We start from the raw sequence: 57,671 nt of genomic DNA, 5'->3' as shown, positions 1-57,671 counted from the left end.
TTCTGGCGTTGGGTGATTCATAGAACGTACCGCAGCTTCTACACTATCAGCAATACCAACAATTGCCGATTCTTTCGAAGTTGCTTTTGAACCTGGATAACGGAACATCTCTTCTGTATATTTTTCTTTATCTTCTTTAATAGCTTTATAATAAAAATATTTCAGTAACGTTGTACCGTGATGTTGCCCAGCGATATCAATAATTTCTTGTGGAATATGATATTCTTCGAGCATTCTTACTCCATCCGTTACGTGAGCAATTATAATATCTTTACTCGTTACAGGATCTAATTTATCATGCGGGTTTTCAATTCCCATTTGGTTTTCAATAAAAAATTGCGGTTGTACTGTTTTTCCTACATCATGATAATATGCCCCTACACGCGCTAATACACCATTTGCCCCGACTGCTTCACAAGCAGCCTCAGAAAGATTCGCTACCATTACACTATGATGATATGTCCCTGGCGCTTCTAACAAAATTCTGCGTAAAAGCGGATGATTTGGACTTGATAGTTCCATAAGCTTCATGCTTGATACGATTCCAAGTCCACTTTCTAAATATGGTAAAATCCCCATAGCCAAAACGGATGATATAATCCCTGAAAGTGAAGCCATTAATAATTGCGTACCAATTTCAAGAGGCGAAAAATTCCCATTACGTAATAATAAGAGCGCCGCCAATACGACTACATTTAATACAGAAACGAGTATACCAGCTTGTAAAATCATTGTACGACGATTTTTTTCTCGCAAGAAAATACTAACCGATAATGAACTTAACAATACGTAAATCCCTACACTATAATTTAATGTACTCGTTACTCCTTCATTAAACATAATACTTCCGCATACAGAAAAAATCATACTCGTTAAAAAGACAAATCGATCACCAATCATTAGTTTTACAAGTATTGTTCCCATCGCAACTGGGACAACATATGCAATCCCCGCGTATTCAAGTTTTTGAAACAAACTAATGATTTTCATTAAGACGATTGTGATAGACAAAATTGTAATATACGCTAAAACATACGGTCTATCTTCTCTTTTTCTCTTTAAAAATAATTCAAATTGTTTATGCATAAAGTATAGTAACACACCAATGAGTACCGCTAATCCAACATAAGGTTGAAAGCCGTTCCCTTTTTCTAACAAACCAACTAATTTCAACTGATTATACACATCACTTGAAATTGTTTCACCTTCTCTAACAAGAACTTGTCCTTGAAGAATATAAACAGGTGGAACTAAATCTTCCTCTGCTTTTCTCTTCTCTTTCGTTAAGATCGGGTCATAAAAATAGTTTGCTGAAATTGCATATCTTCCTAGCGCCTTAATTGACTCTTTTAAACCATTATCAACATTAACACTATTCATCTCACTTACATATCGTTCTTTCGCATCTTTCAATTCGTCCATTTTAATATGCTCAGTCATGATACTATTAATCGCTGTGACCGCAGCATCTTTCGCTAATACTAATTGGCTCGAATCTGCATTAATCAAACTTAGTAAGTTTGAATCAGATAATTCTTTCGTTAAGTCAGCGGGTAGTTTCTTTTTTAACTTCTCCACTTTCTCAGCATCAGTCATCTTTTTTTGATCATCCGGTCCAACAGCTTTAATCTCTTGCACCACTTCATCCACTTTAGCAAAGACGTCATTCACAATATCAACTTTGTTTTGTTTATACTCACTTTTATATGTATATTGATCTTCAACTTTTGTAGCGGCTTCTTTTTTCTTTTTATCCGTTGTAACTTTATCTTCAATTTTTATAGGAGAATGGATTGTCTTTTTCGCAATAGAATACATATTAACATCTAATTGCTCTGGTTTTACATTATTCATAAGCGCAAAAAACAGCACTGCTCCTAATACAACGTAAGAAATCCAACTTAGTTTTTTCGAATGTTGTAAATTACGAAACCACTTAGAAATTTCTTGAGATCTTGACATGATTTCAATACCTTCTCCTCTCCAGAAATAAAGTGAAACTATTTATAGCTTTCATTTCTTCTACCAAACGATACTTTGAGGCAACATTTTATACACTAGTACCTATAGTTTATTTTCCTTATCTTTCATGATAGTAAAAAATATGACGTTCGCCAACCTTATCATACAAAAAGAAATGATCCTGACAAATAGGATCATTCCATTTTATCATATGCCTCAATAATACGTTGCACCAATGGATGTCTCACAACGTCCGTTTGTTCTAATGTAATAAATGACAGACCTGATACACCAGATAAAATATTAGCAGCTATAGATAGTCCTGATTTTACCCCTTTTGGCAAGTCTACTTGTGAAGGATCCCCTGTAATAACCATTTTAGAACTAAAACCTAATCTTGTTAAAAACATTTTTATTTGAGCACCCGTTGTATTTTGAGCCTCATCTAAAATAACAAATGAATCATCAAGCGTACGCCCCCTCATATAAGCAAGCGGCGCGATTTCAATTACTCCTCGCTCCATCATACGCTGCGTATATTCTTGTCCAAGAATATCATGTAAGGCATCATATAATGGGCGTAAGTATGGATCTACCTTCTCTTTCAAATCCCCTGGTAAAAAACCTAAATTTTCTCCAGCTTCTACAGCAGGTCTTGTTAAAATAATTTTCTTTACATACCCTTGTTTTAAAGCCCTCACAGCCATTACTACAGCTAAGTATGTTTTTCCAGTTCCTGCAGGCCCTATCCCAAAGACAATATCATTCTTCTTCATCGCATGAATATATCGTCTTTGCCCCATTGTTTTTACACGAATGGATTTACCTTTTGCAGTCTTGAAAATTTCTTCTTCATATAACTCTTCAAATTGAGCAATTTTCCCTTGTTGTGCAAGCTGAATTGCATACGCAACATCTCTCTCTGAAATTGATATACTTTTACGAATTACAACAAGTAATTGCTGTAAGATTTTTTCTACGAGTGTCACCGTTTCAACTGCCCCAGATACATGAACAGTTTCTCCTCTAGTTACGATCGATACATTCAGTTCTCGTTCAATTACTTTTAAATGTGCATCATTGACTCCAAAAAGAGCGATTGCTTCGTTAGTATTTTCCAATTGTTGGTTCATTTCTACTAATTGTTCTGCCATTACTCAGTCTCCTTGAATATCGGATTCGGATATTGGTTGTGGCTCTGCAATATTTTCAACCACAGTATAATGCAATGTGACCTTTAGTTGACCCGCCTCAACCTCTTTACTCAAAATCTTATCACTTACAATCATAGCATGTTCATCCAATTTTTTCTTTAGTTCTTTTTCGGCCATCTCTTTCGCTACTTTCAGCGCTTGCTTTTCTGTATATTCTCGATTCGCTTCTTCCTCTTCTCTCACAACATCTTTTTCATATGCAATCGGCAGTGTAAAACCAAATAATTTCACATCATGCTTTACACTTTCAGTACGAGAGCGTTTATACTTATCATGCTGAAATCCCCATATTTTTATTTTCGTATCCCCAAATTTAAGAAAATGTTCATTGTATACATTACCAGTATACACTTGGAATTGCGTCTTTAACGGGACATCCACCTTAGATGTATACCACGTTTCTCCATACACAATACCTTTCGCTGAAACAATCGTCGGACTTTCCTCATTACCATATATTCCTGATACGAGAATCTGCCCTTTTTCTACATGATCATTTTTCAGTACAACCGGCTTTCCAACTTCTACGAACGTCTTTGTAATAATCGCTTCTTTTTTTGCTACTAAATTTTGCGGCCTTTGTTCCTTTTCTTTCTTCGGTTCGTTTTTTTCAACAATTTTAAAATGATACGTCGTTCCTCTTACTTCTAGTCCCGCCCAAGTAATGGCATTAATATTATCTGTCAAATGGCGTTGTACATCTTCTACATTCGGCATTTGAAATTGTAGTTTCCCTTTTTTAATACCCATTTTATCCAATTCTTTCATCAATATATATTCCGTTTCAGGTTTTGCTCCTGTAATTTCAATTTTCCAAACCATATTTGACATTGCAATCACACCAAAAAAGAAAATTAAAAAACCAATTAAAAATCCACTATTTTTAATTAAACGCTTATTCCAAAAAGGAAAACCATAACGTCCAATAAAATATAATTTACATTCATTTTTTCTATAAATTGGTTTTATTTTTTTCACATCGCGTAACAACATACAAAAAACTAACGTTTCATCAGCTATCTTTTTAACATCCCAAACTAATAAATTCCTCCGTACACATTCATTAACAAACCGTTCCGCTCCTCTACCTTCAATTCGCACTTTTACATATCCAAGCCACTTTATAAACCATTTATTTTTCATTTACCACCTTCACTACCTTTCTAAAAGTAGATATACTACTTTTTATTTGAAACATTAAAATAGCTCGTACTAAAATGAAACCGAGTAAAACTGTAATCAGTCTCTATCAACGGAACTTTTACAGGATAAAGAAGAAAAACTTCACAAATGGAAGTTTTACTTCAATCACCTTTTTTTTCATTTTCTAAAAATGTTACTTGCTCAATTATCCCTTCGAGCAAAAGCTCTTCTGGAAGAATCGTTTTAATAACAAAGGATTGTCCTTTAATTAATAATTGACCGTGTTTTAAAAGTAATCGCACTTCTTTATCTGAAAACACTAATAACCCCCGATGATTTTCTATATAAATATGTATTTGCCCAACAAGAGTAATCCGAGGTAGATCCATTAATACATCCACTGGTAGGTCTACTTGTTTTGTCAACCAATTTTTCATTTGTTCTAATTTCTTCATCTCGAAAGACCCCCTCTCATCCCATATATATGTATTTCTTCACAAGTGCCTATCGTGTTATAACGACTTCACTAACATAACTATATTCTGTAAGAGTTCATATCATGTTAATTAAAACAGTCGCTATATGAAATCATATTTGTCAGGACAATGATGGATCAGAGGATGTTACCTTTAATAATAGAAGTATTAATACAAGAATATGCGCCCCTACAGGATATCAGTACAAGTTACATTAAGAAATTGAGCCTAGCGAGAAGTTAGAAACTTGAAAAAAACTGTTACAATTCGTTCTGGATGTGACATACTGACCATAGAATAAGTAGTTGTCATTTATTGGACAAATGAGATAAAGTGAAACTTTAATCCCCCCTCACCAATCGGGCTGCCCGTTAATGAGGGATAAAATCAAAAAAAAAGAAAATTTCTCCACTCTGAATGTTACGTTGTAAGTAAGAATATTTTATAGATGGTTGTTATATGAATTTCAAAAAATATTAGGGTTCATTAAAAAATGAATTAATAAATGAGGAAATACGAAAGTAAATTGGCTTTAGTCAAGAAATTTCGAATGTTATAAAACAAATTATCGACAGTAATATCCGGCCATTTTATGCAACTGATGCAAAATCTAAAATAGTTAGAATCTCTTTCGTTACCTTTGAGGATTATGCTGAAGAGCAAGCTATAAAACTTCAATCTGATTTTCAGAAGGTTCGGTACTTAGCTTTTATTTGCGAAAGAAGTTTTAGTCAAGGAAGTAAGAATAGGTGTAGAATCGGAATTATACAAGGAAATAATAAATTGAAACTTTAACTAGAGGGGTTTCTATCACTTATAGAAACCCTTTTTAAGCAATATAGCGTTTCTCCTTAATAAGAACAATAAAAAAACGTCTCATACGAAATGAGACGTTTTTTTACGCTAATAGCTGGATAACCAGCTTATTCACAAGTGATCCGTCTGTTTTACCTTTTACTTTCGGCATAACAGCAGTCATCACCTTACCCATATCTGCTTTAGAAGTCGCACCAACTTCAGAAATAACTTGCTTGATTACATCAACTAGTTCTTCTTCAGTTAATTGCTCTGGCAAATATGCGCTTAAAATCTGAATTTCACTTTGCAGTTTATTAACAAGGTCTTCACGACCAGCTTTTTTAAATTCAAGGAGGGAGTCCTTATACTGTTTTACTTCACGAGCTAAAACTGTTATTTCCTCTTCTTCAGTAAGAGTATGTTGCAGTTTAATACCTTCATTTTGTAAAGCAGCCTTAACCATACGAATAACGGTTAATTTTTCTTTTTGTTTATTCTTCATCGCTTGTTTCATATCATCGTTTAAACGACCGAGAAGACTCATAACTTACACCCTCTCTTAGAATTTACGCTTTCTTGCCGCTTCAGATTTCTTCTTACGTTTTACACTTGGTTTTTCATAAAACTCGCGCTTTCTTGCTTCAGCAAGTGTACCAGTTTTAGAAACCGATCTTTTAAAACGGCGAAGTGCATCCTCCAAAGACTCGTTTTTACGAACGACTGTTTTTGACATTCTCTTTCCCTCCCTCCGAAACATCACACTTACATACTAACTTCAGCATGCAAAAAGAAACACTTCTTCAGCATGTCTTTTACGATTATAATACATTTTATCACTTCAGGTCAACTATTTGGCAGAATAAAAGAAGAATAGAAGCATTTCCTTTTCAAAAGTTATGCAAATAGCTAGTATCCTTTACTGATGAAGACAACTATATTTTTATCATTTCATCTTTTTTCATACAGGGATGCATGAAACGCCTCCCCACCTTATAGTACTTAACCGCTTCAAATAAAGAAAGCATGCAAACCGTTTCCGGTTGCACGCTCTTTTTATGCGCTAGCTGATTCTTTTTTTACATCATCTTCAAGAACACGAACAAATTGCGCTTCGTTATATGGATAACCAGCTTTCGTAATTTTCACTTTCACTAGCTTACCAATTAATTCTTCTGATCCTTCAAATACAATTTTCAAGTAGTTATCTGTATACCCTACATATAACCCTTCACGGTCGCCGTCTTTAAATTGCTCTTCTGGAATGATTTCAAGCACTTCACCTTCAAACGCTGATGCATATTCTTTCGCTAATTGATTAGATAGCTCAATTAAACGATGAACACGATCATTCTTCACATCTTCAGGAACTTGATCTTCCATGCGTGCTGCAGGTGTTCCTGTACGTTTTGAGTAAGGGAACACATGTAACTCAGAGAAGCGGTTCTCTTTAATGAAATTGTATGTTTCCATGAATTCTTCTTCTGTTTCACCTGGGAAACCAACGATTACGTCAGATGTAATCGCAAGGCCTGGTAACGCTTCTTTCAAACGATCTAAACGCTCTTGGAAGAACTCCATCGTATATTTACGACGCATACGTTTTAATACAGTATTAGAACCAGATTGCAACGGAATATGCAAGTGGCGTACAACTACTTCAGATTTATCTAACACTTCAATTACTTCATCTGAAATTTGACTCGCTTCAATAGAAGAAATACGAAGACGTTTTAATCCGCCTACTTCCGCTTCCATATCACGAAGTAATCCAGCTAAGTTATAATCTTTTATGTCTTCGCCGTATCCACCTGTATGAATACCCGTTAATACGATTTCTTTATAGCCTGCATCCACTAATTGTTGTGCTTGTTTAATAACTTCTTTTCCATCACGAGAACGCATTAAACCACGCGCCCAAGGAATGATACAGAATGTACAGAAGTTATTGCAACCCTCTTGTATTTTTAAAGACGCACGTGTACGATCCGTGAAATAAGGTACATCAAGTTCTTCATACACACGTGTTTTCATAATATTACGGACAGCATTAATTGGTTGACGCTCTTTACGGAATTCTTCGATGTAACCTAACATCTTTTCACGATCCTGTGTACCAACTACAATATCTACACCCGGAATCGCCATAATTTCAGCTGGAGATGTTTGTGCATAACATCCCGTTACGCAAATAACTGCATCTGGATTTTGACGCACAGCACGTCTGATTACTTGACGGCTTTTTTTGTCCCCAGTATTCGTTACTGTACATGTGTTAATAACATATACATCAGCTTTCTTTTCATATTCTGTTCTTTCATAACCACCTTGTTTAAACAATTGCCAAATGGCTTCTGTTTCATAGTGGTTTACTTTACAACCTAACGTATGGAACGCAACAGTTGACATTGATCATCACCCCATCAATTCAAAATGATACGAAGCAGCACTTAACGCGTATAACGGCGCCGTTTCTGTTCTTAAAATTCTTGGTCCTAAACTACATGGTACAAATTTATGTTCACGAAGCGCTGTAATCTCTTCCTCAGCTAAACCGCCTTCTGGGCCAAATACAATCAATAGCTTTTGACCTGGTTTCATTGTCGTTAAAGCTTTCGCAAAATTAGATTTCTCACCTTGTTTTGCTTCCTCTTCGTAAGCAACAAGACAAACATCATACTCACCACTCATTGAAAGCAATTGCTTAAATGATGCCGGAGCATGTACTTCTGGAATTTCACTTCTATGTGATTGTTCCGCAGCTTCTTTCACAATTTTTCTTAAACGCTCAACTTTTTTATCAGCTTTTTTCGCATCCCATTTTACGATAGAGCGAGATGCTTGAAATGGTAAGAATGCAGCTGCCCCAAGCTCAGTTCCTTTTTGAAAAATTAACTCTAGCTTGTCTCCTTTTGGCAGTCCACTTGCAATCGTCACGAAAACAGGAAGTTCACTTGACGCCTCTACCCATTCTACAATAGCCGTATTAATAAATTCACTGGTAATTTCATCAATTGAACATACTGCTGTTTTTCCGTTTACACAGCAATAAATATGATCACCAGCTGACATACGCATCACTCTTGCGATATGATGTACGTCATCACCTACAATGCGAATACTTGTCTCATTTACATATTTCTCTTCTACAAAATAACGTTGCATATAATCACCTTAGTAGAGTTTCGTTCCTTTCGTAAGTCAACACTTACGAAAAGAACGAAACGTTATCATTTTTCATATAACAAACGGCAAGTCTCTCACCTTATAGTGAGAGACTCCCCTTTTCATTATAGACTAAAATCTATATTACGCATTTCGTGCAATAATTGCTACCCAATCTTCCATTCGTAACACTTCTTCAATTGTAAATCCAGCTTGTTCTAACGCCTCAGAAATTACTTTTTCCTTCGCAGCAATAATGCCCGATGTAATAAATAATCCACCTGACTTCACAACTCTTGCTGCATCTTCAGGGAATAATAGAATAATTTCTGCTAATAAGTTAGCTACGATTAAATCAACAGGACCTTCAATGCCTTCTAAAAGACTATTTTGTCCAACAGACACGATATCATCTGTTTTATTTAAACGTACATTCATTTCTGCACTTTCAACCGCAACCGGATCTAAATCATATGCTTGAACAGAAGACGCACCTAATTTTGCAGCCGCAATACTAAGTACACCAGAACCTGTTCCTACATCAATAATAGTGTCACCTGGCTGTACTGTTTTTTCTAAAGCACGGATACACATCGTTGTTGTTGGATGAGTTCCTGTACCAAACGCCATACCCGGGTCTAATTCAATGATTTTTTCATCAGGAGAAGATGGTGTATATTCTTCCCAAGTCGGTACGATTGTGAATGTATCAGAAATTTGTACTGGATGGTAATATTTTTTCCAAGCAGTAGCCCAATCTTCTTCATTGACTTCGTTAACGGTAATATTTCCAGTACCAATTTCGATGTCGTAAGATGGAAGCACATCAATAGATGATTTTACACCTGCAATCGTTTCATGTAAAGAATCCGTTTGCGGGAAATACGCTTTTATTAATACACCTTCCGCCGGATATTCATCTGGGTTCAATGCATAAATTTCACCATATTGTTGCTCGCGCTCTTTCGTTAACTCCGCTGGATCCTCAATCGCAACTCCACTAGCACCAGCTTCATGTAAAATATGAGAGACAGCTTCTACTGCTTCTTCTGTTGTATGAATACTAATTTCTGACCATTTCACAATTTACCAACTCCATTTTTTATTTCCATTATTCCCCTTTGAAAGCACGTTTAAGCTTTCCGAATAAACTATCATCCTGCTCTTCTTGTCCTGCAAATTCACGTAATAAATCTTTTTGCTGCGAAGTCAATTTCGTCGGTACAACAACACGAACGACTACATATTGATCTCCTTGGCCGTATCCACGTACGTTCGGAGCACCTTTTCCTTTTAAGCGGAATTCTGTTCCAGTTTGTGTTCCTGCTGGAATTTTCAGCTTCACTTTACCATGAACAGTAGGAACTTCCACTTCATCACCAAGCGCCATTTGCGCAAATGTTAATGGCATTTCGCAAATAATGTGATCTCCTTCACGCTCGAAGAATTCATGATTTCTTACATGAACGACAACATATAAGTCTCCTGCTGGTCCGCCATTTACGCCGGCTTCACCTTTTCCAGACACACGAATTTGTTGACCATTATCGATACCCGCTGGAATTTTAACATTGATTTTTTTACGTTTACGAACTTTACCTGAACCGTGACATGTCGTACATTTTTCTTTAATAATTTGTCCAGTTCCTGAACAATGACCACAAGCTTGACGATTTACGATACGACCAAACGGTGTGTTTTGTTCTACACTCACTTGACCAGAGCCTGAACAATGTTTACATGTTTCTTTTGAAGTTCCTGGTTTTGCTCCACTACCTTTACAAGTATCACATGGATCTTCTACTGGAATTTCCACATTTAATTCCTTACCAAAAATAGCTTCTTCAAAATCTAAAGTGACTTGATATTGTAAGTCAGCACCTTGGCGCGGAGCATTTGGATCACGACGTCTGCCGCCGCCACCGCCAAAGAAAGAACTAAATATATCTTCAAAACCGAAGCCACCGCCGAAGTCTCCTCCGCCGCCAAATCCACCGAATCCTTGATTTGCACCAGCATGACCAAATTGATCGTACTGTGCACGCTTTTGATCATCACTTAACACTTCGTATGCTTCTTGTACTTCTTTAAACTTTTCAATTGCATTTTCTTCTTTGCTTACGTCTGGATGGTATTTTTTAGCCAAACGACGATACGCTTTTTTAATTTCATCTGTTGAAGCGCCCTTGCTAAGCCCAAGGACCTCATAATAGTCTCGTTTACTCATAAATTTACAACCCCCGAATCTTTCACATAAACGTAATTTTAACACCGAAAGAAAGTGCTTTGCAACAAAGTTTCCTCACTTACAGTATGCAAAGCGAAAAACTTAAGATCCTCACACATCACTTCTCATTCGTGAAAAAAGCCAAAGTCAAGGCACGCTTGACTTTGACTTTTTGTCATCTTACTTATTATGTTTACAATTGAATTACTTGTCTTCTTTTACTTCTTCAAACTCAGCGTCAACTACATTGTCTTTCTTTGCGCCAGCATCTTGTGCACCTTGCGCACCTTCTGCTTGACCAGCAGCTGCTTGAGCCTGCTCGTATAATTTAACAGTTAATTGTTGTACGATTTCTTGTAAAGCATCTTTTTTCGCACGAATTTCTTCAAGCTCGTTTTTCTCAATTGCAGCTTGTAATGCTTCTTTCGCTTCTGTTGCTTTTGCAACTTCAGCTGCATCTACTTTACCTTCTAAATCTTTTACAACTTTGTCTGTTTGGAATACAAGTTGGTCAGCTTCGTTACGAAGTTCAACTTCTTCCTTACGTTTTTGGTCAGCGTCAGCATTTGCTTCCGCTTCTTGTACCATACGTTCTACTTCTTCATCAGAAAGACCTGAAGAAGATTGGATTGTAATAGCTTGCTCTTTGCTTGTTCCTAAGTCTTTCGCACGTACGTTAACGATACCGTTCGCATCAATATCGAATGTTACTTCGATTTGTGGAATACCACGTGGTGCTGGTGGAAGGTCAGTTAATTGGAAACGACCTAACGTTTTGTTGTCAGCCGACATTGGACGCTCACCTTGTAATACGTGAATGTCTACTGCTGGTTGATTATCAGCAGCTGTCGAGAATACTTGTGACTTACTTGTTGGAATTGTAGTGTTACGCTCGATTAATTTCGTGAACACGCCACCCATAGTTTCAATACCTAAAGAAAGTGGAGTTACGTCTAATAATAGAACACCTTCTACATCACCAGTAAGTACGCCACCTTGAACTGCAGCACCTAATGCTACAACTTCATCAGGGTTTACACCTTTATATGGCTCTTTACCAGTTTCACGTTTAATAGCTTCTTGTACAGCTGGGATACGAGTAGATCCACCAACAAGAATAACTTTATCTAATTCGCTTGGAGCAAAACCAGCGTCTTTTAATGCACGACGAGTTGGCTCTAATGTTCTTTCAACAAGACCTGCTGAAAGCTCTTCGAATTTCGCTCTTGTTAACGTTAATTCTAAGTGTAATGGACCAGCAGCTCCAGCACTAATGAATGGTAATGAAATTTGAGTTTGTGTTACACCAGAAAGATCTTTTTTCGCTTTTTCAGCTGCATCTTTCAAGCGTTGAAGCGCCATTTTATCTTGGCTTAAATCAATGTTATTTTCTTTTTTGAACTCAGCTACTAAGTGATCGATGATAACTTGGTCAAAGTCATCGCCACCAAGACGGTTGTCACCAGCAGTTGAAATAACTTCGAATGTGCCGTCTGCTAACTCAAGGATAGATACGTCAAATGTACCGCCACCTAAGTCATATACTAAGATTTTTTGTTCTTCGTCTTGTTTTTCTAAACCGTAAGCAAGTGCTGCTGCTGTTGGCTCGTTAATGATACGCTCAACTTCTAAACCAGCAATACGACCAGCATCTTTCGTTGCTTGACGCTCTGCATCGTTGAAGTATGCAGGTACTGTAATAACAGCTTTCGTTACTGTTTCACCTAAGTATGCTTCAGCAGAAGCTTTTAAGTTTTGTAAAATGATTGCAGAAATTTCTTGAGGTGTATAATCTTTACCTTCAACTTCTACTTTGTAGTCTGTACCCATATGACGTTTAACAGACATGATTGTATTTGGGTTTGTAATTGCTTGGCGCTTTGCAACTTCCCCAACTTGACGTTCTTCATTTTTGAAAGCTACAACAGAAGGTGTTGTACGGTTTCCTTCTGGATTTGGGATAACCTTTGGTTCTCCACCTTCCATAACAGCTACACAAGAGTTTGTTGTACCTAAGTCAATACCGATAATTTTACTCATGGCGAATCCTCCTAGTTTTATGTAAATTATTGATTTACTTTTACCATTGATGGGCGAATCACACGGTCTTTTAGTTTATAACCTTTTTGGAATTCTTCCACAACCGCGTTTGATTCAAATTCACTATCTTCCACTTGCATAATAGCTTGGTGTTCATTAGGATCAAACTGTTTACCAACAGCTTCAATCACTTCCACACCTTCTTTAGTCAGCGCTTCTAACAATTGACGATGCACCATTTCCATACCTTGTAACAAGGATTTCGTTTGCTCATCAGTCGCTTCCACTTGCATTGCTCTTTCAAAATTATCAAGAGCTGGCAAGATGTCTGAAACTAGACTTTGTGCTCTATATTTTTCAGCAGCCTGTTTATCCATTTGGACACGGCGCTTATAATTTTCAAAATCAGCTTGTAGACGTAATGTGCGACCTTCCGTTTCCGTTAGTTTCGCTTGTAGCTCATCTACTTTTTCTTGTAAAAGAGCAGCCTCACTTTTTTCTTCTACAGTTTCTTCACTGTTTTCTGGCGTGACAGCTTCTTCAACTTGCGCTTCTTTTACTTCTTCTACCACTTGTTCGTTACGCTCTTCCACAATATTCACCTCCTTAAAAGGTATTAGGTATCATGCATAGCATGATTACCTAAGCATTATATATTACACACAGCAATGAAAATTTCATCACTTGAGCGAATGTATTACTCTCATTTACTTTTTAAGTCCATCAGTAAATTGTCTCGTAAATAACTGTAACAAACTAATTACACGAGAATATTGCATTCTCGTAGGACCTAAAATAGCAATTGTTCCAAGTTGCTCTTCGCCGATTGAATATGTTGCAGAAATTAAACTACAATCCTCCATAGCCGTCGAAGAGTTTTCCCTACCAATTTTCACTTGAATCCCGACTTGTTTATGACGCAAAATGTCATAAAATTCGGCTTCATTATCAATCATGGTAAGTAAAGATCTAACCTTTTGAATGTCATGGAACTCTGGCTGCGAAAGCATATTTGCTTTTCCTCCAAAGTATATCTTTTCCGATAACGGAACTTGAAATGTACCATCCAACATTTTTATTGCACTATCGTAATTATGAACATACCCACGTAAAACTGTAACAATCTCCTTAAAGATTTTATTATGAAGTTCTTCCATCGGTACGCCAGATAGCTTTTCATTTAAAATATTAACCATTTTTTCTAAATCTGATAAATCAACAGATTCCGGAACGGTAATCGTTTTACTTTGTACATGCCCTGTATCGGTTACAATAATAGCGACAGCAGTTTGACGATCAAGCGGCACAATTTGTACATTTTTAAGTTTATTTGTACTTAACTTCGGTCCAAGAACAATGGCCGTATAATTCGTAAGTTCTGATAAAATTTGAGCAGATTGTTGTGCAATTTTTTCCGCTTCAAAAATTCTTTCAGCAAATAAATCTTTAATTTGTACAATTTCAGCGTTCGGTAAGTTTTGCGGTGCTAAAAGATGGTCTACATAAAATCGGTAGCCTTTCTCAGAAGGAACACGTCCAGAAGAACTGTGCGTTTTTTCAATAAAACCTAATTCTTCTAAGTCCGCCATTTCATTTCGAATAGTAGCTGAACTAAATGTAATTTCATCTTTTTTAGCCAACGTTCTAGACCCAACGGGCTGCGCTGATCCAATAAAGTCATCAATAATTGTTTGTAAAATTAAGAGCTGACGTTCCGTAAGCATCTCATCATCACCTCTGTTAGCACTCTTTGTCTTTGAGTGCTAAATCTATTAATAACTTACCAAAATTGACATTCAATTGTCAACGGAAACGTCACGAAATAATGAAACTTTTTCACGCCTATGGAACATTTAATTAGTCAATCAAAAATGATTGGAATACTTCATTCCCTAATAATTTTCCTTTTCGCGTTAAACGCACATGTCCATCTTCCTCTTCAAGCAATCCCTGCTCTTGGTTGCTTTGTAACTGCTTCGCGAAAACTTGATCCATCTCTACATTAAATTTATTGCGGAACGCCGTTTTAGAAACACCTTTTGTTTTTCGAAGCCCTAAGAACAGCTCTTCTTCCATTCTTTCTTTCTCCGTCACTTTGTGAACATCTAAATACGGAAATCCTGTTTCATCAATTTTATTAAAATATTGCTTCAGCGGACCTACATTTTGAATACGTTCCCCGTTCACATAACTATGAGCTCCAGCTCCAAATCCATAATACTCTTCATTATTCCAGTATGTGAGATTATGTCTACTTTTATTGTCACCTTTTGAGAAATTACTAATTTCATACTGGTTATAACCGTGTTTCTCCATTTCATCCATTACTATTTCATACATTTTCGCTTCATGGTCTTCACCCGGAAGACGCAATTTCCCTTTGTTCATTAAGTTATAAAACACTGTTTTAGGTTCCACAATTAATGAATATGCAGAGAAATGTTGTACACCAAGCGTAAAAGCAATATCTAATGTTTCTTTTACATCTTCTATCGTCTGTCCTGGCAAAGCATAAATAATATCTACATTAATATTTTTAAATCCTACTTCCTGTGCTTCTCGAATCGCGAGGAATGCATCTTCCCTCGTATGCTTGCGCCCGATTTTCTCAAGCAGTTCATCACGGAACGTTTGCACACCAAAACTAATTCGATTCACTCCACCTTCTAGCAGTACATTCAACTTCTCTTTCGGCAGATCTCCTGGATTCGCTTCAAATGTTAATTCACAATTTGGGGCGAACGGACGCAAATGACGATTAATAATCTCGAGTAATTTTTTTGTCTGTTCCATATTTAACGCTGTCGGAGTTCCCCCGCCCACAAAAATCGTTTTTATACTATCAAACGGAACTTTTTGAACCGTATTTATTATTTCCTTCTCTAAATAATCTAAATATTGATCAACCGGTTGGCGTTCAATAAACACTTTATTAAAATCACAATAGTGACAAATGTGCTGACAAAACGGAATATGAATATATGCAGCTTGTACCAAATATAACTCCTACCTTTCTAAAAAGAAAACCTCCGCACTCCGGAGGGTTCTCTACTTCTCTAACGTATTACGAATTTGTTCCATTCGCATTTTTCCCCAATCATACATCATTTCAACGATCGGTAAAAGTGACATGCCTAGTTCCGTCATATAATACTCAACGCGAGGAGGAATTTCGGGATATACTGTCCGATCAACAATTCCATCTTCCATTAACTCTTTTAATTGGTTCGACAAAACTTTATGAGAAATGCTTGGGAATAACCGTTGTAATTCACTGAAACGATGTGGTCCTTCCACACCAAGATGCCACAGTATCACAACTTTCCACTTTCCACTAATAATAGAAAGCGTCAATTCCTTTTCACAATTAAAATTACCATTTTGTATTTTATCTTGAATATCTTTTCGAATATTTTCGGACATTAACAATCTCCTAACTCTATATGAACTAAAAAGCTCTCTCATTATTGTAAATGAGAGCTGCTCAGATGTCTAAAAAGTAATTATACAGAAAAAAGAAGCCGCACAAACGACTTCTTTTTTATTTCAAATATTAGTTGTCATCCATTTTCAGTACAGCCATAAATGCCTCTTGCGGTACTTCTACAGAACCAACAGACTTCATACGTTTTTTACCTTCTTTTTGCTTATCAAGAAGTTTACGCTTACGAGAAATGTCACCGCCGTAACATTTTGCAAGTACGTTTTTACGCATCGCTTTAATTGTAGAACGTGCTACAACTTTATTTCCGATAGTCGCCTGAATTGGCACTTCAAATTGTTGTCTCGGAATTAATTCTTTTAATTTCTCTACGATTACTTTACCACGGTCATACGCTGAATCACGGTGTACGATAAATGATAAAGCATCCACTTGTTCATTATTTAAAAGAATATCCATTTTCACAAGTTTAGATGGTTTATAGCCAATTAACTCGTAGTCAAATGATGCATACCCTTTCGTATTTGATTTCAATTGATCGAAGAAGTCATATACGATTTCTGATAACGGGATTTCATATGTTAATGTAACACGCGTTTCATCTAAATATTGCATATCAATAAACGTTCCACGTTTACCTTGGCAAATCTCCATTACAGCTCCAACATAGTCATTCGGAACCATAATTGAAGCCTTCACAAACGGCTCTTCTACACGATCGATAGACTGTGGATCTGGCATATTAGATGGGTTATCAACAATAACATCTTCACCGTTAGTTAAATAAACTTTATAAATAACGCTTGGCGCTGTTGTAATTAAGTCAATCTTAAATTCACGTTCAATACGTTCTTGAATGATTTCCATGTGAAGAAGCCCTAAGAAACCACAACGGAAACCAAATCCTAGCGCTTGAGATGTTTCTGGTTCAAACTCAAGAGCAGAATCGTTTAACTCTAATTTTTCTAATGCATCACGTAAATCGTTATAACGAGCAGAGTCAATTGGATACAGACCACAGAATACCATCGGATTTAACTTACGGTAACCTGCTAACGGCTCTGCAGCTGGACGTTTCGCATGTGTAATCGTATCACCAACACGTGTGTCACCAACATTTTTAATCGATGCTGCTAAGAAACCTACATCACCTACTGTTAACTCTTCACGTTGCGTAGTTTTCGGTGTAAATACACCTACTTCTGTTACTTCAAATTCTTTACCCGTTGCCATCATACGTACTTTATCGCCAACTTTTACTGTTCCATTTACAACACGGATATAAGCAATTACACCGCGGTACGGATCATATAAAGAGTCGAAAATCATACATTGTAATGGCTCTTCTGAATCACCCGACGGAGCTGGTACTTTTTCAACAATTTGTTCTAAAATTTCTTCAATACCAATGCCAGCTTTCGCAGAAGCAAGTACCGCTTCTGATGCATCTAAACCAATTACATCTTCTACCTCTTGACGTACACGTTCTGGATCCGCACTTGGTAAGTCGATTTTATTAATAACTGGTAAAATTTCTAAATTGTTATCAAGCGCTAAGTATACGTTTGCTAACGTTTGCGCTTCAATACCTTGCGCTGCATCTACTACAAGAATCGCGCCTTCACAAGCCGCTAAACTACGAGATACTTCGTACGTAAAGTCGACATGTCCTGGTGTATCAATTAAATGAAGAATATACTCTTCACCATCTTTTGCTTTATAGTTTAATTGTACTGCGTTTAATTTGATTGTAATACCACGCTCACGCTCTAAATCCATAGAGTCAAGCAACTGAGCTTTCATTTCGCGTTGTGTTAACGCGTTTGTTTTCTCTAAAATACGGTCTGCTAACGTTGATTTTCCGTGGTCAATATGAGCAATAATAGAGAAATTACGAATTTTGGACTGTCTTTTTGCTCTTTCTTCTTTATTCATCTATGTTCTCAACTCCTAATAGTCTCGCCAATATACACTAGCACTGATTATATCAATAGAGCAACAAAGATTCAATGAAAACTCGTGCTGCTTACGATACAAATCATTCTATCTATATCTTATGCGAATAAACCATAAGAGACAAACCCTTTTCAAATTTTAAAACGGCTGTCCTACAAATCAGTAAAACAACCGCCTCCCATGTTACTCTTAGCTAAAAATTCCTTTTATTTTCCCAACAACTATATCCGTCCCGAACTTCGTCATTTCATAAGCTACACTTGCTACCGCCATCCCAATTCCTTCTACAACATTAAAACTTCTTAAACGTTCTAATTGCTGTTGTTTTTCTGAGGCCGAAAACGCGCTACCCAAAATTTCTGATTCAGCACCTGTACTTTCTGTCCCTGTCATATGAGCTATTTGTTCATATGACAATTGCTGATAGCCTTTCATACTTTTCAAACCATGATTAGCAAGTGCCACTCCTGCTATCATCATAAGTAAACATAAAGCTACACTACATATACACAAAAGCGCAAAGCGACTCAAACCATAATCATCTGTTCCCCTCAATGTGTATATGCTCCCGTATTATCTTGATCAATTTGATGATGTAGCGCTGCATTTAAACCACTCGCTATTACATTCGCCATATCCTCAATAAAAGTATCTACTTCTTTTGGGGTTACCATTAAATTATGACCAAGAGGAGATAGCACTTCATAAATCAGCCTTCTTTTTTCTTCTTCTTCCAACGTACCAACAGCACCTAAAAACATATTTCTGCTCTTTTCATCCGGCATATCTTCTTCTGTTAATTTTTTCTTTTCTCCAAATGAAAATCCCGCTGGTAACAAAGATCGTGAAGGTTTATTTCCTTCTTTCATCTCTCGACCAAAATGTTTCAAAATAAAATCAATCGTATCACTTGTAATCGAAACAGCATCGACCACAGTCGGAACACCAATTGCGATAACAGGGATACCTAATGTGTCTTTACTTAGTTCTTTACGTTTATTCCCAACCCCTGATCCAGGATGGATTCCAGTATCAGAAATTTGTATCGTGCTATTTACTCGTTCAATAGAACGAGCAGCTAATGCATCAATTGCAATTACAAAGTCCGGGTTCGTCTTCTCAATAATTCCATAAATAACATCGCTCGTTTCGATTCCTGTAATCCCCATTACCCCCGGCCGAATTGCACTAACAGGCCTAAATCCTTCTTCTACACTTTCAGGCTGCAATTGAAACAAATGTCTCGTTACTAATACATTTTCTACAACTATCGGTCCAAGAGCATCTGGTGTTACATTCCAATTCCCAAGACCTACAATTAAACAGCTTGCTTCTTTTGTAACTCCAACCTCTTCTAAGAAACAAGAAAATTCTTTTGCAAAAATACGCTCCACTTTTTGTTGAAGTTCTGTATCTTGCTGACGTATCCCTTGTACTTCAAGTGTTAAATAATTTCCAGGTTTTTTCCCCATCGCTTCAGAGGCAGCTTCATCAATCGTTACTTTTGTAATTATAGTACCTTCTTCTTCTCTCTCTTTTACAATAACTCCCTGTATCCCTTTTTGTTCTTCTTGGCTTTCTTGCAACATTTGATGAGCTTCTACAGCAAGGTCAGTTCTAATGCTATATTTACTTAAATCTAATGGTTCTTTCATCGTATCTCCTCCGTAATTCATAGTAAATATCGTTAGATTTCCCAAAGTTATATAAGGTCATTCTTTCCTTTACGTGAAATTTCATGGATATACTATTGCAATTCTCTTCACCGTTTGATAGAATATCACTTGTTCTATGTAAGAATCGAGTCATTCGATTGCACCAGGGAGGTGAAAAGTATGGCAAACATCAAATCTGCTATCAAACGCGCTAAACTTAGCGAAGAGCGTCGTGCACATAACGCTTCTATCAAGTCTGACATGCGTTCTGCTGTTAAAACTGTAGAAGCTTTAGTTACTAATAACGATCTTGAAAATGCTAAAGAAGCTTTCAAAACTGCTTCTAAAAAACTTGACAAAGCAGCTCGTAAAGGTCTTATCCACCAAAACGCTGCAGCTCGTCAAAAATCTCGCTTAGCGAAACAAGTAAACGCGTAAGGCGTTTAAAAAACGATCCATTTGGATCGTTTTTTTATATACAAAAAAGTTCATGCACTAAGTGCATGAACTTTTTTGTGTCATCACATATGATTTAATCGCATTAAGAAAAATTCGAGCACAAGCTTCTTATCCATCTTTCCCGTCTTCATACTATAATCAGCTTCCGCTAATTCTATAATCACTTTTTTTAATTCTTCAAAAGAGAACAACTTCGTTTGATTCATTGCTAACTTTACACGATACGGATGTACACCAATATGAGACGCAATTTGATTTTGTCCATAACCACGTTGCTGTAGCTCTTTCACTTGATACAACAAGCGGAATTGACTCACTAATAACGCAAGCAATTTAATCGGCTCTTCCTGCTGCGTAAATAATCCATCCAAAATTTGCATTGCACCTGCAATATCTTTTTTCACCACTTTTTCTGTCAAAGCAAATACATTTTGCTCAACTGATTTTGGCACAAGCTCTGCAACAAGTTTCGTCGTAATCTCTCCGCCCATACCAACGTATAACGTTAACTTGTCCATTTCCTTCGCCAACATCGTTACATTACTTCCCACAAGCTCTAGCAACAAACTAACAGCCGCGTTATCAATATGCACATGCACTTCATCTGCACGAGCAACAATCCACTTCTGAACATCCTGTACTTGCATCGCATTCGCTTCTACTACATCTGCTGTTTTCTTTAATAGTTTTGTAATTTTTTTTCGCTCATCAAGTTTTTCGTAAGGCGCAACAAAAACAAGAATAGAAAATGGAGAAGGTTCACCAATGTATTCTTCTAAAATTTTTATATTTTGCTCTAACTTTTCTTTTTGCGAAGTCAAAAATAGCGGTGATTTTATTAACAGTACTTTCCGTTCTCCGAAGAAAGGAAGCGTACGCGCATCCTCAACCACATCTTCTAAATACGCTTCTTCTAAATCGTATGTCACAACATTAAACTCTCGATCTTCTTCTTCAAGTGCTTCTGTCGTAATAAGCTTTATCGTTTCATTTATAAAAAAAGCTTCCGTTCCATATATTAAATATAACGGAGCAAACTGTTTCTTTTTAATTTTTTTATGTATATCACTCATACTTTTTCCTACTCCCTAACTTGGCAATATATATTTATACTAATGCCCTAGCTTTTGTTTTACAAGTACAAAGGAACAGGCTTTATAACCCGTCCCTTTATTTATATTAAACGCCACGCAATAAGCCCCGGGTTTCTTATTGGTGTGCGGTAATCACCTTCCCTTTATTATTCGCAATAAAAATTTGAGTATAAGTGCCAACTGTTAACATGCTTGGAAACGAAAAACTCACATTACTTCATGATTTACAAGTAACAAAAAAGCTCGTTTTCTCTTCATATGGAAATTGTAGATTTTTTTCTGACAATATTTTATACTAAAGTGGAATGTTGGGGAGGGATTCTAAATGAATGATTTTGAACAAAACGTTCAAAGTAAACGCAATGACGCTATTGATTCAGGGGTAGGATTTATCGTCTCATTTGGTTTTTTCGCAACACTTTTCATCATTGCAACTGTTATTAAATTTATCGGTTCTTAAAGACTGCCACTTCATGGCAGTCTTCTCTTTTTCATCTATTATGTGTTTTATCATATGTGATTTTACTTTTAAAGGTTCCATTTTCCCCTTTAAAAACATAGGAAATAGCACCTTGCTTGTCCGTGCGCCATATCGCACTCCCCATCTTCTCAAAACGCTCTATCACTTCTTTATGCGGGTGTCCATACCTATTCTGCTTACCAACAGATATAATCGCTACACGAGGCTGTATGACGTTCAAAAAAGGCTCTATAGATGACGTATTACTCCCATGATGAGCAACTTTTAAAACATCCACTTGTAAATCTGGATATGCCTCTACTAAAATCTTTTCCCCTTCTTCTTCCAAATCGCCTGTAAATAGCCACTTCAACCCTCCAAATTTTGCCCATATTACAATTGAAGCATTATTTTCGCTTTTTTCTTTTCCTTTTGGAGCTAAAACGAAAAATTCCGCTTCATTTACACTCCAACTCTCCCCTTCCCCCACTTCAGTTATTTTCATTTCCTTTTCTAATGCCTGTTTCTTTACTACTTTTTCTAATACTGCATCTTTTCCCTTTCGGCCAAATACCACTTCTTTTACAGGTATATATGATAATAATTCTTGCGCAGCACCTATATGATCTGCATCTCCATGCGTTACGATTAATTTATCAATTGTTTTAATACCTTCTTTTTGTAAAAAGGGTATTAAAACATCATTTCCAACAGAAAATTCATGCTTTTTTTGTTGCCATTCTTCCTTATTCACACGAAGCGTTCCACCTGTATCAATAAGATAAATCCCTTTATCATACGGAAGGCGAATTAATATTGCATCACCTTGTCCAACATCAATAAATGTTACACTTCCGCCGCCTCTAAAATATGGATATATATAATGACATGTGCTAATAAAAAGAAATACACTCGCAACTATACAAACTATTTTTTTCGGCGCTCTCCGTTCCCAAACCATCAATATGCTGACAATACTGGCGCAATATACAGCTACAAGATTGAAGGGCGTTTCCCCGAAGATAAGCTGAGTAAATGGTAAACTTTCACAATAACTTAGAAAATCATTAGACATACTCAAGCCTATTGATAATACATCGGCAAATCCTTTTGCGAGAAACGGGACAATTGGCATACACAGTAAAATAATAATGCTACATGGTAATACAATGATAGATAAAAACGGAACGTATAAGAGATTGAGGAGAATGCTATATGGAGAAAAATAACCAAAGTGGTATAACAAAATCGGAGTACTAACGAGCTGTGAAATGATAGAAATATAAATAGAATTTCGGATTACTACGTTGCTACTCTCTAACAATAACGGAGCAGACAAAAGTAAAGCGAAGCTACCTACAAAAGAAAACTGAAATCCAATATTAAAAACAAGATAAGGGTCATATATAAGCATGCATATAGCTGTTACACTTAAAGCATCTAAACTAGATAAACGAATCGAGCACATAAAAGCAATTAACATCAAAACTCCTGTTATAGAAGCTCTTATAACAGAGGGTGGCGCCCCTGCTAAAACCATATACAAAGGAATACAAACGATAAGGCAAATTGTTGCTACCTCCCTTGTCACACTGCTTCTTAGCAAAATAAAATATACTATCACCATTAACAGTACAATGTGCGAACCTGAAATTGCTAACAAATGTACAAGACCAAATTGTTGATATTGCTCTTCCACTTCAAACGTCATTTGTTGTCTATCACCAAATAGTAATGCATTCATAAAAGCACCTGATTGCTCTGGAAACATTTCTGTAACTTTCAAGATTACTTGTTGCCTCAAAAGAAGAATCCATTGCGTGAGCGACAGTGATGTTTTATAGCATTCAGAAATATATGTAGCCTCAAATGTGAAATGAATATGTTGTTTGTATAAATAATCACGGTAATTAAAACCATGAAAATTCCGAGCTGTTTCCGGTTCTTTCCTCTCACCCTCGAATACACATGATATCCCTGCGTATAATTGTTGCATTTTTTTCTTTTCCAAGACTGATTTGATTCTATAACTTAACTGCACTATATTTTTATTCTGATCTTCAAATTGAAAAGATAGGCGATCCCCATTAACAAGCGGTGTATTTTGTATAACCCCTCTTGTAACTCCATAGGACTCCCCTAGAGGCTTATTCCACGTTTGAACATAGGAAGTGTATATGGCGCTATTAAAGCACGCTACAATACAAAAAATGAAGGTTTTACGCGAAGTGCGATATAAACAGAAGAAAACATTTAAAAAGAGGCAAAAAACTATCAATAAAAGTGACGAGGAAAAGGCAATTGCAACCCCTATTATAAATGAGATTGCAACATACCCCCATTGTTCCTGCAACTTATACTCACTCCTTATAGCATCATTTTTGCTTTCGTGAATACATGCTGTAATTCTTCCATTGATAAATTATCTTTTTCTAAAGACGCAAATAATTCTTTCAACTCTGTATAACGTTTTTGCTCCTCTAATGCAGCAATATCATATTCTAGCGGAACGTGCTTCACTGTTACGTTCGCTTGTTCAAATAACTCTATGGCGTATGGATGATTTTTATAATCCTGCGCATAATAAACCGCTGTAATACCACTTTGAATAATTGCCTTACAACATTGTAAACAAGGGAAATGCGTAACGTAAATTTCTGCTTCCTCTGTTTTCGCACCAAACTTGGCACATTGTAATAAAGCATTCATTTCGGCATGAATTGTCCGAACACAATGATTATCGATTACGTAACAACCATCATCTATACAATGTACGCCACCTTTAATTGAACCATTATACCCACCAGCAATAATTCGTTTATCGCGAACGATTGTCGCTCCTACCGCAAGCCTTGTACATGTACTACGCAAAGATAGTAGATGGCTTTGCGTCATAAAATATTGATCCCATGAAATTCGTTCCATATTTTTCACCTACTTTTTTGTCTACTTGTAGTGTAGCGAAAGAAGAAAAACTTCGTCAATCTTTTACGGAATAATAATTTGACCTTTTATCTTTTCAAGAGACTTCGCACCAATCCCATCAATCTCTAATAAATCTTCTATTTTCTGAAATGGACCATGTTCTTCTCGATATTTCAAAATACTTTCTGCCTTTCGAGAGCCAATCCCTGTAATTTTTTCTAGTTGTTCTTTCGCCGCTGTATTTATTCGAATCTTGCCATCTTCCTTAGAAGAAGTAAGCACCCCTTGTTCTGACTCATTTTTACTCGGTATATAAAGAAGCATTTGATCTTGTACAATTTGTGCTAAATTTACTTTTTTCATATCTACTTCTGATAAAAAACCACCAGCCTTTTGAACCGCATCCTTTACACGATCTCCTTCCTTCATTTCATATACCCCTTCTTTACTAACCGCTCCTTTCACATCAATTATAATTGTTCTTTTCTGTTCCTTTGTATCCGATATTTTCGGTTTACCCTTTTTTTCTATCTCCTTCTCTTGTACATTCATTGTAATAGGCGTTCGTTCTACATTCTGATTCGTTTTCCAAAAAACAAGAAAAAGTAAAGTTCCAATAATAGCTACTAAACCTAACCACTTTTTCGGAAAATCCCACATCATTTTACACCTCTAATCATAAATTTATAACATCATTCATATTGTTTAGGAGAAAGCTGTTACGAAGGAGGGATGAAACTTTGAACATAGGAATTATAGGGACAGGAAACATGGGAAATATACTAATCGATGCATTTTTAGAAACCCGTGCTGTCAAACCTTCTTGCCTTACAATCATTAATCGGACGCCCGCAAAAGCATATCATATAAAAGAAAAATACCCTTCTGTTCAGATAGCAAAAACAATCCCGGAAGTAATCGAACAATCACAACTTATTTTTATTTGTGTTAAGCCGATAGATATATACCCTATCCTAAAAAAATACGCTGAACATTTTTCTGATGAAACGTGCTTAGTTTCTATTACAAGTCCAATATCTCCATCACAATTAGAGACTCTCGTACCTTGCCACGTCGCGCGTATCATTCCAAGTATCACAAATCGCGCTCTCTCTGGCGCCTCACTATTTACATTTGGAGATAATTGCTCTGAAGAATGGCAACAAAAACTACTTCGTCTATTCAAAAACATTTCTACACCTCTTGTAATAAAAGAAGATATAACGCGCGTTTCATCTGATATAGCAAGTTGCGGTCCTGCTTTCTTTAGTTATTTACTACAATGCTTCATTAACGCTGCGGTAGATAAAACAAATATTACACACGAAGAGGCTACTACTTTAGTAAGTGAAATGGTCGTGGGGATGGGGAAATTACTTGAAAAAGAAATCTTCACATTACCTACCTTACAAGAAAAGGTTTGCGTGAAAGGCGGCGTTACTGGGGAAGGCATTCGGGTTTTAGAAGAACACGTTGGAGATATGTTCCATAAGTTAATCGAGCGAACACATGAAAAATTTGATGAAGATTTAGAATGCGTTGATCAGCAATTCAATAAACACACATAATAAATACGTCATTTTCATTCCAAATCCTTTTTATAAATACTTACTTTTTTACAATACATTTTCACTTCAACTACTATTCCCACACTTTACGCATACGATCTTTAGATTATGCTAGAACTAAAAATACATCTTCTTTATAAAACAAAAGCAACCTTCTCGGTTGCTTTTGTTTTTATCCGTTTTTCTTCGCCATGAAGAAAATACGCTCTGTTTGTTCTGTAACTTCAAGTCGCTCAAAATCACCTGTTACACGAAGCACTGTAAAACCTGCTTCTTCAAGCCATTTCGTTAACTCTTCCACTTGATATGCACGTTGCACGTGACATTCGTCAAACCGATGGTACACATCTTCTTCTGGATCTTGAACAAAGAATGTTAAATCATGCTCTACACTATTTGATTCTTCACCAGGGAAGCAATTCCAAATAAGAGATATTTCTTCTCCATTCACTGTATACGTTTCATTTTGAAATACATGATGTATTTTATATAAAGAGTGTACATCAAATAAAAACAAACCATCTTGACGTAAATGGTGAAATACTCTTCTAAATGTTTCTTGTACTCCATCTTCTTGCAATACATAATTTAATGAATCACAAAAAATCGTTACACAGTCAAACTCACCCGGAACATCAAGCTCGCGCATATCTTGTTGGTAAAAAGGAATAAAATGCCCTTCTCCGCCTAGTTTTTGCTGAGCGACTGTTAACATTTCTTCTGAAAGATCGACACCTATTAAATCGTAACCCTTTTGCACAAGCGGCAGGGTTACATTACCTGTACCGCATGCTACATCAAGAATTTTTGCCTCTTTCATACCTGCCTGCTGTAAACTTTCCTCTGTAAATTCCACCCATTTATCATAAGGGACATCATTCATTAGTTCGTCGTACAACAATGCAAATTGTTCGTATTTCATTGGCCTAACTCTTCTGTAATATCTTCACGTGGCACATCGCCCCATAGACGCTCTAAATTATAGTGATTACGCTCATCTTTATGGAATACATGAGCAACTACATCTCCAAGATCAACTAATACCCAACGTGCTTCGTCAAACCCTTCCATACGTTGTACGTCGATTTGGAACTCATGTGCTTTTGATTTAATTTCACGTGCAATTGCTTGCACTTGTTTATCTGAATTTCCGTGACAAATAATGAAATAATCTGCAATTGGTGAAATACCTTGCATATTTAGGACAACCATATCTTCTGCTCTCTTATCATCAGCTGCTTTTGCCGCTAATACTAATAATTCTTTATCGTTCATTTACTCATTTCCTCCTTGATAACTGCATTGTATGTTTGGAATGTTAATGGATAAATCGTCTGATCTTTTTCCATTAAAAATTGAATTGTTCTCTTTAACGCAAATAATAGGGCTTGATTTATATCCGTATATGCGAGTTTACGAGCCTCTTCCACTCCTGGAAACTTTCGCCCAGGTTCAATGTAATCAGCTACATAAATCACTTTATCTAACATCGTCATATTCTCATGACCACTTGTATGATATGTAATAGCTTGCAAAATTTCAGAATCCGTAATGCCTACTTCTTTTTCTACTAAGTATGCCCCAACAGGTGCATGCCATAACTCTTTGTTATAGCAAAGTAAATCTTTCGGCAAATCTTCACGTTTAATAATCTCTTCCATTTCTGAAATTGCTCTACATTTCGCATAATCATGGAATATAGCTGCCATCTCTGCTTTTTTCTCGTCCACACCGTATAACTTAGCAAGCTCAATCGCTGTCTCCATTACACCAACTGTGTGTATATAACGTTTTTCATGCATTTGTTGTTTGACAATATGCAGTGCATTCTCACGATTCATACAACCCATTCCTCTCGATATATACCTGTACTTTTTCAGGAAGTAAATATTTACACGTTTTCTTCTCTTTATATCTCTCACGTAATAAGGATGAAGAAACTGCAAATTCCGGAATTTCCACTGTAGTAATCTTATATGGTGTATGCAATGTATACCCAGGTCTTGCAACTCCAACAAACGTTACAAGATTAAGTAAAGCTTCAATGTTATACCACTTCGGTAAATATTCAACCATATCCCCACCAATAATAAAGTGAAACTGCACATCCGGATACTTCTTCGTCAATTGTAACATAGTGTCATACGTATAAGATGGGCCCTTCCTACTTAGCTCTTCTAAACAAATAGAAAAGTGTTCTTCTGCCTCAGTCGCGAGCTCTAACATATGTAAACGACTTTCTACACTTGTAATATTCCGCCCTTGTTTATGTGGCGGAATCTGGTTTGGCAAGAACCATACTTCTTCCAAGTTCAAAGCGTGATATACTTCATTTGCAATTAGCAAATGTCCATAGTGAGGCGGATCAAATGTACCGCCAATGATGCCAATTTTCCTCAAAAGAAACGCCCCTTCCTTTTATATACAGCAACTCTCCTCGGTTAGGAATGAAGAGAGTTGCTATTAATAAAAGTTCAATTGGTTTCGCTCTCTACATCATTACGCATCAGCGATAAAAATAGCCCATGCTAATCTTTTTATCGAGGAAGCTTAATTTGTTTATTTTCTCTTGATTCTTTGTATAAAACGATTGTGCTTCCAATTACTTGAACGATTTCAGCACGTGCACCTTTTGCAAGTTCTTCCGCAACCTCACGGCGATCAAATTCACAGTTTTGTAATACACTTACTTTAAATAACTCACGAGCTTCTAAAGTATCTGCAATTTGTTTAATCATATTTTCATTTACTCCGCCTTTTCCTACTTGAAAAATTGGTGTTAAATGATGTGCTTGTGCACGTAAAAATCTTTTTTGTTTTCCTGTTAACATATATGTTAGCCTCCAAGCTTTTCTATAACTAATTGTTTCATTCTCTCGATATTTGGCGTGCGTCCTGTCCACATTTCAAATGCAAGTGCTCCTTGATAAACAAACATATCAATACCATTTTGAATGATTGCACCTTGCTCTTTTGCCTCACATAAAATTTTCGTTTGAAATGGATTATAAATTATATCTGATACAATCGTTCCTTTTTTTAACGAACAAATTTGTAATGGCGTATATTCTACGTGCGGATGCATACCTATCGTTGTCGTCTGAATGATAATATCATAATTTCCTTGTTCTTCTGTCGCTTTTTCTAACGACAAAGCAACAGAATTAACATCGGCCGTACGTGCAGCAATAAGTTCCTTCGCCTTATTTACTGTACGATTGGCTACATCAATCTCTTTTACACCTACATCAGCAAGAGAAAAATAAATAGCTCGGCTAGCACCACCTGAACCAAGTAACAAAATACGTTTCCCTTGAAGTGGTTCATTACTAATTGACTGCAGCGCTCGAACAAAACCAATCCCGTCTGTGTTATAGCCAATTAATCTTCCATCCTTATGAACCACTGTATTTACTGCACCGATTTTCCTTGCCAATGGGTCAATCTCATCCAAATACTCCATAATAGCAACCTTGTGCGGAGTTGTTACATTAAATCCTGAAATACCTAATGCTTTTAAACCTCTTACTGCTTCCCCTAGCAATTCCTCTTCAACAAGGAACGCATGATAATGGGCATCCATATTCAAGTGTTCAAATGCATCGTTATGCATAACGGGTGATAATGAATGTCCAATTGGATTTCCGATTACACCATATAATTGTTTCATAAATCCCTCTCCATATTAAATTAAAGATTTACGTAGTGAAACACTTACTCCTTTTGGTACGTGTGCAACAATTTTTGCTCCTGGTTCGTTCACAGTAACCCATCCTAATCCAGAGAATACAACATCCGTTTTAGGTTCACGAATATTAAATTCGTATTTCACTAGCTCAGGCATATTTGCTAATTCTTCTGGCGTTGGTGGGCTTAATAAATCCCCGGCATGATTTTTATATAATTCATCTGCTTTCTCAAGCTTTGTACGATGGATTGTTAAGCGATTCGAGAAGTGACAAGTAAATGCACGACGACCACCACTTACATAATCAAAACGTGCCAATCCACTAAAGAATAACGTTTGTTCTTCATTTAATTGGAATACCATCGGCTTAATTTCTTTTGTTGGTGTAATAAGCTTTAAGCTTTGCTTTCCAACATAATGAGCCATTTGGTGGTGGTTAATAATACCTGGCGTATCATATAAAGAAGACTCTTCGTCCAATGGAATATCAATTAAATCCAGTGTTGTTCCTGGGAAATGAGATGTTGTAATTACATTTTCAGTCTCATCACTAAATTCTTTAATCATACGATTAATAAATGTCGATTTCCCTACATTCGTACATCCAACAACATAAACATCTTTGCCGCCGCGATAATACTCAATAGCATCTGCTAGTTCAGCAATTCCTTGTCCCTTCGCTGCACTAATTAAAAAGACATCTTCTGGTTTTAATCCTAGCTGCTTTGCACTATAGCGCATCCAATGTTTTACTTTATCATGTTTTACTGACTTTGGAATTAAATCAGCCTTATTTCCAACAAGTAATACTTTATTATTCCCTACGAAACGATGTAAGCCAGGTAACCAGCTACCATTAAAATCAAAAATATCTACAATTTTGACTACTAATGCATCTGATTTTCCAATTCCATTTAAAATGCGTAGGAAGTCATCATCTGTTAACGATACATCTTGAATTTCATTGTAATGCTTCAAGCGAAAACAACGTTGACAAATGACTTGTTCTTTCTCTAAAGATGAGGCAGGAGCATACCCCACTTCGTTTTTATTTTCTGTTTGAATTTCTACACCGCAACCAATACATTTAATTGTTTCAGTCAAACTTTATTCCTCCCAGTTAATTAAACCTTTTTTCTTCATATTTTTCATAATTCTTCGTTCAATTTTTCGATTAAAGCGCGTTACTAATCCGTCCGTTTGTGCTACCGGTACAACTAAAATTGTATGAAGGCCTACTCGGTTTCCACCAAGCACGTCAGTCAGTAACTGATCTCCAATTACTACAACTTCATCTGGCTGCAAACGCATCTCTTGTATCGCACGCTTAAATGCGCGAACAAATGGTTTACGTGCACTATGAATAAATGGAATACCTAATGGATCAGCAAAATCTTTCACACGTTGCTCATTATTATTTGAAACGACCGTTACTTGAATGCCTTGCTCTTTCATTTCCAAGAACCATTTTTCAAGTTGCGGTGTTGCATTGGGACGATCCCATTCAATTAAAGTGTTATCTAAGTCAGTAATAACGCCTTTAATCCCACGTTTTTTTAAATCTTCTGGTTGAACATGATATACATTTTTCACATATTCATTTGGTAAAAATAGTTTCAATTTCTTTCACCTCTTTGAGGATTTTTCATAAAATTTTTCGACAACATTTTTCGATATATAACCTGTGGATAAAATTGTACACATTTTCCACATTAATTTTGCAGTTAATTTGGAATTTACTAACAAACTATACACACTTTATCCACCTAGGTATGTGGATAACCACTCGTTTGTGACTGTCATATTTTTTTGGTACATTAAATGCATCAACGAATCAATCCTTATATTATTAGGAGGTGACTCACCTTGAAAACAAAACATATGGAACAGTTATCCACTGAGTTACTCACTGAGTCTTATTATAAAGCAAAAGAACTAAAATTAAATCCCGACTTCATTTTACTTATAAAACAAGAAATCATTAGACGCTCATTAGAGGACAAGCTTGTCAAATCATCTTGATTACATATAAAGTGAAAGTTTAATCAGCCCTTACCAATCAAACAGTTAAAGGATAAATTATTGGATGCCCTGTAAAAAGAGCCATCCTACGATGGCTCTCGAATAAACAAGTACTCCCATCTAGGGGATTTCATCATTAAGTATCTTTGCCCATAACTCTTACTTACGGTTATAAAAGCTTTTCTTTATTTATGAGCTAAGCGAGTAGCTATTTTTTCACCAAGACGAAGCTCTTGTCCACTCTTTAATTCCTGCACTACTTCTATCATATCTTTTTCAAACAATAACACAACTGTTGAACCAAATGTAAAGTATGCCATTTCTTCACCTTTTTGAACAGTGTCTCTCTCATGCAAAAGCTCAATACTATTAACAAACATAGCACCTACTTTTACAAGAGCCATATGCTCGCCATCACTGCTTACTTCTGTAACAGAACGATAATTTTTTGACAGTGGTTCTTTCCCGTATTCCATACCAGCTGCATTTACCGGATATGATTTTCTACCGAGTACAAATCTTTCAGTCACAGAACCAGAAAGCGGACTATGAATGCGATGATAATGACTTGGACTCAAATAAATTACCATATATGTACCGCCTGCATATCGCGTTGCACGTTCTTCATTACCTAGCATATCCACAATTGAATAGCGCTTTCCTTTTATATCAAATGTTTTTGTATCCTCAATAGGACCATGATCTGCAAAAACACCATCAACAGGACTAACAATACTCGATGCATCTGTATCAATACTACGCTTTCCTTCTTTTAGCTTACGCGTAAATAATTCATGCAATGTTCTATATTCCTTCAAACCCTTTTCCATCTCATCTTGATTAATTTGAAAAACTTTCGCGTACGATGGAATAATGATAGAGCTCAAACGAGATTGTGCAAATTTACGTAATATATAAGAAGTAAAGCGACCATTTGTAAGTTCTATCATAAGTCGATATAATGTACGTCGCAAATTGCGAAACCCCCTAATCAGTCTATAACTTTAGTTTTCCCTTCTTTTCTTTCTATATCATATGTAAAATTGGTTCTTATTCCCACATATCATATAAAGCAGCCTTATTATATATACAGAAAACTAAGTATGGTATTATTCTTAAATTATTTAGCACCTTCTAATATTACAGATAGAATCCGTCATTTTCAACAGTGAACATGTATTTCTTCTTAGCATAACGCGTTTTCTTTTCTTATTTACAATAAGAAAAGCAGCCCATTTTAAATATGGCTGCTTCTAATACACTTTACTCTTTCGCTTTTTTCTCTTTCTCTGCCCTTACAAACTCGTGGAACATTTTCATTAAAGCACGCTTTTCAATCCGTGATACGTAGCTTCTAGAAATACCAAGCGCCTTAGCGATTTCCCGCTGTGTTTTCTCCTTATCTAGCCCAAGTCCAAAACGTTTCACAATCACTTCTTTTTCTCTTTCGTCTAAAATATCGATATACTCTTTAATTTTTTCTAACTCCATACTAAGCTGAATCATATCAATTACATCTTCAGACTCTGATTTTAATATATCAATAAGCGATATTTCATTGCCCTCTTTATCTTGCCCGATCGGATCATGAAGTGAAACATCTTTTTTCGTTTTCTTTAGTACACGTAAATGCATCAAAATTTCATTTTCAATACAGCGTGCTGCATACGTCGCAAGCTTCGTTCCCTTTCCTGCAGAATAGCTCTCGATCGCTTTAATGAGCCCGATCGTACCAATTGAAATTAAATCTTCTGCATCTTCTCCTGTGTTCTCAAATTTTTTAACGATATGAGCTACAAGCCGTAAATTATGTTCAATTAAAAGATTTCTCGCTTGAGCATCACCTTGCTCCATTAACTCTAAGTACTTTCTCTCATCATCTGATGATAACGGCTGCGGGAACGCATTGTTCTTCACATAAGAAACAAAGACAAACACTTCTCGAACCATATATCCAATTGCGGCGAATAGACTCAAACCTTTCACCTCCGCCAAAATAGTGGTCTTTATTATGTGTATGTGGGCGTGAGGTTGTTTGTGTCTGTACAGTTTATTTATAAAACTCAACACTTCTAACATTTAAAATATTTTATCGTTATATTATAATTAAATAAAATTGTTATTTATATATGAATATGCTATTAAAGGGGACACTATTCATGATTACATTAGAACGATTATTAAATGTAACAATTTATTTAGGGGTATTTTTACTTTTCATTTCGTTCATTACTTTTGTTATTAAAAGAGGGCCTGATTTATTATTTTTTCAATTTGGAATTTCTTTATTTTTTGGAGCTCAAATTATAACTGGAATAAAATTTTTTCATAACTATGGTTTCTCCTTTCACTCAAAACTAGAACTACTTATCTTTATTTTCTATGTAATTGGAATTATTACATGTATACTATTATTCTTTCACTTTCAAAATCCGTATCGAATTTTTTTATTAATCTGTAGTTGTTTATTTTTAACTGGATCCAATTATTACTTTAAAGAAACATTAAATTTTAGTAAAAAAATTCCAAATCAAAACAAAACTTTTTTAAGTACACAAGATGACTCTTTTCCAAAAGAAGTTCGTAAATTTTCAGAGGATTACAACAACATAATAAGAAATGATTTTTATGAAATACCGATGATTCCTACTGAATTACAGATTACAAGCAAAAAAGATTCTTCCCATAGTACATCTTACTTAGTTGAACTTCATAATAGCGAAAATGAAATTACTGATGACTCTGTACAATTAACTCCATCAGACCGTTTTTATGTGCTGTTAAATAAACAAAAAACAAAAATATCAAAAATAGTATATGAAGGACAGAATTTTTTCACATTTACAGTCACACTAAAGGCTCTTAATTTACAGCAAGAACCAGAGATTCATAATATGTTTTTAGAAATAGATAAACGTAGAGCGATGAATCTTCTTAATTTTGAAATTAAAGCCCATACTAAAGAATGGAAAGTAATATTTAAAAGTGATAGTTCTCATTCCAATCTTCCTATCACATTTACTTTTGAAAAACGAACAGGCAAAGTATAAAAATAAAAAGAGTTATTTTCTTTGAAAAATAACTCTTTTTATTTTACTTACTCCAAATCTTTCTCCCCGCTTGGGCATCAATATAACGAATTTCCCGCCTACAATTAAAAGGTTCTTTATGTTTTTCATCTGTCGTTTGTTTGTAAAGTAGTTTGTATTTCGTTTCCTCTGCATCATGATCTAAAAACCATTCTAATTTAACTCGGATAGCCTCTCTGTACATTTCTAACGCTTTTTCTTTAGTTACTTTTGGTGTTATTTCATATGTGAGCAATTCTTTTATAAAGTTGCTAGACTCCCCCGAGTAGTGCATAACAGCACCATTTTCTGCATTGATGTTAATCATAAATTGGTTATACTCTGCCGGAATATCATTTATATATACAGAAAAGATAAATCTTTCAATCCCATCTTCTGCTTCTTCACATTCCTCCCAAAGACGCAGATATTGTGTGATATCTGGAATAACTCGTTCTAAAAATTGAAGTGCTCTTTGTAAACATTCCTCTCTAGACAGTATTTGCTTTACTTCTTTATCATCTGTCAGTTTTATAAAACCAGTTAATTCATTGGTTAATTTATCAATTTTAACGCTAACTAAATTATTATATTTCAACATCGGTAAATGCTTTTTAAAGAATTCATTCATTAAATATGGATCCTTCTCTTCTTTCTGTTTTTGTAATTCCTCTTTCGGAACAAATTTCATCCTTATTTCATCATCATTTTCTGTCTCATCTACTTTTGTAAAACCTTCTTTATTCCAGTCAAATAATTCGAATACGTCACCTCGTTCGTTACCTTTTTTCGATTTTTCAACAGCTATAGCCGAAGGCAATTTATAATGATCTGGTCCAAATAAATCTTTACCTGTACTTGCATCAATAAACGCATGACTAGGCTCTGGTTCATATACAAGATGGTACCCTTTTACTTCTTCCCCGCTTTCATACTCACATGAAGAGTATGTTAAATCTACAAATACAAGTCTCATATCTTGTCTAGCTTTCAAATTTTCTAAAACGATATTCTCCTCAACAATTTCACTTGGCCATAACGGTTTTTTCTCTATAGCTTTTTGTCCATTGTAATGAAAATGCACAACATTACCTGAAGAGTGCACTCGCACAACGCACCCTGTATTCGGCAATGGATAGCTATTCACTTCTTGCATATAATTTACTTCTTTCCAACCGCGCCTGTCGTCCTTAACCGTTACATATGTATAGAATTCATATCCTTCTTTTGTATATTTTTTCAAGAACGCATTTGCAATCTCTCTTGCCTTCTTCTCCTCTATCGCTTCCTTGCCACTTGAAAAAGGATTTTCATCATCTATCCTAAATTCAATTAAATTACCAGTATGTCTATTCAATGTAATTTGTATCGTTCTCTCCTGATCCTCTTTATGCTCCCACCATAATAGATGATACGGGTCATCAACCCCTTCTTGATCATCTACAACAAGACTATATTCATCTGGAATATTAATAATATGAGCCACTTGCTCTTTTCTTTCTTTATCTTTTTGATTCATCATACCGCTCCCTTTATTACAATTTAAGGTAATTATAACAAACAAAACCAAAGAACTATAAAAAAAGACTAGAGATATCTCTAGTCTTCTACTTCGTTTCACGATGTAACGTTACTCGCTTTAATCGTGGACAATATTTTTTTAATTCGATGCGTTCTGGATTGTTTCGTTTATTTTTTTTAGAAATGTAATTACGATCACCGCACTCCGTACAAGCTAATGTAATATTTACACGCATATTTAATTCTCCTTTCTTTCAAAAATCGCAACTAAAACGTAATGATTACGATTTATATATTATAAAACTTCATTCCATTTGTCAATTGCAAAAACAAGAAGATTCCATTTAGAATCCCCTTGTTTTTATAGTTAAATAAATTTTCTCCCGCATTAACGGGCAGTAAGACCCCCACTGATTAAAAGTTTCACTTTATTAAAACGATTCGTATGTAACAAACTCACTAATCGGCTTTCGATATCCTCGTGGGCGAGTTTTAGTCGTATCACTTTTTCCTATCGTAATCATTAAAACAGGTACTATATGCTCCGGCATATTTAATTCACTTTGTACTGCTTTTTCATCGAAACCAATCATTGGACATGTATCATAGCCATAATATTTAGCTGCGTACATAAAAGTCATCGCGCTTAACGAAGCATTTCTAATCGCTTCATCCTCCATGAAACGCTCTCCTTTTCCTTCATATAAACCTTTCGTTTGCCTAATTGTATCTTCATATTCACATTCATCAATCATTTTTAAAACTTTCATACCGAAGTAAATATTTTCAACATTTTGGTATGCTTTTTTATCACCACAAACGAGCACTACCGCTGATGCACTCGATACTTTATATTGACCGAAAGCTAATTCTTTTAATCTTTCTTTTCGCTCTTGATCACGAATTACAACATAATGTGTGTGCTGCAAATTATAGCAAGATGGAGAAAGCTTAGTTAACTCAAATATTTTTTTAAAATCCTCATCAGGGATTTCTATACCTTGTATAAATTTCATTGCAGAACGTCTAGCAATTGCTAATTCTTCAAAGTTCACCATATATCCTCCTCGATAACTGCAAATTTAAATATACATTAATTTATACAAATAGATAAATCAAATAAAAACACTTTAAATCCGAATAATAATTATGATTAACAGCAAAAAAGACAAAAAGCTGAAACAATTAGTTCATACGAAATTCACACGAATCTATTACTATAGAAACTGTACATAGTGAACTTATTAACAATCACGTTTATTTATATAAAATCTTACTCGAAAGGAGTTGAAAGTATGAAAACTAAATATCGCTTTATGATCTCATCATTTGCTGCTTGCGCTTATATGATTTGGTATTTAGTATAATAACGACCTCACTTGCAAATAGGAAAAGGTGTGTATATAAATGGAATATAATCAATCAACAGTTAACTACTGGAAAGCTTTTGTATTACCATATACATTTGCTTTAGAAGAGTTAAAAACTAAATTTGAAATTATGAACCGGGAAGCTCAATTTCTAGAGGATTACAACCCGTTTGAACATATAAAAACAAGACTAAAACAACCTGAAAGTATTATTAAAAAACTAGAGCGCAAAAGCTTATTACCAACAGTTGAAAATGCTCAAACACATTTACAAGATATTATTGGTATTCGTATTACATGTTGCTTCGTAGAAGATATCTATCATTTGAAAGAAGTCATTCAAAAACGCGAAGATATGGAAGTCATAGAAGTAAAAGATTATATCGCTAACCCAAAACGAAACGGATATAAAAGTTTACACATGATCATTAAATACCCTTTATCACTAAATTCTGGTACAAAAGATGTATTTGCAGAAATTCAGTTACGTACACTGGCAATGGACTTTTGGGCAAGTTTAGAACACAAACTTTATTATAAATATGAAGGGAAAATACCGGAGTATTTAAAAGATGAACTACATGATGCAGCAATGAAAGCTGAAGATCTGGATAATAAAATGGCCACAATTCGTCAAGATATTGATGATATTGAGGCATGTTCAAATCAAATTATGCTACCACTATAAAAAAAGGTTCTCGCCAATGAGAACCTTTTTTCTATCATTTTTGGGAAGTACGACTCCACACTTATTAAAGTTTCACGTTATTTTTTCTCTATTGTTCGAACCTCTTCAATCTTCCATTTATCCTCTTCTTTTCCAAGGGCATACTGTACTTTCTTTTGAAGAGTAATACTGTCGTCTACTTCCTTTTCTTTCGTTTCAACAATAACATACCCTACTTTACTAACTTTCATATCTATATGTTCCAATTCAATTTTCTTATTTCCCTTTTGAAATGCGGCTTCTTTTTGTGTTTTTAAGTCTTCAGCACTAGGCATCTTCTTTGAAAATAACTCCATATGTTCTGCAAGATTTTTTTCATTGGTCGTTCGCACAAATGTATGAATAACATCTTGAATAGATTTCTCTTCTTCTTTTGTTATTTGTACCTTTTCCTCAGTTTTTTTAGTAGTAGATTTTTGTGCTACATTATTCTCTTCTTGTTGACATCCAACTAGTAATACTACAAATGCTAGAAGGAATCTTAATTTCGCAAATATTTTTTTCATATTTCCAACTCCTAAAAAGAAAAGCGAGGCAGTTCGCCTCACTTTCGCTCTTAATTAGCGTCTTCCTTTATTCGGATCACCGCCACCAACAATATCAAAGACACGTTTCGCTATATTTGTATTCTCTTGAACGCCAGAGAACAAGTATTTACCTGGACCAAATGCATACACGTTCACATCTTCCCCTGTATGTCCACCTGTTGTCCAGCCTGTAACCGAGCGCTTATTGAAAATATCTTCAATTGCATTATCAATCTTTGTTACATCTTTTGACGGAGCTATATCATTTACAGCTTGAATTTCTTCTGGAGTTAATTGTAAATCAATATACTTTTTCAATGTTTCTTCTACATTTGCACCTTTTGCAATCTCATTTGCCATAAAGTCTGGTGTGCGTTTTGCAGCTTTAATTGGATCTACTTTAAAGTTATACTCGCCATTGGCACCTAAAGATAAGCCACCAGTAGCGTGATCTGCCGTTGCAACAACTAACGTATTTTTATCTTTTTTCGCAAACTCAATCGCTGCTTTGAAAGCTTTTTCGAAGTCTTCCATTTCACTCATTGCACCAACAATATCATTATCATGTCCAGCCCAGTCGATTTGACTTCCTTCCACCATTAAGAAGAAACCATTTTTATTTTTGTTCAAACGCTCAATTGCTGCATTAGTCATTTCTTCTAATGAAGGTGTTTTCTCATTGCGGTCAATCATTTTATCTAATCCACCTGGTGCAAATAAACCAAGAATTTGATCATTTTTATCATTTAACAATTGATCTCGATCCGTTACATAGCTATAACCAGATTTCTTAAACTCTTCTGTAAGATTACGATCTTTTCTAACAAAGTTCTTTACGCCGCCGCCAAGCATAACATCTACCTTATGCTTCCCTTTAATTTTCTCATCAAAATAATCATTTGCAATTGCATCCATATTTTTACGGCTAATGTCATGCGCACCGAAAGCAGCTGGTGTTGCATGTGTAATTTCAGAAGTTGCAACGAGTCCCGTTGATTTCCCTTTTTCTTTCGCTTGCTCAAGAACTGTTTTCACTTCCGCTTTATCATTATCAACTGCAATTGCAGCATTATATGTTTTAATTCCTGCTGACATAGCTGTTGCTGCCGATGCAGAGTCTGTAATATTTTCATGTTCATCTTCTGGGTATGTTTTTTGTGTTCCTACAAGATGCTTATCAAATTCTGTAGATTCCATTTCAAAGGTTTTTGGATTATCTTTCATATAACGGTGAGCCGTCATATATGAAGGACCCATACCATCCCCAATTAATACGATAACATTTTTAATCTTTGCATTGCTTCCGTTCTCATCTGCATTAACCTCACTAGAACGAGTAAAATTCCATGTTGCTACCGAAGTAACTGCTAATGATGCCACAACTGCAAATGGCCATGCTTTTTTCACAAACTTTTTCACTGTCTTGTCCCCCTAATTAGGTTATTCATTTCCCACTATCAAATTTAATGGAAGACTATTAAGAGAAAATTAGCTGTATGTAAATTTTTTGTTAACTTATGTAAATATCAGTTATAATTTGTATAAGTTTGTCTTTTTGTATCAATCATTCCGCCCTTTACAATTTAAATATAAACAAGTTGGATTTCATTTAACGTAAATCTCTTTTTTTACATTTTGACTCTATGTTTATGAAAATAAATAGAAATGCGGTGAGCCTTTATGAAAATAGTAAAGCTAAATGAATCTTTTATTTTTGAATTACTTAATCTTTGCAAATCTGTTGGATGGTTACACGATGAAATTTTTATGAAAAAACAATTCGAAATGTATCTTTCTATCGGCACACTTGTAGGTTACATTCATGAAAACAAACTCATTGCGACTGGAGGAGTATTTCCCTTTACAAGTAACTTCGCTTCCATTGGTATGTTAATCGTTCACCCTAATTTTCAAGGACGCGGAATAGGGCGCATGTTGCTAAATCATTGCTTGGAACAAATTCATCCAAAACAACCCATTGCACTTATTGCGACAAAAGCTGGCGAACCTCTATACACATCATGCGGATTTCAAACAGCAACAACGATTCATCGTTTTGAAAAGCAAACTATTAAGACGTACCCTTCTCACTTACAACAAGTACAAGAAGAAGACCTTATACCTGTTACTTCTCTGGATCAAATTGCAACTGGTATGAATCGTTCTCTACTTTACTCTTTGCTATTACCAAGGGCCGTACACTCTTTTAAAATTGAAAGAAATAACTGTATAGAAGCTTTTTCATTATGCATACAAAAGGGCAATATATTATGTATCAATCCACTTATCGCCAAGCAAGAAGAAGATGCTATCCAATTATTAAAAAAGATATGTGAATGTTGGAATGGTATAGTACGAATTGATGTTCCACACTCACAATTTACATTTCGTCAATTTCTTCAAACAGAAAATTTCCAAGAAACGCTCCTTTCACCTCTTATGATAAAAAATGGTAGCCAACTTCCTGGAAATCGTAATATGCTATTTGCTATGATAGATACAGCGTTATGTTAGAAAGGAGACACCTAATTGAAGCGATTTAGCTATTTTATGGTAGGTTGTCTTACTCTTACACTATTAGTAGGATGTAGTGCAGCAGAAAAGCCAGTAGAACAAGTAAAACAAGTTAAAAATACAATTACAGCGAAACTAGCTACCGAGGAAAAAATGGTAGAAATAGATGGTCAAACCATTTACTTTAAAAAGATTGGTAATGAAAAACCACCTTTACTTATGATTCATGGCTTTGGAGGGTCATCAGATGGTTTTCAAAAGATTTACTCCGATTTAGCAAAAGATCATACAATTATTTCTGTAGATGCTTTAGGATTCGGGCGCTCATCTAAGCCAATGGATTTTTATTATTCTTTTCCAACTCATGCAAATTTGTATTATAAATTAATGAAAAAACTAGGGTATGATTCATTCGCAATACTGGGGCATTCCATGGGGGGAGAAATTTCTCTAAATTTAACATATTTATATCCTGAAGCAGTTACTCACCTTATTTTAACTGATGCTACAGGTGGCCCTCATACATTCGTTAATAAACAAGGCTCACCAAAACCACAATTGTCGACTGATTTAAATGCCGTTTCTTCTATTACAGATTATGATGAAAGCAAAGTGAAATTCAAACGTAATGATGAAGAGCATTATAATAAAATGAAATTATGGCCTAGACGTCTTAAAATTAATGCAAATGAAATAAAACAGCCAACTTTAATTATATGGGGCAGAAATGATAGTAGCGTTTCCTGGAAAGAAGGAGAAACGTATCATCAATTCTTAAAAAATAGCACTTTACATATTATTGAAAAAGGTTATCATGCACCATTTCGCCAAGAACCACAAGAATTTGTCGGGTATGTAAAAGATTTCTTTAAGAACAATCCGATTAAAGTTGAAAAATAACATAAACGGGTATCTCAAAATGAGATACCCGTTTTCATATATTAAGCAGCTTGCTTTTGGCGTTTTGGAGTTTTTGATCCTAATACTTTCGGGATAACGAAGCCATCCATTCCAAATTTCCCAGCGTTCATACCGGAAACAAGAACAAACATAGATAAGATAACCATCTCAGGGTTCACACCAATTGACCCACTAAACATATAGGAAAAGTTCATTACAAGACCAAAAAAGACCGCTGTTTTTGTTAAACAGCCTACAATTAAACCAATTCCGACTAAAATTTCTCCCCATGTTACAAGTGTATTAAACAAATCTACATTTGGAATTGCAAATTCTTGTAAGAATGATGCCCACCAAGATTGAACAGCCGGTTGTGCACCTTTAGATTTTTCAATTGCCCCTTGCAAATAACCTGTTGCATCGAATCCTTTTCCTTGTAGTTTACCGATTCCAGCCATTAACCATGTGTAACCAAGATATACTCGAATTACTGCTAATGCAAAAGAAACTGCTTTGTTTTCTCTTAAAAATTGAATAACCATATCTTCCTCCTAAAGTTGTAATTAAGTTAGTTACAGATAATATAATAACATTAGTTACTTATTTTTCAAATGTTAATTATGAATAATCTGTGACATGCGTATGAAACATTAAAAACTAACGTTTATATAGTAACTTTTATTACCTGTAAAAACTTGAACATATCATACCACAAGTGATAACCATTTTCATTGAAAAAAATGTAAAAAAAATGTGAGTTAAATGTGAAACACGTTTATTCGAATATAGAATAAACGTGTTTCACACTAATTATAGAATCGAAATGTATGTGTCTCCTCATCAATTAAACTCGCTTCTTGAAACGCTTCTTCTAACGTTTTCCCATGGTTAATAACCCCATAAAATAAGCGTATAGTAAACATAAGTGCTGCATTTCCATCTACATAATCAATCGATCCAATATATGATTTCGCACCACTATGTAAAAAAGATTTTGCTAGATTTTGCTCCCCTAACGTACACCCGCTATTTACAATATGTGTATTATGCAATTTTGCATATTTATAAATTTCTTCTGTACCAAAATACCCTCTCGGTTCATCTTGTTCATATACTTCTTCGCCTAACTCTTCCATGACAAACTTCCCTTCTTCACCATGAAAGCAAAAAATAATATAATTAATATTGTTAAATAAGTTCTTTCCAGAAAGAACTTCCACAAAATCTTTCGGTCTACCAATCCAATACGTCACAACCCTTGCACCAAAATATTCAAGAGATGCTCGAATTGATTGCGCTTCTAAATCCGAATTAAAACCAACTACTAATGCAATATTCAACATACAACCCCCATCCTATAATCAGCCCTTATCAATCAGAATTTTATGGGATAAATCCATTTCATATATGCCCGTTTCTTTCAAAAAATCTGATCTAGTTAAAACGACTTTCTGTAAATATTGCCTATATGCTGTAATTGTTCCATCGTGAGATACAATGCAAATTCTTTCAGCACCCAGTTCATAACACCAAAGAAGAAATTCATCTACTATTTGCTGAAAACTATTCTCTGAAATAGTGTTTATACCTTCCTTCCATAACTGATTATTTGAGCTTTTCTCTATCGAAAAATGCGGAAATAACTTTGTTATCATTCCCTGATCTACTATATAATCGCACGGTAATGTTTTCGCTCCTTCTCGATAAGGAAAAATACGTGGGGATACATATGGATGGACTAGTTTTTGACAAGCAACTTTCGCACTCCATATTGTCGCCGTTTGCAAAGTTCTAAGTGTAGGACTAACAATTAATATATCCGCTTCTTGTAATGATATATCACGTTGAAGTAATTTAGCTTGAGCCTTTCCTACTCTCGTCAATGGTGGGTCAAACACTTGTAAACTTTCTGGTAAATCCGTTGTATGTTCACCTTCACCATGCCGAACAAAAACGATTTTCATCCTCTTCCTCCTCTCTTTATGAAATCCTCTTACATATTTCTTCCCTATCTTATACTTTATTCCTGCTATATGAAAAACTGATATGTAAAACACTTTTTACAAGGGAGAAGTGAATCAAAAAATATGAAATGGATAACCATCTTAATTGGAATGATTATATGGGGATACATAAATGGATTTTTTAGTAGTGATAAAGTGAAACTTTAATCCGTGGAGGTTTTGTTCATCCCCCACGGATTATTAGTTGAACCAATCGGGCTTTTACGGACAGTTGATCCCCACCTAACTTCTTTGCCTCCGCTGAATTTTGAGGTGGGGGTCTTACTGCCCGTTAATGCGGGATAAAACTGCTAATCCTTGGATTACAGATGATGAACGTGAAACAAAAATTAAACAAAAAGCAATTACGGCAAGCTGGTCCGGTGTTTTTATGTTTTGTACCATTAGCCTCTTAAATAAATGGTTAGGTTTAAACACAAACGATAAATCACCGTACTTACCAGACCCTATCGCAGCTATTTTAAAGGAAAATGTAGAGTTACAAGTTTTACTCATGCTATTTGTTATGTATGGAATATTTTACTTACATTATCGAAGAAAATTAAGTGCCTAACTTCTAACTCATGATTATCCTCCTAAATGGTTATAGTAATTAGGACGAAATGAAAGGAGTGATAGAAAAATGAGTAACTCGAATGAATTTTTAGATACACTACATGAAAAACAAGCAAAAGATGAACAAAATAGAAAGCGCCAAGGGAACGGAAACCCAGCGAAAAAAAAGCCAAATAAAACGCATAAATAACAATAAAAAACTGCCTAAAATGATCTTTTAGGCAGTTTTTTATTGTTATTTCACCGAGATGACATTTTCCCAATTCCATTTCTCATAATACCACGCTGGTACATCTATATTTTCAATCCACTTCTTTTCCTGTTTCCCATCTTTATGAGCAAGCCATACATCCGCTTTCTTACGGTCTGAACGTATCCAAATTAATTGATTACTCTTCTTCATGAAGATCGGGTGGTAATCCCCTTGCTTGTTCTTTTTCTTTGTGATTTGATGCTGTGCATTACTTGTACTATCGACCTCATACAAAGATGGTAGTGGTCTTTTTTCTGGTGGAGTTTCTATCCCTGCCTCCTTTGCTCGTGAAACGATAATTACTCTATCGTTCTTCCATACAAAATCCCAATCAACATATCCTTTCGGCGTAAATATGTTCTGCTGAAGTGCTGGCAATTCCTTTACTTTTAAATGCTTATTTTCTAATGCAACTCTTCCGCTCCCTTCAATATAAGCTAATATATTTTTTGATGGTGCCCATTGAAACCATTGTGCGTTTAGTAACATTTGATCTACTTTTTCAAACCGACTGCCATCTGCACGAACTAAGCAAAGCGTATTACTATCAGCTGACCATGAAGCTGTCGGTACTGCTAAAAATGAAATCCACTTTTGATCTGGTGACCACTTAAAGCCACTTGCTACTAGCGCTAGGAAATCATCATGTTCATTTGGCAATGCATACAAATGCTTCATTTTGTGAGGATTCATATGTGCATCTTTTTGCAGTTCATATAGCTGAGCCCCTGTCCATCCTGTTGGAAGTAAGTGCGCTTCAGAGGATACAAGAAAGTTCTTTCCATTGGGGTACCATGCATAATCCCCTACACCAGCCGATACATTTTCAAAATCTGCATTCTTTTTTTCTACATCAAATGTATTTAATGTACCTGTAAATATAAATGCAATTATATTTTCTGTTGGTGACCATTGATAATTTGACGCTTCTGAGTGAAACGGCGTAACTTTCTTTCCATCTTTCAGCCGATATAACTCAAGAATACTTTGTTTCTTCCCTTTTACATATGCTAGCCACTCCCCATCATATGACCACTTCGGCCCTGTTATGTACTCTCCTTTTGTAATCTGTATTTCTTTCCCATCAACTTTAATCCAAAGGTTATGATGACGAATAAAAGCAACTTTCACACTATTATTTTCTGCACTAGTAATAGTGATAGAAAATAAAAACATAAACAACACTACACTACCACTTACTATTAGCCTTTTCATACCATCACTCCATTTCCCTCATAGCATTCCTCACTTTCTCCCTACAATATGTGAAAAATATCGATTCGACATAATCAGAAAAAATTTCCCAAGAAATTTTCAATCCATAGAGGATTGGTATGAATTATGTCGAAAGTATAGTTTAGCCAACATTTACATTTATAATTTTTAACTAAAATGCAAGATTTTATTTCTGAATATTGGCACTTTTATTAGGGGAGTATCAATGAAAAAAACTACATCTACACTATTAAGCATGGCGCTTGTCTTTTCTAGTTTTGGAGCTTTAAGCGCTCATGCTGAATCACTACAAAAGGAAAAGCAATTTAGTCCACAATTAAAAACAACGATTGAACAGTGGGGAGAACATAAAATTGCTCAAAATGTTGAAACGAAAACAACAAAAGAAATATCAGTAATTGTAGAATTGCAACACGCACCTCTCGCTGCTCAAAGTAATATTCAGCATGCTCCAGATTTCCAAAATAGTAATGCGCAGTCTTATCATGCTGAGCTAAAAAAAGCACCTGGTATTCCAGTGAGAATGCAATATGAAATTAACGGAAATGGTGTATGGGAACAGGCATTCCTGAACCCTTGGGAGAAAAGCTATGACATTTATTTCGATCGCACTCAATTACACGAAGAAAAAAATACTATTCACATTGTAGCAACTGATGCAGCTGGCAATACCTCTAATTTAACTGTTAATTTAGAAGTGAAATAAAGTGAAGCCTTAATCAGTAGAGATTTTGTTCATCCCCACTGATTATTAGCCTTCACCAATCGGGGGTTACGGGCAGTTATTCTCCCACCGAATTTTGAGGTAGGAATTTTACTGCTCATTAACACGGGATAAAAAATTTTTGTTGACAATTTTTTTAATATAGTTTTATAATACAAAACATAGTTTAGTTGAACGAATTATATATCGGCTTTGAAGGAATGCTAGTAGCGACTTATATCACTGTCCCAGAGAACTGATGGTTGGTGCGAATCAGTACATATACAAGCGTGAATTACAATTCTGGAGCTTCTTTCCCGTAATGCTTTTTATGCATGAAGAGAAAGACGGATCTTTCCGTTATCGTAAAGTGAGTGGTAAACAATTAGTTGTTTACAAATAGGGTGGTACCGCGATTTTTATCGTCCCTATCGGATTTTCCGATAGGGACTTTTTTGCATCCATCCTCTTACACAATTTCATATATACGCGTTGAAAGAATCGCAGTAGTATCTTATATCCCTGTTACAGAGAGCTAATGGTCGGTGGAAATTAGCACATATATAAGTATGAATTACAATTCTGGAGCTTCTTTTTCGTAGTGCTTTTATGCATGAAGGAAAAGACGGAATTTTTCCGTTATCATTAATTGAGATGTAAGTATATTTTCACTTACAAATAGGGTGGTACCGCGATTCTTTCGCCCCTATCGGATTTTCCGATAGGGGCTTTTTCTATTTATCACAGAAACATATGTTAAATAATTCCGAATCTTATGATAAAATTTTATAAGCGCTTACAAAAAATGAAAGGGGGTGATACAAGCTATACGAAATCGATATTCAATTTTATTGAAAAAAAGGAGGATGTCTAAATGACAAAGAAAACAGAAATTCCATCGCATTTAAAACCATTTGTATCCACACAACATTATGATCAATACACACCGGTGAATCACGCTGTGTGGCGTTACATTATGAGACAAAATCATAGCTTCTTAAAAGACGTTGCTCATCCAGCCTATGTGAACGGACTACAATCATCTGGTATTAATATAGATGCAATTCCAAAAGTAGAAGAAATGAATGAGTGTTTGGCACCAAGCGGCTGGGGCGCTGTAACAATTGACGGACTTATTCCTGGCGTAGCATTCTTCGATTTTCAAGGACACGGATTACTACCGATTGCAACAGATATCCGGAAAGTAGAAAATATCGAGTACACACCAGCTCCAGATATCGTACATGAAGCCGCAGGACACGCACCGATTTTACTTGATCCTACATATGCAAAATATGTGAAACGTTTTGGGCAAATTGGTGCAAAAGCTTTCTCTACAAAAGAAGAACATGATGCATTTGAAGCTGTTCGTACATTAACGATAGTAAAAGAAAGCCCTACTTCTACTCCTGATGAAGTTAAGGCTGCTGAAAATGCTGTAATTGAAAAACAAAGCTTAGTTTCTGGTTTATCGGAAGCTGAACAAATTTCACGTCTTTTCTGGTGGACAGTAGAATATGGATTGATCGGAAATATAGATGATCCAAAGATATATGGTGCTGGTCTCCTTTCTTCTGTTGGCGAAAGCAAACATTGCTTAACAGACGCTGTAGAAAAGGTTCCATTTTCTATCGAAGCATGTACAGGGACAACTTATGACGTAACAAAAATGCAACCACAACTATTTGTTTGTGAATCCTTTGAAGAATTAACAGATGCGCTTGAAACATTTTCTAAAACAATGGCCTTTAAAACAGGTGGAAAAGAAGGTTTAGAAAAAGCAATTCGCTCTGAGAACTATGCAACAGCTGAGCTAAATAGTGGATTACAAATTACAGGTACATTTAGCGAGACAATTGAAAACGATGCAGGTGAATTAATTTACATGCGAACAAATTCGCCAACGGCATTAGCGCTTCATAATAAACAGTTAGCGAATCATTCTACTTCTGTACACAGTGACGGATTTGGAACACCGATTGGATTACTTACTGAAAATATTGCATTAGAAAATTGTACAGACGAACAACTACAATCATTAGGAATTAAAATTGGAACTATCGCTGAGTTTACTTTTGCAAGTGGTATTCATGTAAAAGGAACAGTAACAGATATTGTGAAAAATGATAAGAAAATTGCTCTTATTTCCTTTATCGATTGCACAGTTACTTATAACGCCCGCGTTTTATTTGATGCTTCATGGGGCGCATTTGATATGGCTGTTGGCTCACAAATCACTTCAGTATTCCCAGGTGCCGCAGATGCAGCAGCATTTTTCCCAATGGATGAAGAAGTTCAAGAAATTCCTGCTCCGCTTGTACTGAATGAACTCGAGCGTATGTATCAAACAGTTCGAGATATTCGAAGTGAGGGGATTTTACACGACGCGCATATCGATCAATTAGTAGCAATCCAAGAAGTATTAAATAAATTTTATGCGAAAGAATGGTTGCTGCGCCTTGAAGTATTAGAGTTACTTTTAGAGCATAACAAAGGGCATGAAACATCTGCAGCATTACTACATCAACTTTCTACTTTCACAACTGACGAAGCAGTAACACGCCTTATTAACAATGGTCTTGCGTTACTTCCAATAAAGGATGTGAAAAATGATGCTAAGATTAACTGAAGAAGAAGTTCACGAGGAATTATTGAAGGTAGATAAATGGATGGTAAAAGATGAGAAATGGATTGAACGAAAATATATGTTTTCCGACTACTTAAAAGGAGTCGAATTTGTCTCTGAAGCCGCCAAACTATCAGAAGAACATAATCACCATCCATTTATCCTTATCCAGTATAAAGCAGTTATTATTACTTTGTCATCTTGGAATGCAAAAGGTTTAACGAAACTAGATTTTGAGCTTGCAAAACAATTTGATGAACTATTTTTACAAAACGAAAATGCAATTATAAGAAAATAAAAAAGAGAAGCCTTTTTAGGCTTCTCCTTTTATTTGGAAATGGATACAATGTCCAAATGGATCCTCGACTTGTAATATTCCATCTTTGTACGTAGCAATCTTACCAATATTTTTTAAGCTTTCACATACTTGCTCTTTTTGTTTTTCATCCGCTAATACAATTGTGAAATATTTCAAACCAACAGAACCTGGCATTTGCGGTGGTACCCCTTCACCTTGCCATGTATTTAAACCGATATGGTGATGATAGCCACCTGCTGATACGAACAACGCTCCATTACGAGCTGGGATTGTTACTTCAAAACCAAGACCATCAACATAGAAACGTTTCGCTTCCTCTAAATCAGCTACATGGAAATGAATATGCCCCATCACAGTACCAGCTGGAAATCCACTCCATGTACTTCCTTGCTGCAATAATTCTTCACCAGCTAACGGGTTACTAACAAATGGGAGCTCTCCATTCTCATCACGCCAAACTTCTTTTTGTCGATCATGATAAATTTCAATCCCGTTTCCATCTGGATCAGCTAAATAAAGAGCTTCACTAAAGTAATGATCGGCCCCGCCATGTAGTGGATATACCATTTCTACAAGATGACGAAGAACATTCGCTAAATCCTGCCTACTTGGTAATAAAATTGCGTAATGATATAACCCTGTTCTTCCTCTTTGCTTCGGAAAAGCTTCTTTTTTTTCTTCAATGATAAGAAGTGGTTCATCATTTTCATTCCCAAATGTAACGACTGCTTTTTCTTCTTTTAGCACCTTCATACTTAGTACTTCCGTATAAAACTCTAGTGATTTCTTTACATTAGATACGTATAAATGAACAACATCCAGTGTTGTATCGGGATGAAGTTGAAAACTCATCTTGTTAGCCCCCCATTTAAATTAGTTCTTCTTTGACATTTTTTCTTTTAAGAAATTATCTACAAAACCATCAGCTTTTGCAACAAATAAGTATGCACCCATTGCTAATAATGCAAGTTCTAATTCGAAACCAGGATTTTTTCCATCTCCCAATAAACCAGCTGACCATTTCACTTTTACGATTGCTCCAACCATAACAAGTGCAAATAATAATCCAATATATCTTACACCTAAACCTAGAATTAATAATAGGCCTCCAACTAATTCAAATGTTGCTACACCGTATGCAAGTCCTCCTGGTAAACCAATGCTTGTAAACCACCCTGCAATATTGTCAATTCCTGATTGGAATTTTGTTAAACCGTGCATGAAGAATGTTACCCCTAACACGATACGAATAATTAAGTTACCAATATGTTGATTCATTTCTTTCTCTCCTTTATAGTTTTCTTATACAAAACTTTTATTCACATTACAAAACATACACTAATTTTTTTTATTCGTCAATTCATTTTCACTGGGAAAAAATATATTTTTTTTGCTATGATACAAATAGTTGTTTACAAAAAGGAGCTTGATTTTATGAATATTGGTTCTGCAATACGTGAAATTCGTCAACGTAGGGGCATAACAATCGCACAAATTTGTGAGGGAACAGGTCTTTCTAAAGGATTTATGAGTCAGGTTGAAAATAATAAAACATCACCATCTATCTCAACTTTAGAAACGATCTCCAATTTTTTAAACGTTCCCCTTCCCTATTTATTGTTAGAGCAAAAAGATCGATTAAAAATTGTCAAAAAAGAAGAACGGAAATACAGTGTATACGGCAAAGATGAGCAAAGAATTGAACATGTTGCGGAGCAAGGGGGCCTTCGCCTATCTTTAGTAGAAATCCCTACTGGATTCCCGAAAGAAAACTCACCAAATGCCCATGAAGGGGAAGAATGTCACCTTGTATTACGCGGAAAACTAGAAGTTCAGCACGGTGAAGATATTGCAATTGTAGAAGAAGGTGATTCTTTCTCATGGAATGCATGCGTTCCTCATATTGTTCGTAATATAGGAGAAGAAACTGCATTACTACTCATCTCTAGTTATGCGGAAAATCGAAAACGTGTTTACTAAATAATAAAAAAGAAGCCTGCTAAACAGGCTTCTTTTTTATCCCCTTATAATTCCATAACTTGTCCCCACTAGTACAGTCTTTTCGTGTTGATTGCGATAAACTGACTCGATTGAAACTTTTTTATAGCCTTCCATTTGCTCAACATTTGTTAAAGTTAATTCACAAGTGATTGTATCTCCTGTGAAAACTGGTCTAATAAACTCACTTACTAATTCTCTTGCTATGTAATGTAATTCTTCGCCTACTTTCGTTCCAATGCTAGCAGTCAATAAACCATGGACCATTAATCTTCCATTTTCATCATATTCCACATGGTGTCTACCTTTATCTCCGGTAATATTTGCAAATTCAAACACCTCTTCCTCAGTAAATCTTCTTTCATATTTAAATACATCCCCAACTTTTATACTCATTTTTATCCCCCTAATAATAAACAGAATTTTCTTTTATTTTATCATAAAATGTGCCTCAATCCATTCTCTATTATCAAATCCTCAAAATTACCTCGCTAAACTTTTACTTTTCATTCATTTATCGGTGACCATCTCTTTTCGCGACTTGATATCCATAATACGCACATGTTCCATTTCTCGATAGCTCTCTAACTTCAAATCCACAGCTTCTATAAAAATCAAAATTGTTCGCAGAAGTATGTGCAAACCAGTCACCATGTGGTAGCTTTTGCAAACAAAGAGCGACAAGTTTCTTACCTAATCCCTTCCCTCTATATTCACATTTCACAACTAAATTTACTATGTTCGCGACCATGATTCCATCAGAAATGACTCTAACCATGGCAATCATCTCTTCTTCATCCCAAATTGTGAATGCCCATGTTGAATTTTCAAATGCTATCGTGAATTTTTCAATTTGCCAAGAAGGGATATTATCATTGCTCCAACCGGCATCTTCGAATAAAGTCTTAATTGCATATGCAGGTACACCATTCGTCCCCTCACGAATAATAAGTCCATTATGATAAATGTACATGTAATCCCCCCTTTATTTTTATATACCATTCTTCAAAAAATGCAATTAACCTTTTTTCATCCAACGCGCCTAATGGAATAAACGAGAACATCCATCCCATGAAATGAAGTTGTTTTCTCATAACTAAGCCCCGTTTTTCTAGCAACAAAGATTGAGGCGGGGTGGTCCGGATTAATAAGAGAAATCAATTTATTCATTCGTAACGCTTGGAAGCCATAGTCTCGAAATGCTGCCGCTGCTTCTCTCGCATAGCCTTTTCCCCAATACTGAGGTAATAACCAATAACCAATTTCAATTTCCTCTTTTCCATCTATCTGCTGCTTTACTAATCCTGCATGACCAATCCGTATCCCCGTTTCCTTTTCAATTAATACAAATAAACCGAGGCCGTTTTTATAGCTAGGAATTACCCACTCTTCCAAACTTTTTTTACATTGCATATATGTTTTTAAATTCCCATTTCCAATATAGCGCATTACTTTTTCGTTTCCCCATAGTGAAGCGTAGAACTGTAAATCATCCATTGTATATTTACGAATTTGTAAACGGTCTGTATGAAACATTCCTTCACTCCTTTCTACTAATTTCTTCTTAATTTCACAATCATATTTTGTATGCACAATAAGTGTTACCATTTATTATAAATGAATCAACCACATAACACAGAATATTCAATCTTATAGAAACAAAAAAAGCAGTGGACAAATATTGTCCACTGCATCCATATCATAACTAGCATAAAGAAAACTACAATTGAGGGGGGTGTAGGATTTTCAAATATACTAGATACTTATCCCGTTCTAACGGGCGGTAAACTTTCCAATTGTTTCAAGTGAAAAGTTTACCGCACATAAGAACTTCCTTCGTTCATTAAGATAGTATTGCTAAATAATCATATACACGCTTAGATTTCTCTCCACCCATTCGTGCATGTTGAAGAAGAGAAATACCATGAGGACCAGATGCGCGCAATGCTTCTGGTTGAGCTACTAAAATAGCTTGTACAACTTCTAATTCACCAAGCATAGCTGCTGCAAAAATATCCATCCGAGCACCCTTTTCTAGTAAATAAAGAGCAATATCTTTACGACCTACATGTGCCGATGCGCCTAACGCACTTTCCCAATCTGATCCACCCCAATTATAAGAGGCGTGAAGTAAGCTTGGTGATTCAACCAATAGCTCTTGTACTTTCTCTAAATCCCCGTGAGCTGCCATAACAAATTCTCTTACTAATTCAATGGTAATACGCTCTTCTGTTTGCATCGCTCTTCTCCCCTTTTAGAAATTCGTTTCGGTGTAAAAAAAGGCTTGTCACTTCCCTGAAAAATATCTACATCTATGCCAAATACATGTTGAAACATTTCATGGCATAGTACTTCTTCTGGTATACCATCATACTGAATTTTTCCTCGCTTTAATACAAGTAAACGATCGCTATATTGAGCAGCTTGGTTAATGTCATGTAAAACCATTATAATTGTCATCCCAAACTCCTCATTTAATCGTTTCACAAGTTCCATTACTTCCAACTGGTGAACGATATCTAAAAAGGTTGTTGGTTCATCCAATAATAAGACATTTGTACGTTGCGCTAGCGTCATCGCAATCCAAGCACGTTGCCGTTCCCCTCCTGATAAAGAATGTAAAAGACGATATTCATACCCTTCAAGATTTGTAACAGACAATGCCCAATCAACAATTTCTTCATCTTCTTTATTTAAGTGGCTACTCCATGATTTATGTGGACCTCTTCCGAACTCAATTAGTTCTTTCACTGTTAAATCTAATTGATGATCATGCATTTGTGGTAACATTGCTAATTGCTTCGCTACATCAGCACTCTTCATCATATGAATATTTTTCCCATCTAAAATGATGTCCCCTTCGCTTTGTTTCAGTAGCCTTGCTATTAAACGAAGCAAAGTAGATTTTCCCGATCCATTCGGACCAATTAAACTAACGATTTCTCCAGCCTTAATATGTACATTCATATTTTGCATTTGAAATCTTTCAGAGTGTGCGTAAAACACTTTGTTAACGGAAATCACTTTGTTTTCCTCCTCTATGAATTAAATATAAGAAGAACGGACCACCTAAGAAGGACAGTAAAATACCAACAGGCAATTCGATTGGGTCAAACCAACTTCGAGCTATTGCATCCGCAAAAACAAGTAATACCCCGCCGCCAAGGCATGATAAAGGTAGCAAATATCTATAATCATTTCCAACTAATAAACGTAGCATATGTGGTACGACAAGACCGACAAATCCAATAAGACCAGACACACTTACTGCAATTCCAGCTAATAATGTACTTACTACGATTAAATAAAACCGACTTTTTTCCACGTTATGTCCTAATAACTTTGCCATTTCATCTCCAAGCATTAACACTCGAATATGCTTAATACCAAAGAAAGCTAATATAATGGCGAATATTGCATAATAAATAATCATATTTAAATGTGCCCAACTTACACCACCAATACCACCCGCTAGCCACGGTAACACCGATTGTACTTTGTCACTATGTAATAACATTAATGCTGACGTTGCTGCACCAATTAATGCATTGATCGACACCCCTACTAAGACGATTTTTGAAGGTGGTGCCCCTTTTTGCCATGATAAAGCATAAATAACCATCGCTGTTATGAAAGATCCTAAAAACGCCCCTAGTGGTAAAAAAGCTAGATGCTGTGGGAATAAAATCATGATGACAATTGCTACAAGGCCTGCCCCAGATGAAACTCCGATAATACCAGGATCTGCAAGAGGGTTTCTCATTACTCCTTGTAGCAGTGTACCAGATGCAGCTAAACATGTTCCTACTATAAACCCAATGAGCACTCTCGGTATGCGAAGATCCCATACAATTCGATGAACTGTCGAACCTTCATCTTGTATACCCGTTAGAATATCTCGTACAGAAAAGGATAAACTTCCTGCGAAAAGACCGTAAAAGAGACCTAGGATTGTTAATACAACTAAAGTAACTGCTATTATCCATCTTTTTTTCGCAAAAGGATGTTCCTTTTCTCTTACTACTTCACTACTTTCCATAGTATCATTTCCTTACATCTTGTATACTTTTATACATAAAGTCCATTGCTTCTGTAACTTTTGTACCAGGATTAGATCCAAATAAATCAGGTGGCAAAATAACTACGCGGTTTTGTTTTACTGCCTCTAAATTTTTCCACGCTTCATTTTTCATCATTTCGCCTTCGAATGCTTTTTTCACACTTTTTGGATCTCCGTGTGTAATTAAATAAATCACATCTGGATTCGCCTCAATAATACGTTCTACACTTAGCTGTGCATATTGCGGATATTCTTTCGTTTCTGGAAAATCAGAAGCAATATTTTTTCCGCCTGTTTTTTCTAAAATATCACCTGATAAAGATGTTGGTAATGCCGCTAAATAAGTTCCTGGTGCGCCATACACTAGCAATGCTTTCGCATCGCTCTTTTTCTCATATTTCTTCATTTGATCATTCATTTTTTGATTAATTTCTTTTGCTTTATCTTCTTTCTTCATTACCGTTCCATATAATTCAATATTTTTTTGAATATCTTGTACAGAATTCGCAGAAGAAATGATAACTTGCGTTCCTTGTCCTTCAACCGTTGGCACATTCTTTTGGAATCCATTGTTAGCAACAAGTACATCGGGCTTTAAACTAGCAATTTGCTCAAAATTCGGTTGATGTGCATTCCCAATTACTTGTGCTTTCTTTAGCTCATCTGGAAGAGTTAATTTCGTATCCGGGCGACCTACTATTTTTCCACCTAAAGCATGAATAATATCCATGTCCCCCATACTTAATGTTGCAAAACTTTCTGGCACTTTATCGAATGTTACCTTTCTTCCTGATAGGTCGGTAATTTCGATTTTCTCTTTTCCTTTTTCTGTTTTGGTTGCAGACGCTTTTTCGTCCCCTTTGGCACTGCAACCTATTAACAAGAAAAAAATAGATAAAATCGCTGTAAATAGCGTAATAGATTTTTTCATTCCTTCACCTCTAATTGATAATGATAATCATTAACTACTATTCTACTT

General features: G+C 35.6%; 63 protein-coding genes, 1 pseudogene and 2 other annotated features (1 of these 66 only partly in view). Of the genes and pseudogenes, 14 read left to right on the top strand and 50 right to left on the bottom strand.

The genetic code is table 11. From position 1 onward, the window contains the following. The 18 genes from QO049_RS16115 to gpr form a co-directional block, all read right to left on the bottom strand. Nucleotides 1–1,962, bottom strand: the 5' portion of a protein-coding gene (locus QO049_RS16115) for an HD family phosphohydrolase (RefSeq protein ID WP_000091514.1). It extends 183 nt beyond the left edge of the window; only the first 1,962 of its 2,145 coding nucleotides appear in the window; the start codon lies at nucleotides 1,960–1,962; its stop codon lies beyond the left edge, outside the window. A 194-nt stretch (nucleotides 1,963–2,156) separates the two neighbouring features. After that, nucleotides 2,157–3,116, bottom strand: coding sequence for a PhoH family protein (locus QO049_RS16110; protein ID WP_000840520.1), 960 nt, complete (start codon nucleotides 3,114–3,116; stop codon nucleotides 2,157–2,159). A gap of 3 nt (nucleotides 3,117–3,119) precedes the next feature. Then, nucleotides 3,120–4,319 carry a sporulation protein YqfD gene (gene yqfD / locus QO049_RS16105; RefSeq protein ID WP_000792499.1) on the bottom strand — a complete coding sequence of 400 codons (1,200 nt, stop codon included), beginning with the start codon at nucleotides 4,317–4,319 and terminating at the stop codon, nucleotides 3,120–3,122. Nucleotides 4,320–4,480: 161 nt separating this feature from the next. Then, nucleotides 4,481–4,774: a sporulation protein YqfC gene (gene yqfC / locus QO049_RS16100; RefSeq protein WP_000732269.1), complete on the bottom strand. Its 294-nt coding sequence runs from the start codon at nucleotides 4,772–4,774 to the stop codon at nucleotides 4,481–4,483. 919 nt (nucleotides 4,775–5,693) lie between these two features. Then, entirely contained in the window at nucleotides 5,694–6,137 is a 444-nt protein-coding gene (locus QO049_RS16095; protein WP_000054562.1) for a GatB/YqeY domain-containing protein, read from the bottom strand. A gap of 15 nt (nucleotides 6,138–6,152) precedes the next feature. Further along, the gene (gene rpsU / locus QO049_RS16090; RefSeq protein ID WP_000048061.1) at nucleotides 6,153–6,326 is read right to left on the bottom strand and encodes a 30S ribosomal protein S21; all 174 of its coding nucleotides are present in this window, start codon (nucleotides 6,324–6,326) and stop codon (nucleotides 6,153–6,155) included. A gap of 320 nt (nucleotides 6,327–6,646) precedes the next feature. Further along, a complete protein-coding gene (mtaB, locus tag QO049_RS16085) occupies nucleotides 6,647–7,999 on the bottom strand; it encodes a tRNA (N(6)-L-threonylcarbamoyladenosine(37)-C(2))-methylthiotransferase MtaB (RefSeq protein WP_000108679.1) in 1,353 nt (450 codons plus the stop codon). A gap of 6 nt (nucleotides 8,000–8,005) precedes the next feature. After that, entirely contained in the window at nucleotides 8,006–8,755 is a 750-nt protein-coding gene (locus tag QO049_RS16080; protein WP_001190159.1) for a 16S rRNA (uracil(1498)-N(3))-methyltransferase, read from the bottom strand. Between the two features lie 144 nt (nucleotides 8,756–8,899). After that, a complete protein-coding gene (gene prmA / locus QO049_RS16075; RefSeq protein ID WP_000872103.1) occupies nucleotides 8,900–9,838 on the bottom strand; it encodes a 50S ribosomal protein L11 methyltransferase in 939 nt (312 codons plus the stop codon). Between the two features lie 28 nt (nucleotides 9,839–9,866). Next, nucleotides 9,867–10,982: a chaperone protein DnaJ gene (gene dnaJ / locus QO049_RS16070; RefSeq protein WP_000043947.1), complete on the bottom strand. Its 1,116-nt coding sequence runs from the start codon at nucleotides 10,980–10,982 to the stop codon at nucleotides 9,867–9,869. Nucleotides 10,983–11,186: 204 nt separating this feature from the next. Further along, a complete protein-coding gene (gene dnaK, locus QO049_RS16065) occupies nucleotides 11,187–13,022 on the bottom strand; it encodes a chaperone protein DnaK (protein WP_000034700.1) in 1,836 nt (611 codons plus the stop codon). Between the two features lie 26 nt (nucleotides 13,023–13,048). Next, the gene (gene grpE / locus QO049_RS16060) at nucleotides 13,049–13,615 is read right to left on the bottom strand and encodes a nucleotide exchange factor GrpE (RefSeq protein WP_000392711.1); all 567 of its coding nucleotides are present in this window, start codon (nucleotides 13,613–13,615) and stop codon (nucleotides 13,049–13,051) included. Between the two features lie 114 nt (nucleotides 13,616–13,729). Continuing rightward, nucleotides 13,730–14,746, bottom strand: a complete 1,017-nt coding sequence (hrcA, locus tag QO049_RS16055; RefSeq protein ID WP_000954941.1) for a heat-inducible transcriptional repressor HrcA — start codon at nucleotides 14,744–14,746, stop codon at nucleotides 13,730–13,732. 133 nt (nucleotides 14,747–14,879) lie between these two features. Then, complete coding sequence (gene hemW / locus QO049_RS16050) at nucleotides 14,880–16,019, bottom strand: radical SAM family heme chaperone HemW (RefSeq protein WP_000249427.1); 1,140 nt, start codon at nucleotides 16,017–16,019, stop codon at nucleotides 14,880–14,882. A gap of 51 nt (nucleotides 16,020–16,070) precedes the next feature. Further along, entirely contained in the window at nucleotides 16,071–16,445 is a 375-nt protein-coding gene (locus tag QO049_RS16045; RefSeq protein WP_001293539.1) for a winged helix-turn-helix transcriptional regulator, read from the bottom strand. Nucleotides 16,446–16,575: 130 nt separating this feature from the next. Next, on the bottom strand, nucleotides 16,576–18,399 hold the full coding sequence (lepA, locus tag QO049_RS16040; RefSeq protein ID WP_065703165.1) for an elongation factor 4: 1,824 nt from the start codon (nucleotides 18,397–18,399) through the stop codon (nucleotides 16,576–16,578). Nucleotides 18,400–18,609: 210 nt separating this feature from the next. Next, nucleotides 18,610–18,975: a YqxA family protein gene (locus QO049_RS16035; RefSeq protein WP_065703163.1), complete on the bottom strand. Its 366-nt coding sequence runs from the start codon at nucleotides 18,973–18,975 to the stop codon at nucleotides 18,610–18,612. Further along, nucleotides 18,972–20,075, bottom strand: a complete 1,104-nt coding sequence (gene gpr, locus QO049_RS16030; RefSeq protein ID WP_000662616.1) for a GPR endopeptidase — start codon at nucleotides 20,073–20,075, stop codon at nucleotides 18,972–18,974. The genes QO049_RS16035 and gpr overlap by 4 nt, the downstream gene beginning before the upstream one ends. Before the next feature lie 180 nt (nucleotides 20,076–20,255). On the opposite strand from gpr, the gene rpsT reads away from it, so the two are divergent. Further along, entirely contained in the window at nucleotides 20,256–20,513 is a 258-nt protein-coding gene (rpsT, locus tag QO049_RS16025) for a 30S ribosomal protein S20 (RefSeq protein ID WP_001274011.1), read from the top strand. 83 nt (nucleotides 20,514–20,596) lie between these two features. On the opposite strand, the gene holA is transcribed toward rpsT, so the two are convergent. Beyond that, nucleotides 20,597–21,607, bottom strand: coding sequence for a DNA polymerase III subunit delta (gene holA / locus QO049_RS16020; protein WP_065703161.1), 1,011 nt, complete (start codon nucleotides 21,605–21,607; stop codon nucleotides 20,597–20,599). A gap of 346 nt (nucleotides 21,608–21,953) precedes the next feature. Between holA and QO049_RS16015 the strand changes: the two genes are divergently transcribed. Then, entirely contained in the window at nucleotides 21,954–22,088 is a 135-nt protein-coding gene (locus QO049_RS16015) for a YqzM family protein (RefSeq protein WP_000997609.1), read from the top strand. Nucleotides 22,089–22,119: 31 nt separating this feature from the next. On the opposite strand, the gene QO049_RS16010 is transcribed toward QO049_RS16015, so the two are convergent. The 3 genes from QO049_RS16010 to QO049_RS16000 all read right to left on the bottom strand — a co-directional run bounded on the left by QO049_RS16010 (nucleotide 22,120) and on the right by QO049_RS16000 (nucleotide 25,676). Next, entirely contained in the window at nucleotides 22,120–24,441 is a 2,322-nt protein-coding gene (locus QO049_RS16010) for a DNA internalization-related competence protein ComEC/Rec2 (RefSeq protein WP_284489331.1), read from the bottom strand. Between the two features lie 14 nt (nucleotides 24,442–24,455). Beyond that, on the bottom strand, nucleotides 24,456–25,013 hold the full coding sequence (locus QO049_RS16005; protein ID WP_000439773.1) for a ComE operon protein 2: 558 nt from the start codon (nucleotides 25,011–25,013) through the stop codon (nucleotides 24,456–24,458). A 63-nt stretch (nucleotides 25,014–25,076) separates the two neighbouring features. After that, nucleotides 25,077–25,676 (bottom strand): helix-hairpin-helix domain-containing protein, encoded by a 600-nt coding sequence (locus QO049_RS16000; RefSeq protein ID WP_000989929.1) that lies wholly within the window; start codon nucleotides 25,674–25,676, stop codon nucleotides 25,077–25,079. Nucleotides 25,677–25,753: 77 nt separating this feature from the next. Here QO049_RS16000 and comER point away from each other — a divergent pair, with 77 nt between their 5' ends. Beyond that, nucleotides 25,754–26,581: a late competence protein ComER gene (gene comER, locus QO049_RS15995; RefSeq protein ID WP_001020560.1), complete on the top strand. Its 828-nt coding sequence runs from the start codon at nucleotides 25,754–25,756 to the stop codon at nucleotides 26,579–26,581. Nucleotides 26,582–26,753: 172 nt separating this feature from the next. On the opposite strand, the gene QO049_RS15990 is transcribed toward comER, so the two are convergent. From QO049_RS15990 to QO049_RS15955, 8 genes are all read right to left on the bottom strand, one after another. Then, on the bottom strand, nucleotides 26,754–27,503 hold the full coding sequence (locus tag QO049_RS15990) for a class I SAM-dependent methyltransferase (protein WP_000873074.1): 750 nt from the start codon (nucleotides 27,501–27,503) through the stop codon (nucleotides 26,754–26,756). Continuing rightward, entirely contained in the window at nucleotides 27,500–27,856 is a 357-nt protein-coding gene (rsfS, locus tag QO049_RS15985; protein ID WP_000998193.1) for a ribosome silencing factor, read from the bottom strand. Before rsfS ends, QO049_RS15990 begins: the two co-directional genes overlap by 4 nt. Continuing rightward, on the bottom strand, nucleotides 27,853–28,422 hold the full coding sequence (gene yqeK, locus QO049_RS15980; RefSeq protein ID WP_025709769.1) for a bis(5'-nucleosyl)-tetraphosphatase (symmetrical) YqeK: 570 nt from the start codon (nucleotides 28,420–28,422) through the stop codon (nucleotides 27,853–27,855). Before yqeK ends, rsfS begins: the two co-directional genes overlap by 4 nt. Next, nucleotides 28,412–28,981: a nicotinate-nucleotide adenylyltransferase gene (nadD, locus tag QO049_RS15975; protein ID WP_001226048.1), complete on the bottom strand. Its 570-nt coding sequence runs from the start codon at nucleotides 28,979–28,981 to the stop codon at nucleotides 28,412–28,414. The genes yqeK and nadD overlap by 11 nt, the downstream gene beginning before the upstream one ends. 137 nt (nucleotides 28,982–29,118) lie before the next feature. Then, complete coding sequence (gene yhbY / locus QO049_RS15970) at nucleotides 29,119–29,412, bottom strand: ribosome assembly RNA-binding protein YhbY (RefSeq protein ID WP_000955224.1); 294 nt, start codon at nucleotides 29,410–29,412, stop codon at nucleotides 29,119–29,121. A gap of 5 nt (nucleotides 29,413–29,417) precedes the next feature. Next, nucleotides 29,418–30,251 carry a shikimate dehydrogenase gene (gene aroE, locus QO049_RS15965; protein ID WP_000812078.1) on the bottom strand — a complete coding sequence of 278 codons (834 nt, stop codon included), beginning with the start codon at nucleotides 30,249–30,251 and terminating at the stop codon, nucleotides 29,418–29,420. Between the two features lie 15 nt (nucleotides 30,252–30,266). After that, entirely contained in the window at nucleotides 30,267–31,373 is a 1,107-nt protein-coding gene (gene yqeH, locus QO049_RS15960; protein WP_000140799.1) for a ribosome biogenesis GTPase YqeH, read from the bottom strand. A gap of 3 nt (nucleotides 31,374–31,376) precedes the next feature. Next, a complete protein-coding gene (locus QO049_RS15955) occupies nucleotides 31,377–31,889 on the bottom strand; it encodes a YqeG family HAD IIIA-type phosphatase (RefSeq protein WP_000765314.1) in 513 nt (170 codons plus the stop codon). 246 nt (nucleotides 31,890–32,135) lie between these two features. On the opposite strand from QO049_RS15955, the gene sda reads away from it, so the two are divergent. Beyond that, nucleotides 32,136–32,291, top strand: coding sequence for a sporulation histidine kinase inhibitor Sda (gene sda / locus QO049_RS15950; RefSeq protein ID WP_000850094.1), 156 nt, complete (start codon nucleotides 32,136–32,138; stop codon nucleotides 32,289–32,291). A gap of 185 nt (nucleotides 32,292–32,476) precedes the next feature. On the opposite strand, the gene QO049_RS15945 is transcribed toward sda, so the two are convergent. Both QO049_RS15945 and sigK read right to left on the bottom strand, forming a co-directional pair. Then, on the bottom strand, nucleotides 32,477–33,265 hold the full coding sequence (locus QO049_RS15945; RefSeq protein ID WP_001255000.1) for a phosphatidylserine decarboxylase: 789 nt from the start codon (nucleotides 33,263–33,265) through the stop codon (nucleotides 32,477–32,479). A 289-nt stretch (nucleotides 33,266–33,554) separates the two neighbouring features. Then, nucleotides 33,555–34,268 carry an RNA polymerase sporulation sigma factor SigK gene (gene sigK, locus QO049_RS15940; RefSeq protein WP_000051382.1) on the bottom strand — a complete coding sequence of 238 codons (714 nt, stop codon included), beginning with the start codon at nucleotides 34,266–34,268 and terminating at the stop codon, nucleotides 33,555–33,557. A 152-nt stretch (nucleotides 34,269–34,420) separates the two neighbouring features. On the opposite strand from sigK, the gene QO049_RS15935 reads away from it, so the two are divergent. Next, nucleotides 34,421–35,341 (top strand): hypothetical protein, encoded by a 921-nt coding sequence (locus QO049_RS15935; protein WP_098431919.1) that lies wholly within the window; start codon nucleotides 34,421–34,423, stop codon nucleotides 35,339–35,341. A 43-nt stretch (nucleotides 35,342–35,384) separates the two neighbouring features. On the opposite strand, the gene QO049_RS15930 is transcribed toward QO049_RS15935, so the two are convergent. The 3 genes from QO049_RS15930 to QO049_RS15920 form a co-directional block, all read right to left on the bottom strand. Next, the gene (locus QO049_RS15930; RefSeq protein WP_246961247.1) at nucleotides 35,385–36,878 is read right to left on the bottom strand and encodes a YcdB/YcdC domain-containing protein; all 1,494 of its coding nucleotides are present in this window, start codon (nucleotides 36,876–36,878) and stop codon (nucleotides 35,385–35,387) included. Nucleotides 36,879–36,966: 88 nt separating this feature from the next. Beyond that, nucleotides 36,967–37,116: a 50S ribosomal protein L33 gene (gene rpmG, locus QO049_RS15925; RefSeq protein WP_001265617.1), complete on the bottom strand. Its 150-nt coding sequence runs from the start codon at nucleotides 37,114–37,116 to the stop codon at nucleotides 36,967–36,969. A gap of 195 nt (nucleotides 37,117–37,311) precedes the next feature. Next, nucleotides 37,312–37,938, bottom strand: a complete 627-nt coding sequence (locus tag QO049_RS15920; RefSeq protein ID WP_000245978.1) for a nitroreductase family protein — start codon at nucleotides 37,936–37,938, stop codon at nucleotides 37,312–37,314. Between the two features lie 349 nt (nucleotides 37,939–38,287). Between QO049_RS15920 and QO049_RS15915 the strand changes: the two genes are divergently transcribed. After that, nucleotides 38,288–38,938: a GTP pyrophosphokinase gene (locus tag QO049_RS15915; protein WP_000456230.1), complete on the top strand. Its 651-nt coding sequence runs from the start codon at nucleotides 38,288–38,290 to the stop codon at nucleotides 38,936–38,938. Between the two features lie 77 nt (nucleotides 38,939–39,015). Here QO049_RS15915 and QO049_RS15910 read toward each other — a convergent pair whose 3' ends face one another. Both QO049_RS15910 and QO049_RS15905 read right to left on the bottom strand, forming a co-directional pair. Next, nucleotides 39,016–39,483: a hypothetical protein gene (locus tag QO049_RS15910; protein WP_000717905.1), complete on the bottom strand. Its 468-nt coding sequence runs from the start codon at nucleotides 39,481–39,483 to the stop codon at nucleotides 39,016–39,018. 54 nt (nucleotides 39,484–39,537) lie between these two features. Beyond that, nucleotides 39,538–40,923 carry an alkaline phosphatase gene (locus QO049_RS15905; protein ID WP_000714912.1) on the bottom strand — a complete coding sequence of 462 codons (1,386 nt, stop codon included), beginning with the start codon at nucleotides 40,921–40,923 and terminating at the stop codon, nucleotides 39,538–39,540. A gap of 261 nt (nucleotides 40,924–41,184) precedes the next feature. Between QO049_RS15905 and QO049_RS15900 the strand changes: the two genes are divergently transcribed. Then, a complete protein-coding gene (locus tag QO049_RS15900) occupies nucleotides 41,185–42,018 on the top strand; it encodes a GNAT family N-acetyltransferase (protein WP_000706691.1) in 834 nt (277 codons plus the stop codon). A 15-nt stretch (nucleotides 42,019–42,033) separates the two neighbouring features. After that, nucleotides 42,034–42,918: an alpha/beta fold hydrolase gene (locus tag QO049_RS15895; protein ID WP_000819810.1), complete on the top strand. Its 885-nt coding sequence runs from the start codon at nucleotides 42,034–42,036 to the stop codon at nucleotides 42,916–42,918. Between the two features lie 41 nt (nucleotides 42,919–42,959). On the opposite strand, the gene QO049_RS15890 is transcribed toward QO049_RS15895, so the two are convergent. From QO049_RS15890 to QO049_RS15880, 3 genes are all read right to left on the bottom strand, one after another. Next, nucleotides 42,960–43,460 carry a DoxX family protein gene (locus QO049_RS15890; RefSeq protein WP_000236592.1) on the bottom strand — a complete coding sequence of 167 codons (501 nt, stop codon included), beginning with the start codon at nucleotides 43,458–43,460 and terminating at the stop codon, nucleotides 42,960–42,962. 264 nt (nucleotides 43,461–43,724) lie between these two features. After that, the gene (locus tag QO049_RS15885) at nucleotides 43,725–44,261 is read right to left on the bottom strand and encodes a hypothetical protein (RefSeq protein WP_000931929.1); all 537 of its coding nucleotides are present in this window, start codon (nucleotides 44,259–44,261) and stop codon (nucleotides 43,725–43,727) included. Nucleotides 44,262–44,279: 18 nt separating this feature from the next. Continuing rightward, entirely contained in the window at nucleotides 44,280–44,882 is a 603-nt protein-coding gene (locus QO049_RS15880) for a histidine phosphatase family protein (RefSeq protein ID WP_000706246.1), read from the bottom strand. A gap of 334 nt (nucleotides 44,883–45,216) precedes the next feature. On the opposite strand from QO049_RS15880, the gene QO049_RS15870 reads away from it, so the two are divergent. Both QO049_RS15870 and QO049_RS15865 read left to right on the top strand, forming a co-directional pair. After that, a complete protein-coding gene (locus tag QO049_RS15870) occupies nucleotides 45,217–45,495 on the top strand; it encodes a hypothetical protein (RefSeq protein WP_002101335.1) in 279 nt (92 codons plus the stop codon). Nucleotides 45,496–45,564: 69 nt separating this feature from the next. Further along, the gene (locus QO049_RS15865) at nucleotides 45,565–45,687 is read left to right on the top strand and encodes a DUF4023 domain-containing protein (protein ID WP_000071866.1); all 123 of its coding nucleotides are present in this window, start codon (nucleotides 45,565–45,567) and stop codon (nucleotides 45,685–45,687) included. 45 nt (nucleotides 45,688–45,732) lie between these two features. Here QO049_RS15865 and QO049_RS15860 read toward each other — a convergent pair whose 3' ends face one another. Continuing rightward, nucleotides 45,733–46,965, bottom strand: coding sequence for a TolB family protein (locus tag QO049_RS15860; protein WP_246961249.1), 1,233 nt, complete (start codon nucleotides 46,963–46,965; stop codon nucleotides 45,733–45,735). A gap of 226 nt (nucleotides 46,966–47,191) precedes the next feature. On the opposite strand from QO049_RS15860, the pseudogene QO049_RS30955 reads away from it, so the two are divergent. From QO049_RS30955 to QO049_RS15845, 3 genes and pseudogenes are all read left to right on the top strand, one after another. After that, a pseudogene (locus QO049_RS30955) lies at nucleotides 47,192–47,491 on the top strand (hypothetical protein); the annotation flags it as partial. A gap of 402 nt (nucleotides 47,492–47,893) precedes the next feature. Further along, nucleotides 47,894–48,122, top strand: a binding site (T-box leader). A 50-nt stretch (nucleotides 48,123–48,172) separates the two neighbouring features. Next, nucleotides 48,173–48,400, top strand: a binding site (T-box leader). Nucleotides 48,401–48,563: 163 nt separating this feature from the next. Beyond that, nucleotides 48,564–50,318 carry an aromatic amino acid hydroxylase gene (locus QO049_RS15850; RefSeq protein WP_246961251.1) on the top strand — a complete coding sequence of 585 codons (1,755 nt, stop codon included), beginning with the start codon at nucleotides 48,564–48,566 and terminating at the stop codon, nucleotides 50,316–50,318. Continuing rightward, nucleotides 50,299–50,613 (top strand): 4a-hydroxytetrahydrobiopterin dehydratase, encoded by a 315-nt coding sequence (locus tag QO049_RS15845; RefSeq protein WP_000979538.1) that lies wholly within the window; start codon nucleotides 50,299–50,301, stop codon nucleotides 50,611–50,613. The genes QO049_RS15850 and QO049_RS15845 overlap by 20 nt, the downstream gene beginning before the upstream one ends. 15 nt (nucleotides 50,614–50,628) lie before the next feature. Here QO049_RS15845 and QO049_RS15840 read toward each other — a convergent pair whose 3' ends face one another. Both QO049_RS15840 and QO049_RS15835 read right to left on the bottom strand, forming a co-directional pair. Further along, nucleotides 50,629–51,486, bottom strand: coding sequence for a VOC family protein (locus tag QO049_RS15840; RefSeq protein WP_000009844.1), 858 nt, complete (start codon nucleotides 51,484–51,486; stop codon nucleotides 50,629–50,631). Between the two features lie 21 nt (nucleotides 51,487–51,507). Further along, on the bottom strand, nucleotides 51,508–51,912 hold the full coding sequence (locus QO049_RS15835; RefSeq protein WP_001071553.1) for a DoxX family protein: 405 nt from the start codon (nucleotides 51,910–51,912) through the stop codon (nucleotides 51,508–51,510). A gap of 156 nt (nucleotides 51,913–52,068) precedes the next feature. On the opposite strand from QO049_RS15835, the gene QO049_RS15830 reads away from it, so the two are divergent. Next, the gene (locus tag QO049_RS15830; RefSeq protein ID WP_001020693.1) at nucleotides 52,069–52,614 is read left to right on the top strand and encodes a helix-turn-helix domain-containing protein; all 546 of its coding nucleotides are present in this window, start codon (nucleotides 52,069–52,071) and stop codon (nucleotides 52,612–52,614) included. Nucleotides 52,615–52,650: 36 nt separating this feature from the next. Here QO049_RS15830 and QO049_RS15825 read toward each other — a convergent pair whose 3' ends face one another. The 7 genes from QO049_RS15825 to QO049_RS15795 form a co-directional block, all read right to left on the bottom strand. Then, on the bottom strand, nucleotides 52,651–53,028 hold the full coding sequence (locus tag QO049_RS15825) for a hotdog family protein (protein ID WP_000025015.1): 378 nt from the start codon (nucleotides 53,026–53,028) through the stop codon (nucleotides 52,651–52,653). Nucleotides 53,029–53,146: 118 nt separating this feature from the next. After that, the gene (locus QO049_RS15820; protein ID WP_000276114.1) at nucleotides 53,147–53,605 is read right to left on the bottom strand and encodes a GNAT family N-acetyltransferase; all 459 of its coding nucleotides are present in this window, start codon (nucleotides 53,603–53,605) and stop codon (nucleotides 53,147–53,149) included. Nucleotides 53,606–53,661: 56 nt separating this feature from the next. Then, a complete protein-coding gene (locus QO049_RS15815; protein WP_000258037.1) occupies nucleotides 53,662–54,240 on the bottom strand; it encodes a GNAT family N-acetyltransferase in 579 nt (192 codons plus the stop codon). A gap of 235 nt (nucleotides 54,241–54,475) precedes the next feature. After that, nucleotides 54,476–54,871, bottom strand: a complete 396-nt coding sequence (locus QO049_RS15810; RefSeq protein WP_001192763.1) for an ankyrin repeat domain-containing protein — start codon at nucleotides 54,869–54,871, stop codon at nucleotides 54,476–54,478. Next, on the bottom strand, nucleotides 54,838–55,656 hold the full coding sequence (locus QO049_RS15805; protein ID WP_000626525.1) for an ABC transporter ATP-binding protein: 819 nt from the start codon (nucleotides 55,654–55,656) through the stop codon (nucleotides 54,838–54,840). Before QO049_RS15805 ends, QO049_RS15810 begins: the two co-directional genes overlap by 34 nt. Continuing rightward, nucleotides 55,643–56,671 (bottom strand): FecCD family ABC transporter permease, encoded by a 1,029-nt coding sequence (locus tag QO049_RS15800; protein WP_000445963.1) that lies wholly within the window; start codon nucleotides 56,669–56,671, stop codon nucleotides 55,643–55,645. Before QO049_RS15800 ends, QO049_RS15805 begins: the two co-directional genes overlap by 14 nt. 4 nt (nucleotides 56,672–56,675) lie before the next feature. Then, nucleotides 56,676–57,623: an ABC transporter substrate-binding protein gene (locus tag QO049_RS15795; protein WP_000748453.1), complete on the bottom strand. Its 948-nt coding sequence runs from the start codon at nucleotides 57,621–57,623 to the stop codon at nucleotides 56,676–56,678. Nucleotides 57,624–57,671: the final 48 nt, after the last annotated feature.

This window comes from Bacillus sp. RB3 (assembly GCF_030164735.1).
In the GTDB taxonomy this organism is placed as follows: domain Bacteria; phylum Bacillota; class Bacilli; order Bacillales; family Bacillaceae_G; genus Bacillus_A; species Bacillus_A cereus.
The sequence above is the reverse complement of the archived record's forward strand: the minus strand, read 5'-3'. Positions and strand labels throughout refer to the sequence as shown.

Coding starts and splice junctions, on each gene's coding strand:
- QO049_RS15845 (WP_000979538.1), top strand. CDS start 50,299: ATGATGCTAAGATTAACTGAAGAAGAAGTTCACGAGGAATTATTGAAG.
- QO049_RS15910 (WP_000717905.1), bottom strand. CDS start 39,483: ATGAAAAAAATATTTGCGAAATTAAGATTCCTTCTAGCATTTGTAGTA.
- aroE (WP_000812078.1), bottom strand. CDS start 30,251: ATGAAACAATTATATGGTGTAATCGGAAATCCAATTGGACATTCATTA.
- QO049_RS15880 (WP_000706246.1), bottom strand. CDS start 44,882: ATGAAAATCGTTTTTGTTCGGCATGGTGAAGGTGAACATACAACGGAT.
- QO049_RS15860 (WP_246961249.1), bottom strand. CDS start 46,965: ATGAAAAGGCTAATAGTAAGTGGTAGTGTAGTGTTGTTTATGTTTTTA.
- QO049_RS15815 (WP_000258037.1), bottom strand. CDS start 54,240: ATGGTAACACTTATTGTGCATACAAAATATGATTGTGAAATTAAGAAG.
- yqfC (WP_000732269.1), bottom strand. CDS start 4,774: ATGAAGAAATTAGAACAAATGAAAAATTGGTTGACAAAACAAGTAGAC.
- QO049_RS16045 (WP_001293539.1), bottom strand. CDS start 16,445: ATGTCCGAAAATATTCGAAAAGATATTCAAGATAAAATACAAAATGGT.
- QO049_RS15835 (WP_001071553.1), bottom strand. CDS start 51,912: ATGAATCAACATATTGGTAACTTAATTATTCGTATCGTGTTAGGGGTA.
- yhbY (WP_000955224.1), bottom strand. CDS start 29,412: ATGTTAACAGGAAAACAAAAAAGATTTTTACGTGCACAAGCACATCAT.
- QO049_RS15850 (WP_246961251.1), top strand. CDS start 48,564: ATGACAAAGAAAACAGAAATTCCATCGCATTTAAAACCATTTGTATCC.
- QO049_RS15885 (WP_000931929.1), bottom strand. CDS start 44,261: ATGTTGAATATTGCATTAGTAGTTGGTTTTAATTCGGATTTAGAAGCG.
- QO049_RS15935 (WP_098431919.1), top strand. CDS start 34,421: ATGAATATGCTATTAAAGGGGACACTATTCATGATTACATTAGAACGA.
- QO049_RS16005 (WP_000439773.1), bottom strand. CDS start 25,013: ATGGAACGAATTTCATGGGATCAATATTTTATGACGCAAAGCCATCTA.
- yqfD (WP_000792499.1), bottom strand. CDS start 4,319: ATGAAAAATAAATGGTTTATAAAGTGGCTTGGATATGTAAAAGTGCGA.
- hrcA (WP_000954941.1), bottom strand. CDS start 14,746: ATGCTTACGGAACGTCAGCTCTTAATTTTACAAACAATTATTGATGAC.
- yqeK (WP_025709769.1), bottom strand. CDS start 28,422: ATGAATCGTGAGAATGCACTGCATATTGTCAAACAACAAATGCATGAA.
- QO049_RS16000 (WP_000989929.1), bottom strand. CDS start 25,676: ATGATGTGGGATTTTCCGAAAAAGTGGTTAGGTTTAGTAGCTATTATT.
- lepA (WP_065703165.1), bottom strand. CDS start 18,399: ATGAATAAAGAAGAAAGAGCAAAAAGACAGTCCAAAATTCGTAATTTC.
- QO049_RS15840 (WP_000009844.1), bottom strand. CDS start 51,486: ATGAGTTTTCAACTTCATCCCGATACAACACTGGATGTTGTTCATTTA.
- QO049_RS15830 (WP_001020693.1), top strand. CDS start 52,069: ATGAATATTGGTTCTGCAATACGTGAAATTCGTCAACGTAGGGGCATA.
- QO049_RS16110 (WP_000840520.1), bottom strand. CDS start 3,116: ATGGCAGAACAATTAGTAGAAATGAACCAACAATTGGAAAATACTAAC.
- QO049_RS15820 (WP_000276114.1), bottom strand. CDS start 53,605: ATGTACATTTATCATAATGGACTTATTATTCGTGAGGGGACGAATGGT.
- mtaB (WP_000108679.1), bottom strand. CDS start 7,999: ATGTCAACTGTTGCGTTCCATACGTTAGGTTGTAAAGTAAACCACTAT.
- gpr (WP_000662616.1), bottom strand. CDS start 20,075: ATGAAAGAACCATTAGATTTAAGTAAATATAGCATTAGAACTGACCTT.
- rpsU (WP_000048061.1), bottom strand. CDS start 6,326: ATGTCAAAAACAGTCGTTCGTAAAAACGAGTCTTTGGAGGATGCACTT.
- QO049_RS16080 (WP_001190159.1), bottom strand. CDS start 8,755: ATGCAACGTTATTTTGTAGAAGAGAAATATGTAAATGAGACAAGTATT.
- QO049_RS15810 (WP_001192763.1), bottom strand. CDS start 54,871: ATGCAAACAGAAGAGCGTATTACCATTGAATTAGTAAGAGAATTTGTT.
- dnaK (WP_000034700.1), bottom strand. CDS start 13,022: ATGAGTAAAATTATCGGTATTGACTTAGGTACAACAAACTCTTGTGTA.
- QO049_RS16015 (WP_000997609.1), top strand. CDS start 21,954: ATGAATGATTTTGAACAAAACGTTCAAAGTAAACGCAATGACGCTATT.
- QO049_RS15915 (WP_000456230.1), top strand. CDS start 38,288: ATGGAATATAATCAATCAACAGTTAACTACTGGAAAGCTTTTGTATTA.
- QO049_RS15930 (WP_246961247.1), bottom strand. CDS start 36,878: ATGAATCAAAAAGATAAAGAAAGAAAAGAGCAAGTGGCTCATATTATT.
- QO049_RS16095 (WP_000054562.1), bottom strand. CDS start 6,137: ATGAGTCTTCTCGGTCGTTTAAACGATGATATGAAACAAGCGATGAAG.
- dnaJ (WP_000043947.1), bottom strand. CDS start 10,982: ATGAGTAAACGAGACTATTATGAGGTCCTTGGGCTTAGCAAGGGCGCT.
- QO049_RS15870 (WP_002101335.1), top strand. CDS start 45,217: ATGCGGGATAAAACTGCTAATCCTTGGATTACAGATGATGAACGTGAA.
- QO049_RS15920 (WP_000245978.1), bottom strand. CDS start 37,938: ATGGTGAACTTTGAAGAATTAGCAATTGCTAGACGTTCTGCAATGAAA.
- QO049_RS15795 (WP_000748453.1), bottom strand. CDS start 57,623: ATGAAAAAATCTATTACGCTATTTACAGCGATTTTATCTATTTTTTTC.
- QO049_RS15890 (WP_000236592.1), bottom strand. CDS start 43,460: ATGGTTATTCAATTTTTAAGAGAAAACAAAGCAGTTTCTTTTGCATTA.
- holA (WP_065703161.1), bottom strand. CDS start 21,607: ATGAGTGATATACATAAAAAAATTAAAAAGAAACAGTTTGCTCCGTTA.
- rpsT (WP_001274011.1), top strand. CDS start 20,256: ATGGCAAACATCAAATCTGCTATCAAACGCGCTAAACTTAGCGAAGAG.
- QO049_RS15800 (WP_000445963.1), bottom strand. CDS start 56,671: ATGGAAAGTAGTGAAGTAGTAAGAGAAAAGGAACATCCTTTTGCGAAA.
- rsfS (WP_000998193.1), bottom strand. CDS start 27,856: ATGAACGATAAAGAATTATTAGTATTAGCGGCAAAAGCAGCTGATGAT.
- QO049_RS15990 (WP_000873074.1), bottom strand. CDS start 27,503: ATGAAATACGAACAATTTGCATTGTTGTACGACGAACTAATGAATGAT.
- rpmG (WP_001265617.1), bottom strand. CDS start 37,116: ATGCGTGTAAATATTACATTAGCTTGTACGGAGTGCGGTGATCGTAAT.
- QO049_RS15825 (WP_000025015.1), bottom strand. CDS start 53,028: ATGAGTATAAAAGTTGGGGATGTATTTAAATATGAAAGAAGATTTACT.
- QO049_RS15900 (WP_000706691.1), top strand. CDS start 41,185: ATGAAAATAGTAAAGCTAAATGAATCTTTTATTTTTGAATTACTTAAT.
- QO049_RS15865 (WP_000071866.1), top strand. CDS start 45,565: ATGAGTAACTCGAATGAATTTTTAGATACACTACATGAAAAACAAGCA.